Origin of the sequence: Gelidibacter sediminis (assembly GCF_004364975.1) — a bacterium.
GTDB lineage: Bacteria > Bacteroidota > Bacteroidia > Flavobacteriales > Flavobacteriaceae > Gelidibacter > Gelidibacter sediminis.
In genome coordinates this window covers 57,672-115,342 of sequence record NZ_SOBW01000011.1, presented here as the reverse complement: position 1 = coordinate 115,342, position 57,671 = coordinate 57,672, and the positions used below count along the sequence as shown (strand labels likewise).

General features: G+C 36.6%; 50 protein-coding genes and 1 tRNA gene (2 of these 51 cut by a window edge). 33 read left to right on the top strand and 18 right to left on the bottom strand.

Annotation, left to right across the window (positions count from 1 at the left end; translation table 11 throughout):
• Together BXY82_RS15210 and BXY82_RS15205 are read left to right on the top strand one after the other, a co-directional pair.
• Positions 1-100: the end of an SDR family NAD(P)-dependent oxidoreductase gene (locus tag BXY82_RS15210; RefSeq protein ID WP_133759075.1), read on the top strand. 584 nt of this gene lie to the left of the window's left edge; only the last 100 of its 684 coding nucleotides appear in the window; the start codon falls outside the window, past its left edge; the stop codon is at positions 98-100.
• Between the two features lie 2 nt (positions 101-102).
• Positions 103-651 carry an HAD family hydrolase gene (locus BXY82_RS15205; RefSeq protein WP_243835865.1) on the top strand — a complete coding sequence of 183 codons (549 nt, stop codon included), beginning with the start codon at positions 103-105 and terminating at the stop codon, positions 649-651.
• Between the two features lie 120 nt (positions 652-771).
• Here the strand turns inward: BXY82_RS15205 and BXY82_RS15200 are convergent, their stop codons facing one another.
• Positions 772-1,443 carry an RNA polymerase sigma factor gene (locus BXY82_RS15200; RefSeq protein WP_133759074.1) on the bottom strand — a complete coding sequence of 224 codons (672 nt, stop codon included), beginning with the start codon at positions 1,441-1,443 and terminating at the stop codon, positions 772-774.
• A 112-nt stretch (positions 1,444-1,555) separates the two neighbouring features.
• On the opposite strand from BXY82_RS15200, the gene BXY82_RS15195 reads away from it, so the two are divergent.
• Positions 1,556-1,930: a DoxX family membrane protein gene (locus tag BXY82_RS15195; protein WP_133759073.1), complete on the top strand. Its 375-nt coding sequence runs from the start codon at positions 1,556-1,558 to the stop codon at positions 1,928-1,930.
• Positions 1,931-2,000: 70 nt separating this feature from the next.
• On the opposite strand, the gene BXY82_RS15190 is transcribed toward BXY82_RS15195, so the two are convergent.
• The 5 genes from BXY82_RS15190 to BXY82_RS15170 all read right to left on the bottom strand — a co-directional run bounded on the left by BXY82_RS15190 (position 2,001) and on the right by BXY82_RS15170 (position 6,113).
• On the bottom strand, positions 2,001-2,585 hold the full coding sequence (locus BXY82_RS15190; RefSeq protein WP_133759072.1) for a YceI family protein: 585 nt from the start codon (positions 2,583-2,585) through the stop codon (positions 2,001-2,003).
• A gap of 101 nt (positions 2,586-2,686) precedes the next feature.
• Positions 2,687-3,955, bottom strand: a complete 1,269-nt coding sequence (locus BXY82_RS15185) for a TonB-dependent receptor (protein WP_133759071.1) — start codon at positions 3,953-3,955, stop codon at positions 2,687-2,689.
• A 30-nt stretch (positions 3,956-3,985) separates the two neighbouring features.
• Entirely contained in the window at positions 3,986-4,573 is a 588-nt protein-coding gene (locus BXY82_RS15180; RefSeq protein ID WP_133759070.1) for a YceI family protein, read from the bottom strand.
• A 341-nt stretch (positions 4,574-4,914) separates the two neighbouring features.
• Positions 4,915-5,208, bottom strand: coding sequence for a chaperone modulator CbpM (locus tag BXY82_RS15175; RefSeq protein ID WP_133759069.1), 294 nt, complete (start codon positions 5,206-5,208; stop codon positions 4,915-4,917).
• Complete coding sequence (locus tag BXY82_RS15170; protein WP_133759068.1) at positions 5,205-6,113, bottom strand: DnaJ C-terminal domain-containing protein; 909 nt, start codon at positions 6,111-6,113, stop codon at positions 5,205-5,207. Before BXY82_RS15170 ends, BXY82_RS15175 begins: the two co-directional genes overlap by 4 nt.
• A gap of 185 nt (positions 6,114-6,298) precedes the next feature.
• On the opposite strand from BXY82_RS15170, the gene BXY82_RS15165 reads away from it, so the two are divergent.
• The 3 genes from BXY82_RS15165 to BXY82_RS15155 all read left to right on the top strand — a co-directional run bounded on the left by BXY82_RS15165 (position 6,299) and on the right by BXY82_RS15155 (position 9,649).
• Positions 6,299-6,901: a SprT-like domain-containing protein gene (locus BXY82_RS15165; protein WP_133759067.1), complete on the top strand. Its 603-nt coding sequence runs from the start codon at positions 6,299-6,301 to the stop codon at positions 6,899-6,901.
• 104 nt (positions 6,902-7,005) lie between these two features.
• Positions 7,006-8,085 (top strand): mannose-1-phosphate guanylyltransferase, encoded by a 1,080-nt coding sequence (locus BXY82_RS15160; RefSeq protein WP_133759066.1) that lies wholly within the window; start codon positions 7,006-7,008, stop codon positions 8,083-8,085.
• Positions 8,086-8,176: 91 nt separating this feature from the next.
• A complete protein-coding gene (locus tag BXY82_RS15155) occupies positions 8,177-9,649 on the top strand; it encodes a DUF389 domain-containing protein (protein ID WP_133759065.1) in 1,473 nt (490 codons plus the stop codon).
• A 51-nt stretch (positions 9,650-9,700) separates the two neighbouring features.
• On the opposite strand, the gene BXY82_RS15150 is transcribed toward BXY82_RS15155, so the two are convergent.
• Positions 9,701-10,468 carry an ABC transporter ATP-binding protein gene (locus tag BXY82_RS15150; RefSeq protein WP_133759064.1) on the bottom strand — a complete coding sequence of 256 codons (768 nt, stop codon included), beginning with the start codon at positions 10,466-10,468 and terminating at the stop codon, positions 9,701-9,703.
• Positions 10,468-11,205, bottom strand: coding sequence for an MlaE family ABC transporter permease (locus tag BXY82_RS15145; RefSeq protein WP_133759063.1), 738 nt, complete (start codon positions 11,203-11,205; stop codon positions 10,468-10,470). Before BXY82_RS15145 ends, BXY82_RS15150 begins: the two co-directional genes overlap by 1 nt.
• 113 nt (positions 11,206-11,318) lie before the next feature.
• On the opposite strand from BXY82_RS15145, the gene pafA reads away from it, so the two are divergent.
• Both pafA and BXY82_RS15135 read left to right on the top strand, forming a co-directional pair.
• A complete protein-coding gene (pafA, locus tag BXY82_RS15140) occupies positions 11,319-12,986 on the top strand; it encodes an alkaline phosphatase PafA (RefSeq protein WP_133759062.1) in 1,668 nt (555 codons plus the stop codon).
• A gap of 2 nt (positions 12,987-12,988) precedes the next feature.
• Positions 12,989-13,792, top strand: coding sequence for a DNA/RNA non-specific endonuclease (locus tag BXY82_RS15135; protein WP_133759061.1), 804 nt, complete (start codon positions 12,989-12,991; stop codon positions 13,790-13,792).
• A 1-nt stretch (position 13,793) separates the two neighbouring features.
• On the opposite strand, the gene BXY82_RS15130 is transcribed toward BXY82_RS15135, so the two are convergent.
• The 3 genes from BXY82_RS15130 to gcvP all read right to left on the bottom strand — a co-directional run bounded on the left by BXY82_RS15130 (position 13,794) and on the right by gcvP (position 19,068).
• The gene (locus tag BXY82_RS15130; RefSeq protein ID WP_133759060.1) at positions 13,794-14,975 is read right to left on the bottom strand and encodes a glycosyltransferase family 4 protein; all 1,182 of its coding nucleotides are present in this window, start codon (positions 14,973-14,975) and stop codon (positions 13,794-13,796) included.
• Position 14,976: 1 nt separating this feature from the next.
• Positions 14,977-16,035, bottom strand: a complete 1,059-nt coding sequence (locus tag BXY82_RS15125) for a 3-oxoacyl-ACP synthase III family protein (RefSeq protein WP_133759059.1) — start codon at positions 16,033-16,035, stop codon at positions 14,977-14,979.
• 183 nt (positions 16,036-16,218) lie between these two features.
• A complete protein-coding gene (gcvP, locus tag BXY82_RS15120; protein WP_133759058.1) occupies positions 16,219-19,068 on the bottom strand; it encodes an aminomethyl-transferring glycine dehydrogenase in 2,850 nt (949 codons plus the stop codon).
• 119 nt (positions 19,069-19,187) lie between these two features.
• Here gcvP and BXY82_RS15115 point away from each other — a divergent pair, with 119 nt between their 5' ends.
• Positions 19,188-20,018: a UbiA prenyltransferase family protein gene (locus BXY82_RS15115; RefSeq protein WP_133759057.1), complete on the top strand. Its 831-nt coding sequence runs from the start codon at positions 19,188-19,190 to the stop codon at positions 20,016-20,018.
• On the opposite strand, the gene BXY82_RS15110 is transcribed toward BXY82_RS15115, so the two are convergent.
• The 5 genes from BXY82_RS15110 to BXY82_RS15090 form a co-directional block, all read right to left on the bottom strand.
• Positions 20,001-20,255, bottom strand: coding sequence for a hypothetical protein (locus BXY82_RS15110; protein WP_133759056.1), 255 nt, complete (start codon positions 20,253-20,255; stop codon positions 20,001-20,003). The two genes, BXY82_RS15115 and BXY82_RS15110, sit on opposite strands and share 18 nt — an antisense overlap.
• 6 nt (positions 20,256-20,261) lie before the next feature.
• Positions 20,262-20,816 carry a sigma-70 family RNA polymerase sigma factor gene (locus tag BXY82_RS15105; RefSeq protein ID WP_133759055.1) on the bottom strand — a complete coding sequence of 185 codons (555 nt, stop codon included), beginning with the start codon at positions 20,814-20,816 and terminating at the stop codon, positions 20,262-20,264.
• Between the two features lie 134 nt (positions 20,817-20,950).
• The gene (locus BXY82_RS15100) at positions 20,951-22,984 is read right to left on the bottom strand and encodes a M3 family metallopeptidase (protein WP_133759054.1); all 2,034 of its coding nucleotides are present in this window, start codon (positions 22,982-22,984) and stop codon (positions 20,951-20,953) included.
• Between the two features lie 176 nt (positions 22,985-23,160).
• Complete coding sequence (gene purE / locus BXY82_RS15095; RefSeq protein ID WP_133759053.1) at positions 23,161-23,643, bottom strand: 5-(carboxyamino)imidazole ribonucleotide mutase; 483 nt, start codon at positions 23,641-23,643, stop codon at positions 23,161-23,163.
• A gap of 55 nt (positions 23,644-23,698) precedes the next feature.
• Positions 23,699-24,856 carry a 5-(carboxyamino)imidazole ribonucleotide synthase gene (locus tag BXY82_RS15090; protein ID WP_133759052.1) on the bottom strand — a complete coding sequence of 386 codons (1,158 nt, stop codon included), beginning with the start codon at positions 24,854-24,856 and terminating at the stop codon, positions 23,699-23,701.
• A 156-nt stretch (positions 24,857-25,012) separates the two neighbouring features.
• On the opposite strand from BXY82_RS15090, the gene BXY82_RS15085 reads away from it, so the two are divergent.
• The 15 genes from BXY82_RS15085 to BXY82_RS15010 all read left to right on the top strand — a co-directional run bounded on the left by BXY82_RS15085 (position 25,013) and on the right by BXY82_RS15010 (position 42,330).
• Entirely contained in the window at positions 25,013-26,122 is a 1,110-nt protein-coding gene (locus tag BXY82_RS15085; protein WP_133759051.1) for an adenylate kinase, read from the top strand.
• A 131-nt stretch (positions 26,123-26,253) separates the two neighbouring features.
• A complete protein-coding gene (obgE, locus tag BXY82_RS15080; protein WP_133759096.1) occupies positions 26,254-27,252 on the top strand; it encodes a GTPase ObgE in 999 nt (332 codons plus the stop codon).
• A gap of 66 nt (positions 27,253-27,318) precedes the next feature.
• On the top strand, positions 27,319-28,035 hold the full coding sequence (locus BXY82_RS15075) for an ion transporter (protein ID WP_133759050.1): 717 nt from the start codon (positions 27,319-27,321) through the stop codon (positions 28,033-28,035).
• A gap of 92 nt (positions 28,036-28,127) precedes the next feature.
• Entirely contained in the window at positions 28,128-28,853 is a 726-nt protein-coding gene (locus BXY82_RS15070; RefSeq protein WP_133759049.1) for an SDR family oxidoreductase, read from the top strand.
• Positions 28,854-28,938: 85 nt separating this feature from the next.
• The gene (locus BXY82_RS15065) at positions 28,939-29,463 is read left to right on the top strand and encodes a DUF4136 domain-containing protein (protein ID WP_133759048.1); all 525 of its coding nucleotides are present in this window, start codon (positions 28,939-28,941) and stop codon (positions 29,461-29,463) included.
• A gap of 197 nt (positions 29,464-29,660) precedes the next feature.
• On the top strand, positions 29,661-30,566 hold the full coding sequence (locus tag BXY82_RS15060; RefSeq protein ID WP_243835864.1) for a leucine-rich repeat domain-containing protein: 906 nt from the start codon (positions 29,661-29,663) through the stop codon (positions 30,564-30,566).
• A 168-nt stretch (positions 30,567-30,734) separates the two neighbouring features.
• Positions 30,735-30,807: transfer RNA gene (locus BXY82_RS15055), tRNA-Met, on the top strand.
• A gap of 740 nt (positions 30,808-31,547) precedes the next feature.
• Positions 31,548-35,963: a CusA/CzcA family heavy metal efflux RND transporter gene (locus BXY82_RS15045; protein WP_133759047.1), complete on the top strand. Its 4,416-nt coding sequence runs from the start codon at positions 31,548-31,550 to the stop codon at positions 35,961-35,963.
• Between the two features lie 16 nt (positions 35,964-35,979).
• Complete coding sequence (locus BXY82_RS15040; RefSeq protein WP_133759046.1) at positions 35,980-37,188, top strand: efflux RND transporter periplasmic adaptor subunit; 1,209 nt, start codon at positions 35,980-35,982, stop codon at positions 37,186-37,188.
• A 107-nt stretch (positions 37,189-37,295) separates the two neighbouring features.
• Positions 37,296-37,634 (top strand): P-II family nitrogen regulator, encoded by a 339-nt coding sequence (locus BXY82_RS15035; RefSeq protein WP_133759045.1) that lies wholly within the window; start codon positions 37,296-37,298, stop codon positions 37,632-37,634.
• Positions 37,635-37,650: 16 nt separating this feature from the next.
• Positions 37,651-38,076: a Fur family transcriptional regulator gene (locus BXY82_RS15030; RefSeq protein ID WP_133759044.1), complete on the top strand. Its 426-nt coding sequence runs from the start codon at positions 37,651-37,653 to the stop codon at positions 38,074-38,076.
• Between the two features lie 12 nt (positions 38,077-38,088).
• Positions 38,089-39,405 carry an APC family permease gene (locus BXY82_RS15025; protein ID WP_133759043.1) on the top strand — a complete coding sequence of 439 codons (1,317 nt, stop codon included), beginning with the start codon at positions 38,089-38,091 and terminating at the stop codon, positions 39,403-39,405.
• Between the two features lie 9 nt (positions 39,406-39,414).
• The gene (locus tag BXY82_RS15505) at positions 39,415-39,591 is read left to right on the top strand and encodes a DUF2188 domain-containing protein (RefSeq protein WP_166643315.1); all 177 of its coding nucleotides are present in this window, start codon (positions 39,415-39,417) and stop codon (positions 39,589-39,591) included.
• 408 nt (positions 39,592-39,999) lie between these two features.
• On the top strand, positions 40,000-40,356 hold the full coding sequence (locus BXY82_RS15015) for a SpoIIAA family protein (protein ID WP_026451360.1): 357 nt from the start codon (positions 40,000-40,002) through the stop codon (positions 40,354-40,356).
• Positions 40,357-40,365: 9 nt separating this feature from the next.
• Positions 40,366-42,330 (top strand): heavy metal translocating P-type ATPase, encoded by a 1,965-nt coding sequence (locus tag BXY82_RS15010; protein ID WP_133759042.1) that lies wholly within the window; start codon positions 40,366-40,368, stop codon positions 42,328-42,330.
• Positions 42,331-42,930: 600 nt separating this feature from the next.
• Here the strand turns inward: BXY82_RS15010 and BXY82_RS15005 are convergent.
• A complete protein-coding gene (locus BXY82_RS15005; RefSeq protein ID WP_133759041.1) occupies positions 42,931-43,842 on the bottom strand; it encodes a DUF4238 domain-containing protein in 912 nt (303 codons plus the stop codon).
• 412 nt (positions 43,843-44,254) lie between these two features.
• The gene (locus BXY82_RS15000) at positions 44,255-44,974 is read right to left on the bottom strand and encodes a sulfite exporter TauE/SafE family protein (protein WP_133759040.1); all 720 of its coding nucleotides are present in this window, start codon (positions 44,972-44,974) and stop codon (positions 44,255-44,257) included.
• A 955-nt stretch (positions 44,975-45,929) separates the two neighbouring features.
• Here BXY82_RS15000 and BXY82_RS14995 point away from each other — a divergent pair.
• From BXY82_RS14995 to BXY82_RS14955, 9 genes are all read left to right on the top strand, one after another.
• A complete protein-coding gene (locus BXY82_RS14995; protein ID WP_026451357.1) occupies positions 45,930-46,274 on the top strand; it encodes a single-stranded DNA-binding protein in 345 nt (114 codons plus the stop codon).
• Between the two features lie 85 nt (positions 46,275-46,359).
• Positions 46,360-46,740 (top strand): DUF6876 family protein, encoded by a 381-nt coding sequence (locus tag BXY82_RS14990; RefSeq protein ID WP_026451356.1) that lies wholly within the window; start codon positions 46,360-46,362, stop codon positions 46,738-46,740.
• A gap of 11 nt (positions 46,741-46,751) precedes the next feature.
• Positions 46,752-46,949, top strand: coding sequence for a hypothetical protein (locus BXY82_RS14985; protein WP_034260969.1), 198 nt, complete (start codon positions 46,752-46,754; stop codon positions 46,947-46,949).
• Positions 46,950-47,379: 430 nt separating this feature from the next.
• Positions 47,380-47,760 (top strand): BfmA/BtgA family mobilization protein, encoded by a 381-nt coding sequence (locus tag BXY82_RS14980; RefSeq protein ID WP_133759039.1) that lies wholly within the window; start codon positions 47,380-47,382, stop codon positions 47,758-47,760.
• A gap of 11 nt (positions 47,761-47,771) precedes the next feature.
• Entirely contained in the window at positions 47,772-48,803 is a 1,032-nt protein-coding gene (mobB, locus tag BXY82_RS14975) for a MobB family relaxase (RefSeq protein ID WP_133759038.1), read from the top strand.
• Between the two features lie 5 nt (positions 48,804-48,808).
• Positions 48,809-50,389 (top strand): type IV secretory system conjugative DNA transfer family protein, encoded by a 1,581-nt coding sequence (locus BXY82_RS14970; RefSeq protein WP_133759037.1) that lies wholly within the window; start codon positions 48,809-48,811, stop codon positions 50,387-50,389.
• 116 nt (positions 50,390-50,505) lie between these two features.
• Positions 50,506-50,778 (top strand): helix-turn-helix domain-containing protein, encoded by a 273-nt coding sequence (locus tag BXY82_RS14965; protein WP_092132105.1) that lies wholly within the window; start codon positions 50,506-50,508, stop codon positions 50,776-50,778.
• Between the two features lie 17 nt (positions 50,779-50,795).
• A complete protein-coding gene (locus BXY82_RS14960; RefSeq protein ID WP_133759036.1) occupies positions 50,796-53,636 on the top strand; it encodes a DEAD/DEAH box helicase in 2,841 nt (946 codons plus the stop codon).
• A gap of 6 nt (positions 53,637-53,642) precedes the next feature.
• Positions 53,643-57,671, top strand: the 5' portion of a protein-coding gene (locus BXY82_RS14955; protein WP_133759035.1) for an Eco57I restriction-modification methylase domain-containing protein. The gene runs 729 nt beyond the window's last position; only the first 4,029 of its 4,758 coding nucleotides appear in the window; its start codon is at positions 53,643-53,645; the stop codon falls past the right edge of the window.

Below are 57,671 nucleotides of genomic sequence, written 5' to 3'. Positions count from 1 at the left end.
CACACCAGAAGAAATAGCCGATTATATTGTTGATTTTTCATTAAAAGGCCAAAAGTTTTTTAATGGAAAATTGCTTCAAGTTTCAAATTCTACACCTTAGGAATGTCCCAATATAAGTGTGTTATTTTTGACTGCGATGGGGTGTTGGTAGACAGTGAGTCTATTGCCAACAAAGTTCTGGTAGATATGGCCAATGAACTCGGCGCCAATATCAATCTAGAATATGCTTTAAAACATTTTAAAGGCGCCTCCATTCACCGTTGCTTGGAACAAATTGCAAATTTAATTCCTGAAAGGTTGCCTGATGATTTTATTCCAATTTTCAGAACGCGCAGTTTTGAATCGTTTAAAAATAATATTAAACCAGTAGAGGGTGTTACTGAAGTTTTGGAACAATTGACACTTCCTTTTTGTGTAGCGTCTAGCGGACCAGAAAATAAAATCAGATTGAATTTGGAGCTCACTGGGTTACTGCCCTATTTTGAAAACCGTATGTTTAGTTGTTTCGCCATAAAAAGATGGAAGCCTGATCCTAGTGTCTTTTTATGGGCTGCTGAAACGATGGGGTTTCAACCTGATGAGTGTGTGGTAATTGAAGATAGTTTAACAGGCGTAACGGCTGCTAAAAATGGTGGCTTTGACGTGTTTTGATATACAGCACATGATTACCATAATGAACTACAAGGGCAGGCCACACGAACTTTTAATTCTATGTCTGAACTTTTAAAGATGATAGACGAACGCTAAATAACTTGTATATCTCTGTCTAAATTAAATATTCTGCATCACATATTCCGTAATCCGATCACATTTGCTGTTTCCAAATTCGAAAATATCTTTATCACTTGAAATTTCAAAGAGTTTGTTTTTTAGCATCGCTTTTGATCGATGCAAGCGCACTTTTACATTAGCCAAAGATAAATCTAATGTTGTTGCAATATCTTGCAGGCTCATGTCTTCTACCTCTCGCATCATATAGACCACCCTGTATTTGGTGTCTAATTGATCAATGGCGTTTTCCAACAGGAGTTTGGCTTCTTTGTGTATCATCTTTTGCTGTGGATTCATTTGCCTATTATCAGGTATTTCTAAGATGCTATTCTTATTTAGACGTTCAGATTGTTCATTAATATGATAAACTTTTCCTTTCTCCATTAGTCTTGCTAAAGCCTCGTTAATAGCAATGCGTATGAGCCAAGTTGAAAATGAGGATTCTAATTTGAATTGATACAGCTTGGTAAATACCTTTATATAGCTATTTTGCATTATGTCAGCAATGTCAGCTTCATCCTTTAAGTAACTTCTGACCACTCGAAATAATTTTTGGTTGTTTCTCCGGACTAGAATCTCAAACAGTTCTTTTTCTCCGGATAGAATCCGTCTGATAATTTCAGCATCTGTTATTATTTGATGGTTTAAACTATTGATGTGTAGCGCTTCCATAATGCCTTGATTTTAGTTTTAGATAGCTAAAACACAAAAAAGTTACAACATTTTGTATCCTTTTTAGTGAATTCCTATCAAAAGATTGTAGAAATGTTAAAACTTAAGAATCATGGAATCAAATGTACAGTTTGTAAAAACCCTTTTGAAATACACTTTTGGACTTGTTCCGATAGTAGCGGGATTAGATAAATTCACCAACATATTGACTAATTGGTCACAATATCTTTCAGAAAGTATGGTAGCTATGTTGCCATTTGAGCCTTCAGTATTTATGATGATTGTTGGGGTAATTGAAATAGTAGCAGGCGTTTTGGTGTTTACAAAGACCAAGTTTGGAGCATATCTCGTGTCCCTCTGGTTGGTATTAATCGCCTTAACGTTAATATTAAGTGGCTCCTATTTAGATGTCGCAGTCAGAGATATTGTTATGGCAATTGGGGCGTTTTCACTAGCTAAGCTATCAGAAGTGAAAACGAGCAATTAAGAAGCGGATGATAATTTCTGTGTGATTGTGGCATGAGAGTTATGTCTTTAAATATGCGTATTGGTAAAATCTAACATTCTTCAACCACCAATTTAAAATTAATCTCAATTTCTTCTGAAACGACAATTAGCCCTAACATTTTTTTAGGAGCTTCAAGCTGAAAGTCTTTAATATTTAATTTCAACACACCAGAAATATGCCACCCGTTATCCTTATGGAATTTTGTTTCCATATGATACGTGTGCTTTTGTCCGGCAATTTCAATCTGAACCGTAGCATCAGCAATATTCTTTGTATCTGGTTTTAGTTTAATCTGTTTTAAACTGAGTGTAATTTCAGGATAGGTGTTTGATTTTAATAAATCGTGAAAATCTCTGTTTATGCCTTTTCCACCACAATCAAACCCAGAGTTTTCTAAAATTAATTCTGATTTTTTAAATTTGATGACATCTGCAGTACTTACGTAATGGATGCGAATAGGTTTGTTAAGGTTTTTAATATTGTATTGACAGGTAAAATCAGTAACATTACTAGTGCCTTTAATGTGTAACTTACTTTGAGGCGTGATACGGACAGAGGTGCTGTTATTTACAGTCTCTAACCCAGTAAAGGAAACTAAAACCAATAAGGGTAACAAATAGAGTAATCTTTTCATGGTTCTCGAATTTTGGGGTACAATATATTTATAAAAAAACAAACCTCAATTATTTAGTGGATGACTAAAATATTGAGGTTTGCTAAATGCAACTTGTGTTATTAGAAACTAATTACAGCCTCAGCCATTAGTCCGTTAAACTTACCTTCATCAAAGATGCTTCCGTTACCAAATCCATCATATTTCTGGTTAACATATTCAGCCTTAAGAAGAATGTTTTTAGTCATGAACCATCCAGCACCCAATTGGACTCTTGATATTTCAACATCACTACCACTAATATCCTCTGCATCTACTTTATTATAACGTCCTCCAATAAAGAAGTTTTCATCATTTCCAAATCTGTAGATTAATTCACCAGCAAATTGATTTGCTGTTCTATCTTCAGGTTCAGCATTTCCTTTTCCAGTAGAAGATTCAATAGTTCCAAAGAACTCTAAGCCTTTATATTTAACAAAAGGATTGAACATAATTGCCGTAATACTATTTTTAAGGTTAGGGTTGTAGCGTCCAGATCTAAAAGCGCTAGATGTTCTTGATCCGGTTGGTTCGAGAACTAAGTAATATCTTGAACCTGCTCTATCTGCACTGTAAAGATAAGAGGTAGCAACCTTACCAGTATTATATAGAGACCCTGTTAATCTGAATCGTAAATCATCGTTGATTTGTTTGTCATAGCCTAATTTTGCCAAAAATGAAGCGCCTCCGGTATCAGGGTTATCAACCGCTTGATTCAATTTCCCGTTGGTAAATCCAAGCATCCCAATAAATCCATTACGTTGGTAATACACCTCTGCACCTACTTCTGTAGTAAAAGCATCCATAATTAAGTTTCCAACAAATGGGTTGTAGATAGCTTGTGCGTTATCTGTTCTTCTAAAATGGGCATCACCATAATTGTTTTCCATGTGTCCAACTTTAATTGTGGTGTACTTCATGAAATCTTCCATAAACCCTTCTTTGATGAAGTTTAGTTTGTCAATTTGAAAGTATCCGCCTTTTACATACGGTTCTGGATGGTGTCGTGAAGACAGATATGTGCGTAGATGCATTCTAATACCATCATATAACGCCACGTCTAAATCTAAATTTGCTGTAGCAAGGTTGAAATTTGAACCAATTTCAACCAATTCTACTGCTCCAGAGTTTTCATGGTCAATGGCTTGAAATTGTAGTGTAGATGAGCCGCCAATTCTTACTTTTACATTTTCAAAGGTAGAGGTGGTGTCTTTTACGGCTTCAAATACATTGATTCCATTTTTATTTGGCTCTCTATAATTATCAATACTTCTATTGTCTTTTTGAGCATAAGTTGTAACTCCTGCAAGAAGTACAAATGCGATTGCTGAGTTTTTGATTAGTGTTCTCATAGTCTAGGTTTTATTTAATATTCTGGTTGTTTATTTATTTAAAATGGTTTGAAATGTAATGGTTACTTGATCTCCAGTGGTTATCGTTCCCAATAGGGCTTTAGGAGGATCAATGCCAAAATCGCTCATATTGAATGCTTTTTTGCCTTTTAATTTTACTTTGGCTGCGGTTGCATGCATGTCTAAACTGATTTGTTGTTTTTTGGTGACCCCTGCAATGGTAAGGTTTCCAACAACGTCAACTTTATAATTGTCAGCTCCTGTAGCTTTCATGTTTTTGACCTCAGTAAGTTGAAATGAAATTGTTTTATGCTTCTTAGTGTCTAAAGCTTTATGAGTGTTCTTGTCCATTGCGCTTTTGCCACTTTTTAGGCTCTCAGCGGTTACTTGAAGTGTTAGTTTCTCAATGGTCATTTCAGTAGCACTGTTCAATACAATTTGACCTTTCTGTTGCTCGGCATCAATATCCCAATCATGTAAACTAGAAGTTCCAGATACCGTTAATTTAGACGCTGAATTATCAAGGTTATATGTTTGTGCATAAATTTGAGGTGTTGCCAATAGGAGCAAGATTAAAAATGTTCCTAAATTTTTTACGATAGATTTTGTAGTAGTCATAACAGTATGTATTAATATTATACTGCAAAGTTCTGTAATAACTAAAGTTTAAATAATGATAAATATCATATACAAAAACCGAGATCAATTCAATTATATTTAAAATGAACTATCGTATTTTGATAATTTGGCAGGTAATATAAAACTGGAGAAGAGAACTACTGCTTGCTTATACGTATGACTTTAAGGGTTGGGTGCAACCCAGAAATTTAAGTGAAATATTGTTAAAAAGGGGAGTGCTAAAAGTTACATCAACGGCAGCTTACTATTTGTATTATGTGTAGATATCATATGTGTATATGCATATAATAATTATAGAAAGATGATAGAGCGACTAAGAATTACTCTTCAAAAATCCGTAATCTGTTTTTGACAGTTTTGAGTTCTTCCTGCAAATGATGGATTTTATCGAGCAAATTCATTACTGTATCGATGCCCTCAAGGTTGATGTGTAAATCTTGATGCAAACGCACCATAGATTCTAAATTTTTTATATGATCCTGGTGGATGCAAGGTGCTTGCTCAATAGTTGTTATTTCTATAAGGCCATATTCATTTAGATCTTGAAAAAAGGTGGTTTCAACTTTGTAATGTGTACACAAGGTTTTTAAAGGGATATATGTTGCTGTACTCATGATCTCAAATTTTTAAGTTCTGTAAACAGTTCTTTTTCTTTAACAGAAAGGTTTGTAGGCACGGCAATATCATAGGTAATATAGAGGTCGCCAAATTGACCTTCCTTTTTATAAATAGGGAAGCCTTTGCCTTTAAGTTTTACCTTGGTACCATTTTGAGTTTCTGGTTTCACCTTCAACTTAACTTTGCCATCAAATGTATTAACAGTCACATCACCTCCTAAAACAGCAGTATAAAGATCAATAACTTCTGTAGCATAGAGATTAGAGCCATCTCTTTTAAATTTTGTAGCATTGCTAATATTAAATTGAATCAGCAAATCTCCATTTGGTCCGCCATGAACCCCTGGACCGCCTTTTCCATTGATTTTTATTACTTGGCCATTTTCAACGCCCGCTGGAATCGTTAATCTTATATTCTTTCCATTAACTGTCAGCACTCTTTTGTGCGTTTCATACACATCTTTTAAGTCGAGCTGCAACTCCGCATTAAAATCCTGACCTCTAAAACCTGCAGTGCTTCCGCGTCCTCTTGTTGAGCCACCTCCGCCAAACATTGATTCAAAGAAATCTGAAAAGTCGTCGCCAGAGAAGTTGCCGCCTCCGTATCCTCCGGTGCTTTGACGCTGGTATTGGCGTTGCGACTGTTGCTGGCGTTGTGCCTGTTCATAAGCATCACCATGCTGCCAGTCTTTGCCATATTTGTCATATTTCTTGCGTTTTTCTTTATCGCTCAGTACCTCGTTTGCTTCATTGATTTCCTTAAATTTTTTTTCAGCAGCCTTGTCATTTGGGTTGACATCAGGGTGGTACTTGCGTGCCAATTTACGGTAGGCTTTCTTGATTTCAGCCGTAGTGGCTGATTTGTCAATGCCTAGTATTTTGTAGTAATCTATAAATGCCATGTAGCCTTTGTTGTTATTTATAAGATTCGAGTGTAAGGATTTCTAACTTAATTTATGAGCTAATATTCATTTGTTTGTTTTATTAACTTTCTACATGTAGCCTCGCTATTCGTATAAAGTCAATTACATATCTAAAATTACAAAAATCTTTATAGAATATACCTAATTCTTGTATTTTTGCCACTATGCACAATACGCTTCAAGAATACATTCCGTATCAGGCAATTCCTGATGTTATAGGGCTTTTAAAGCATGATAATTTAGTGGTTAAAATTAAGAGTGAGCGCAAGACGAGACATGGTGATTATAGGAAATTGCCAAATAACAAACATCAAATTACTATTAACTCTAACCTCAATCATTATCGTTTTTTAATAACATTGATTCATGAAATCGCACATTTTGAGGCTTTCAATACTTATGGGCGGCATATAAAGCCTCACGGAAAGGAGTGGAAGCATACCTTTCAAAAATTAATGTTACCATTCTTAAATCCTAATGTATTTCCACATGAACTCTTACCGCTATTGGCGCGACACTTTAAAAACCCAAAGGCGAGTAGTGATACGGATATAGCATTGGCATTGGCACTGAAACAATTTGACCCTCCTAACGATAAAACCTATATTTTTGAAGTTCCATTAGGGCATAAATTTAGACTTTATAATGGACGGATATTTAAAAAAGGCCTTAAAAGACGAACGCGTTATGAAGGTGTTGAGGTTGCATCAGGAAAGTTGTATCTTTTCAACCCAAATGCGGAAGTGGAATTGATCAATAATGTATAATCAAAGTTCTTAAATATTGATCCGCCTGACCACTTTGATACTAACAGCTAAGGTTTAAAAAATTAAATACGATAGAGTTCTTTTAGGACTAAAAAAAAGACATAATGAATAGTAATTATTACGCCATATTAATGGCAGGAGGAGTAGGGTCGCGTTTTTGGCCTGTAAGTACTCAGGATTTTCCAAAGCAGTTTCACGATATGTTGGGAACAGGAGATACTCTAATACAAAAGACATTTCAGCGCCTTTCAAAGTTGATACCCAAAGAGAATATTTTTATCCTTACAAATGCTATGTATAAAGATCTGGTGTTTCAGCAATTGCCGGGTGTTACTGAACGTCAGGTGTTATTGGAACCTGCAATGCGTAATACAGCGCCTTGCATTTTATACGCCTCGTTAAAAATCCAAAAAGAAAATCCAGATGCGGTTATGATTGTAGCCCCCAGTGATCATTGGATTGAAGACGAATCAAAATTCACTCAAAATGTGCAACAAGCCTTTGACTTTTGTGAACGTAATGATGCCTTAATGACCTTAGGGATTCAACCTACGTTCCCTAATACAGGATATGGATATATTGAGTATGACAAATCATCCAAGGAAGACATTAAGCAGGTGCGTCAATTTAGAGAGAAACCAGATTATCAAACCGCGAAGAGTTTTATTAGTCAAGGCAATTTTTTGTGGAATGCCGGTATATTTATGTGGAGTGCTACAAGTGTAATCAAGGCGTTTCAATTTCATCAACCTGAATTATTCAACCTCTTTGAAAAGGGAATCAACATTTATAATACTCAAGATGAAGATTTGTTTATTGCTGAAAATTATGACAAATCAGAAAATATTTCAGTCGATTATGCCATCATGGAATCATCTGAAAATGTCTATGTATTGCCAGCTGAGTTTGATTGGAATGACCTAGGCACGTGGGGTAGCCTATATGATAAACTCGACAAGGATCAGAGTGAGAATGCTGTGGTAAACGCTAGAGCATTAACTGAAGACGCCTCAGGAAATATGATCAGAACCAAGGCTGATAAGATTGTGGTAGTAGACGGGTTAAAAGATTATATCATTGTTGATAAAGACGAAGTTTTGCTTATATTCCCAAAGTCAAAAGAACAAGATATTAAGCAAGTTTTACAAAAAGTGAAGGATACCTACGGTGAAAATTACGGATAATACACGCTATGGATTATCTGAAGGAATACTTTTGCAAAACAATTTTTAGATAGTATTTTGGTATAATAGTAAGAGCCCAATAATTGAATTAATGGAAGAAAATAAGTTCAACTTTTCAGAGGAAGAAAAATCTAAAGAACAAGATGAAGCAGTTGATGCTTCTAAAAAGGCTGTAAAAAAAGATGCACAGGGTTTATGGGTAAGCATAAAAAAGTTTTTCAGTGAATTGTTGGATTTTCGAGAAGACACTGATAGAGATGCTACCTTGGCCGCTATTAAAGGTGATATTCCATTTAAAGGTGCTACAGCTTGGATTCTGATTTGCTCTATTTTTGTGGCTTCTATAGGTCTAAACGCCAATTCCGCTGCGGTTGTTATTGGAGCCATGTTAATCTCTCCCTTAATGGGCCCAATATTGGGAGTGGGTCTTTCTATAGCCATTAATGATATTGATACCTTAAAACGCTCGCTGCTCAATTTGGTTATCATGATTGTGCTGAGTTTGACTACGGCTTTTTTATTCTTTAAATTCTTTCCCTTAAGCGAAGATACTTCTGAGTTGCTCGGGCGTGTAAAGCCCGATATCCGCGATGTGATGATTGCGTTTTTTGGAGGATTGGCTTTAATTATTGCTCGAACTAAGAAAGGGACCATTGCGTCCGTGATTTTTGGTGTTGCTATTGCAACAGCATTAATGCCGCCACTGTGTACTGCTGGATACGGTTTGGCAAAGGGTAATTTTCCATACTTTTTTGGGGCTATGTACCTCTTTACCATCAATACTATTTTTATAGCCTTGGCAACTTTTATTGTTGTCAAAATTTTAGGGTTTCCAATGTTGAAATATGCCAATTCAGCAAAGCGAAAACGCACGTCTAGAATTGCTACCGTCGTAGCTGTCATAGTAATGATTCCAGCTATAATTACGTTTATAGATGTGTGGCGCCAAAGTAAATTTGAAAATGAAGCACGCGCATTTATTAAGAATGAATTGGAAGGCTTACCACATGCCGATTATATTAAGTCTAACGCAGTTCATAAATTTTCAGATGTAAAAGGTGAACCATCAGTGTTGGAATTTAATAGTTTTGGATTGGACCAAATTCCTGAAAGTACCATTTCTGTATTAAGAAGTCGTTTAAAAGATTATCCTGCTCTTGCCAATGCCACATTGAAGTTTAATCAAAATCGATCAAAGAATTTAGATAATTTGAGGTATATGTCGCAATTGCGATATCGAGACTCCTTAGATTTATTATCTCAAAATGAGAAGATTGTATTTTTAGAAGATAAGGTTAGGAAATTATCTAAATATGAAGCCCTACAAATTCCGTTTGAAGAATTGACTAAGGAGGTTAAAATCAATTATGAAAATATTGATAGATTATCATATTCCAGCGTTATTTCGTCTAATTTCAAAAAGTTAGATACCATTTCTGAGTTTACGGTAACTTGGAATAAGAATGTTAAAGAGGAGGACATAGCTAAAGAGCAAGTCAAATTGAAGCGTTGGTTAAAACAAAAATATAAAATGGATTCTCTGGTTGTTAAACGTCAAAGATAAATGTTGAACGTGGGCTTGAATTTTAGATATAATATTTTGTTAGAATTCCGACTATAAGTCTTCTTCCAAATACATTTTTTGTACCCGTTTAAACAAGTCTGAAGAGTAAACAAAGCCGGTAACCGCTTCATTATCAGTTTTAAATATATTCTTATTGGAACCTTCCCACTCTTTAAGTCCGTCTTTTAAAAACACAATCTTTTCACCAATTTCCATTACTGAGTTCATGTCATGGGTATTAATGATTGTGGTAATGTCATATTCTTGAGTAATTTCCTGAATCAGGTTATCAATTACCGTAGCGGTTCTAGGGTCTAGTCCCGAGTTGGGTTCATCACAAAATAAATACTTTGGTTTATTTACAATAGCTCTAGCAATGGCAACACGTTTTTGCATCCCACCTGAAGCTTCACTGGGTAATTTTTTATGTGCGTCTCCAAGATTTACCCTTTTAAGTACCAAATCTACCCGATCTTGCATTTCGCTTTTGCTCTGTTTCGTAAACATTCGCAATGGAAACATAACATTTTCCGCAATAGTCATAGAGTCAAACAACGCGCTACCTTGAAAAACCATACCCATTTCAGCTCTTAAGTCGCTTTTCTCATCGGATGACAAATCAGAATAGTTTCTACCATCATACACAATAGATCCTTGTTCAGGAGTATATAATCCTAATAACGTTTTTAAAAACACAGTCTTACCTGAACCACTTTGCCCAATGATGAGGTTAGTTTTTCCTTTATCAAACACAGTGGTAATACCCTTTAATATTTTAGAGTCACCAAAAGATTTATGAATATCATTAACTTCAATCATTAGCTTAACATCATTTGGGTTAAAATATAGTTGAGAAGGATAATTGCCACACTGGTCCATACAAAAGAGGTGGTGCTGGCTTTACCAACTTCTAAGGCTCCACCTGTCATGAAAAACCCGTGATAGGACGGAATAGTTGCCAATAAGAACGCAAATACAAAGGTCTTTACAAACGCATACAGCATATGAAATGGAATAAAATCCAATTGTATACCTGCAATATAATCATCCAAAGATGCAAACCCACCAAAAACACAAGCTGCCATTCCGCCAAGGATACCTAAAAACATGGCAATAGAAATGATAAACGGATATAACATTAGTGCCACAAATTTTGGAAAGACCAAGTAATTAATAGCATTAATCCCCATAACTTCCAAAGCGTCAATTTGCTCTGTTACGCGCATTGTCCCGATACTGGAGGTGATAAATGAACCTACTTTACCCGCCATAATTATCGAGATAAAAGTAGGCGCAAATTCTAATATGACCGATTGTCGTGTCGCGAAACCTACAAGAGTTTTGGGGATGAGAGGATTCGTCATATTTAAAGCCGTTTGAATGGTTACAACACCACCAACAAAAAACGCGATAAAAGAAACAATGCCAATGGAGTTGATGATTAAATCATCAATGTCTTTAAATATAAGGTGTCGCATTACAGACCACTTCGTGGGTTTGTGGAACATCGCCTTTATCATCAAAAAATATTGACCAATACTATGTAGGTAGCTCATATTAAATTTTATTACTGCTAAAGTAAAAAAAACTGTGTTGTATTTAACCTTTATTTAAATTTTTGATATTTCAAAAAGCTGTATTTTTGAATATCTAACCCAACTTGATTAAAATGAAAACCATTCTCTTGAGCATTATTCTAAGTTTATTTTTTGTAGCCAATATTCAAGCACAACAAAATACTTCTAAAAACAAGTCCAACAAAGGTACTACTATTAACACGCAACCAAAATTAATAGTGGGTATTGTTGTAGATCAGATGCGATATGATTACCTGACCCGTTTTTATGATAAGTATGGTGATGGTGGCTTTAAACGAATGATGAATGAGGGCTTCAATTGTAAAAATAATCACTTTAATTATGTGCCAACTTATACAGGTCCTGGACATGCTTCAGTGTATACAGGTACAACGCCAAAATACCATGGCATTATAGGGAATAATTGGTATGATAAAGATATTTTAAAATCAGTGTATTGTGCTGGGGATGATTCGGTAGAACCCATTGGTACTGCTCACGTTGCAGGTAAAATGTCGCCACGACGCATGAAAACCACCACATTTGGAGATGAAAATAGACTTTTTACCCAAATGCGAGGAAAATCAATAGGCATTGCACTTAAAGATAGAGGCGCTATTCTTCCGGCTGGTCATACCGCAAACGCAGCCTATTGGTTTCATGGGGCAGATGAGGGACGTTGGATTACGAGCAACTATTACATGAATGAATTACCACAATGGGTCCAAACATTTAATGCTTCCAACAAGGCAGAATCCTATATGAAAGTATGGAATACTTTATATGATATAACAACCTATACAGAGAGTGGGCCTGATGAAAATACTTTTGAGGGTGGTTTTAACGGAAAGGATGGCGCCACGTTTCCGTACGATTTAAAAGCATTAAAAGAAAAGAATGGGTATCTCGATATAATTAAGGCTACGCCTTATGGTAATAGTATCACTACTGATTTTGCCTTAGCGGCCATAGATGGCGAAGCATTAGGGAAGGATGAATTTACAGACGTATTGGCTGTTAGTTTTTCAAGTCCAGATTATGTAGGTCATAATTTTGGGGTTAATAGCAAAGAAATTCAAGACACCTATCTCCGTCTTGATAAAGATTTGGAACGCTTATTTAAAGGTTTGGATGCTAAGGTAGGGAAAGGTAATTACACTGTTTTTCTTACCGCAGACCATGCCGCAGTGGAGGTGCCCGCATATTTACAAAGCCTTAATATTCCAGCAGGTTATTTTGATGGGAGAGTGTTTAAAGAACGTTTATATGCGTTTTTAAAAACGGCATACAAAGATGAGGATCTAATTGAGAACATTAGCAACAATCAAATCTTCCTAAATAGATTAAAACTATCAGAAATGGGGTTGGAGCTTGAAGATGTTCAGCAAGCTATTGTAAATGAAATTATTGCCTATCCACATATTGATAAGGCATATACAGGCCAGTCTATGTCCCAAACTTCGTTTGTAACAGGCATAGAACAATTGATACAGAACGGCTATAACCAAAAGCGTTCGGGAGATGTCATTTATATCCTAGATCCTGCGGTCATTTCATACAGTATGACAGGGTCTACTCACGGGTCGTCATTTAATTATGATACACATGTACCGTTACTGTTTTTTGGTCATGGTATAGCACAGGGCGAGACTTACAAAAAAACTAATATTACGGATATTGCGCCTACTATGTCGGCTATTTTAGGTATAAGTTTTCCTAATGCCGCAACGGGCCAACCTTTAGATTTTGTATTGGATTAGATTTGAACAAGAAGAAACTTTACGTAATTCTTGCTATACTCTTGGTTTTAGGGGTATACGGCTATGAGCATTATTTAAAAGTGCAGGAGTCTTCTATAATTGTCAAGGAGGGAGAACGCATTAAATCCAAAAGCCGAGTTTATTATCTGCCTACAAGTACAAGCGGTCAAATTGTACATCACCAAGGATATTCTTTGTCTTATAGTGAACCACATGAACAAGCAGAATGGGTCGCTTATGAACTTAAGAAATCCCACCTTTCTAGCTCTAAGTTTGATCGTCCCTATTTTGAAATTGACCGTGCGGTAAAGACGGGTGCAGCAAGTTGGCGCAATTATAAAAATTCTGGTTATGATCGGGGGCATTTGGTTCCTGCGGGAGATAAAAATTACAGTAGGAAGGCACATGATGAAACGTTCTTGACGAGTAACATTTCTCCACAAGTTCACGATTTTAATTCTGGCATTTGGAATGACCTGGAGCAACAGGTACGTGGATGGGCTAAGAGGTATGACGGTGTTTTTGTCGTTACTGGTGGGGTCTTAAAAGGCGACATGGAGACGATAGGAAATGAAAGGGTAGCAGTGCCTAATCAATTTTACAAGGTGCTATATGATGAGAAGCATGAAAAAATGATTGCGTTTCTAATGCCACATCGCGATTCTAATGAGCCGTTATACAAATTTGTGGTTTCTGTAGATTCCGTAGAGGTATTAACTGGTATTGATTTCTTTCCGGCATTGGAGGATTCACTTGAAGATCGATTAGAAGCTTCGGCCGACTATAAAGGTTGGAAATTTAATTAGCCTATTGGTAGATTTTTAAAAATTGCCGATCTGCTTTATCCTGATAAAGTTCGAGTAATTTCTGCTTGCCGTTAACTCCAAGTTGTTTGCGTAAAGACTCACTTTCGATGAGTTGTTTTACGGCGGACTTAAATTCGGTTTTGGTGTCATAAAGTAAACCACATTCCGAATCTTCAATGAGCTGCTGTTGTGCTTTGCACTTTGTAGCCAATATTGGGATTTCCCCATACATGTATTGAAACAATTTGTTAGCAACACCGGAATCGTGCTGTGCATTCACCTGAAAAGGTGCTAAACCAATGGTGATTTTCTTTAAATACGCAGGCAGATAATTCACATCTGACCAAGGTGTATAAGTAATATAATCCTTTAAAATGGGATGATTAATAAAACTCTGAAATTGCGCTTTATCCGCTTTATCAGTTGGGCCAATAATAAGGGTGTGGAATTTGGTACCTTCTTCCATTAATTCAATTATCCAAGGCAAAATATCTAAAACACCTCTTCGCTTAGCCACAACTCCAAAATAGAATAAAGTGGGAAGATCTGATTCAAAATCTACGGAATAATCCGTTTTTTCGAAATCTTGATAACTTTCAAAATCTGGCATATTAGGATGGACGAAGATGTTCTCAGATTTTAAGAATGGAAATCGTTTAATTAAATCATCTTTAAAAGAATCGCTCAAAACGATGAGGTTGTCTGCATACCCTAAATATTCGCCTTCCTTTTGATACCATTTTTTAGGTTGTACCACATATTTTCTCCATCCTTTTATTGCCCATTCATAAGAATTGATTGCGGCAGGATAGTTTTCATGTAAATCTAAAGTTAACGGAATTGCGCGTGTGGATTGTTGTATGCTTTTATTAGCAGCTTTGGATAGATATAAATCGTGCACGTGTAAGGCGTCCAGATTATTTTCTTTGATAAATTGCGCAATATGTTTTTGCCATAACAACTCGTAAAAGTTGAAATTAGTATTCAAAAGCACCAATAAGTCTCGGACTTTTTTAGGAATTCGAATTCTTTTGACGTTTAAATTAGGGTAAGTTTTATAGGTTTTTTTAAAATCGAAACACAGTACTGAAATGCTATGCCCCTCCTGTTGTAGCATACGAATTTCCTTTTGAACACGATGGTCATGGTCAAATTCATTATCTACAACAACACCAATTTTCATTTTAGTACTGATAAACTATGGCGTTGATATGCATACCACCACCAACACTCGCAAACATTATAATGTCACCCTTATTCAAGTTCTGGTTCTCTAATTTGTTATTTCTAACCAAATCAAAAAGGGTAGGAATAGTGGCTACAGAACTGTTACCTAATTCCTGAATACTCATAGGCATGATGCCTTCAGGGATTTCAGCGTTATAAAGTTTATAGAAGCGTTTTAATATGGCTTCGTCCATCTTTTCATTAGCTTGATGGATGAATATTTTTTTAAGATCAGTAACGTCTAAATCAGCTTTATCTAAACAAGATTTCATGGCCAAAGGCACATGTTTAAGTGCAAATTCGTAGATTTTTCGCCCATCCATTTTGATGTATCGTGTATCTTCGCACAAGTCTTTATTATAAGAATTTCCAAAGAATAGGTAATAGGCTTCATCATAGGTATAGCTGCCCGTTTCATGGGTTAGGATGCCACCTTCATCATCTGTAGCTTCAATAACTGTTGCACCGGCACCATCACTATAAATCATGGAATCACGATCATGCTTATCAACTACACGAGATAGGGTTTCAGAACCAATTACCAAACATTTTTTAGCTATACCTGCTTTTATAAAGGCATTGGCTTGTATGACACCTTCAATCCAACCGGGACACCCAAAAAGAATATCATAAGCTACACATTTTGGGTTTTTAATACGCAAGCTGTGTTTAACTCTAGAGGCCAAACAAGGTAATACATCCGTTTGAATTGTATTGTGCTTGACATCTCCAAAATTATGAGCCATGATTATATAATCTAACTCTTCAGGATCAATATTGGCATTAGCAATGGCTTTTTCTGCCGCAAAAAAGGCGAGGTCTGATGACGTTAAATGATCAAAAGCATAACGACGCTCGTTAATTCCTGTAATGGCTTTGAATTTTTCAATTATCACAGGATTAGGTTGTGTTAAACTTGAACCGTCAACATTTAAAAATTGATGGTTCTTAAAGTTTTCATTTTTCTCGATACTTTCAGGAATGTAGCTACCGGTGCCTGTAATCTTTATTGCCATTTGTTTTTAAATTTGTTCAATATACTAATGTACTTAATAATCGTTTTAGAGACCGCTAATTGTGATGTTTTTTGGTGTTTTTTGCCAAATTATAAAAAAATCCGGCTTATCAAATATAAATCAACAACAAAGCGCTCGTTTTAAATATCTAAAAGAGCGCTTGATGTTGGGTTATGTTAAATATTACGCTTCCATATAATCCTCAATAGGTGCACATGTACAAATTAAGTTTCTGTCACCATAAGCATCATCAACACGTCTTACGGTTGGCCAGAACTTGTTTTCTGCAATATAATCTAGTGGATAGGCTGCCGTTTCTCTAGAATACGGAAAATCCCATTGATCTGCGGTAAGCATCGCTAAAGTATGTGGTGCGTTTTTAAGTACGTTCTGAACATCATCTTTTGAGGCCATATCAATTTCTCTTTTAATAGAAATCAATGCGTCACAAAAACGGTCCATTTCCTCTTTGCTTTCACTTTCAGTTGGTTCAATCATCAGCGTACCTGCCACCGGGAAAGAAACAGTTGGTGCATGGAATCCGTAATCCATCAAACGTTTTGCAATATCAGTAACTTCAATACCGTTTTCTTTAAATGGACGACAATCAACAATCATCTCATGAGCTGCGCGACCACGTTCTCCTGAATATAACGTGTCAAAATGACCTTGCAGACGTTGTTTGATGTAGTTCGCATTCAAAATAGCAGTGGTTGTCGCTTTTGTCAAGCCTTCAGCACCTAACATTTTGATGTAGCCATAAGAAATTAAACACACTAATGACGATCCAAAGGGTGCTGCAGAAATAGCAGTAATGGCTTGGGCACCTCCCGTTTTAATTAATGGGTTGCCTGGTAAAAATGGTACTAATTGCTCAGCCACACAGATTGGGCCAACACCTGGTCCGCCACCACCGTGAGGAATGGCAAACGTTTTATGTAAATTAAGATGGCATACATCTGCTCCAATATTACCTGGATTAGTCAAGCCAACTTGTGCATTCATGTTAGCGCCGTCCATATACACTTGGCCACCGTTGTCATGAATAATTTGGGTAATTTCTTTAATTGCAGATTCATAAACCCCGTGGGTTGATGGGTAAGTAACCATCAAACAAGATAGATTGTCTTTATGCTTTATTGCTTTTTCACGCAAATCATCAACGTCAATATTGCCTTCTTCAGTAGATTTGGTAACCACCACTTTCATTCCGGCCATTACTGCACTCGCAGGGTTTGTACCGTGGGCTGAAGATGGAATTAAACAAATATTACGATGACCTTCGTCGCGCGATTCGTGATACGCTTTTATCACCATTAAACCTGCAAACTCACCTTGAGCGCCAGAATTTGGTTGCAGGGATGTGCCTGCAAAACCTGTAATTTCTGTCAGTTGATCTTCAAGCTGTTTCAATACAATTTGATAGCCTTCAGCTTGTTCAATGGGGCAGAATGGGTGAATGCTTCCCCAGTTTGGCCAGCTTAACGGTAACATTTCTGCGGCAGCATTAAGTTTCATCGTGCAAGAACCCAAAGCAATCATGGAGTGATTCAAAGACAGATCTTTACGCTCCAACATTTTGATGTAACGCATCAATTCAGTTTCAGAATGGTGCTTGTTGAACACGTCTAAAGTCAAGAATTCTGTTTGACGTTGTAAATCTTCAATAATGTTATTGGCATCCTCAATAGCTGTAAGAGTGATGGTCTCTTTCTCCCGATTTTCAGCAAAAATGGCAATGATTTCATTAGCATCTTGTAAAGATGTAGTTTGATTGATTGAGATTGTTACCGTATCTGCATTTGGATAGAAGAAGTTCACTTCATTTCGCTCAGCAATTTTTTTAATGTTTTCAGCATTAGCCTCAATTTTGATGGTATCAAAAAAGGAAGAATTCTTTTGTTTATATCCTAATTGTGTTAAGGCTTTTGCCACGCTTGATGCTGTATTGTGTACTTTGTCTGCAATAAATGTCAAGCCTTTTGGTCCATGATAAACCGCATACATACTAGCCATAACCGCTAAAAGCACCTGTGCAGTACAAATGTTAGAAGTTGCCTTGTCACGTTTAATGTGTTGTTCACGTGTTTGCAACGCCATACGTAACGCTCTGTTGCCGTTCATGTCTTTGGTAACACCAATAATACGTCCTGGCAAATCGCGTTTGTACGCTTCTTTTGTTGCAAAGTATGCTGCGTGCGGCCCACCGTAACCCATAGGGACCCCAAAACGTTGTGTCGTTCCAACAACTACATCAGCACCAAATTTTCCTGGAGCTTCTAATTTTATGAGACTCAGAATGTCTGCCGCAACGGCTACTTTTATTTGATTGGCGTTTGCTTTCTCTATAAATGATTTGATGTCACTTACCAACCCATCTTTACCTGGGTACTGTAAAATGGCCCCGAAAAATTCTGATGAAAAACTAAAATCATCTTCACTGCCTACAACTAAATCAATGCCAATAGGTGTTGCTCTGGTCATTAATAATGATAATGTTTGAGGCAGAATAGCGTCAGAAACAAAAAATTTGTTGACGTTGTTTTTCTTTTGGTCACGATCACGCACAGCAAACAATAAGCTCATAGCTTCTGCGGCAGCGGTGCTTTCATCCAATAAAGACGCATTTGCAATTTCCATTCCGGTCAAATCAGTAACCATAGTTTGGAAATTTAATAATGCTTCCAATCTTCCTTGCGCAATTTCAGCTTGATACGGTGTATATGCTGTATACCATCCTGGGTTTTCTAATACATTACGCTGAATTACAGCTGGAACTATAGTAGGGTGGTACCCTAACCCGATATATGATTTGAAAATCTTGTTCTTTTTTGAAAGTTCAAGAACGTGGTTCAAATACTCATATTCGGTCATTGGTTCATCAAGGTTCAATCCATTTTTCAATCGGATATCATCTGGAATTGTTTCAAAAATAAGTTGATCTAAACTGTCAACTCCAATGGTTTTGAGCATCTGATTTTGGTCGTTGTCATTAGGACCAATATGTCGAAGAGCAAAAGCGTTTGTATTCATTACAATATAGTTGTGTTTTGAAGCGCGAATTTACGGAAATAATGACCATTTTTAGTTAACTAATTCTAAAGTTTTTAACCAATTGGAGCTCTTATTAACACAATGCTTATTTTTGTAAAATGAAGCATTTAAGGCTGTTGCTTAATTTTTATGTCCATAGCAGTATACATGTGGCTTTAGCAGTGTTGGCCATGACTTATGTGACACTACTGGAGCTCGATTTGGCAGTGGATTGGTCTTTGCTTTTCTTCGTAATGTTTTCCACGATTACTGGGTATAATTTTGTGAAATATTTTGGATTGGCAAAATTTCACCACCGAAGCTTGGCAAATTGGTTGAAGATTATTCAAGTATTTTCATTGGTTTGTTTTTTATTAATGATTTGGTTTGCATTGCAACTGGTGCCTCAAGTTCTTGTATGGGTTGGGATATTTGGACTAGTGACATTTCTCTATGCCGTGCCATTTTTACCGCGTCACTTATTTATGGATCAGAAAAGTAATTTAAGAAATATTGGTGGTATTAAGGTGTATGTCATTGCGGTGGTATGGGCGGGCGTTACCGTGTTGCTTCCTGTTTTAAACCAGGATGCTAGGTTTGATTTGAGTGTGTGGATAACCGCGCTTCAGCGATTCATACTGGTAATTCTATTAATGCTACCGTTTGAAATTAGAGATCTACAATATGATAGTTTGAGATTGGCAACAATACCACAAAAAATTGGTGTTAAGAACACTAAAATTATCGGAATTGTGTTGGCTATGGTTTTTCTAATGTTCGAATTTGTAAAACCTAATGTAACGTATAAACTCATTCTGCTAACCATGGTGATAACCATTATAACTGTATTGTTTATAGTGTTTTCTAGTCAGGAAAGAGAGGATTACTACAGTTCTTTTTGGGTAGAAGGGGTGCCAATAATCTGGTTGATTTTACACTTCGTCTTTTAGTTTCTTTTTCAATCGCTCATTGAGCAACTGGCGTTCATGATGACTTAAACAGTCAAGTTTGGATGTTTTTATGGCTTCTGTCAACTTCGTGTTCCGATTAACATAGTGTCGGGTAGCATCACAAAATAGGCAACGAATCATAAGTTTAAACTTTTCCCAAATGGTAGATTCCTTGTATTGTGATTTGTCACAAATATGGAATGCATCTTTTTTTGAAATGAAAAAAAATTTTGACATGTTTAATTATAACCAGTTTTTTTCCATGCATTCTGCCATTGCAGTTCTAGCACGATGAATAATAACCCATAAGTTAGACGGAGTGATATTTAATTCATTACAGATGGCTTCCGTTTCATAATTTAAAATTGTTTTCATTTTAAACACGGCAGCCTGTTTAGCAGTAAGTTTGTCCATACAATCGTAAATTGCATCTCCTAGTTCAGTGTTTTCTAGAGCTTCTTGAGCGTTTAAATAGCCCTCGTCTTCTGCGCGTTCTTCAAGCCAATCGCCTTCGTTATCTTCAGCATTATTATAAGTCATTCTAACTTCAGCCTGGCCCTTATTGGAATTTATTTTCCGGTAATAATCGATTATTTTCCGCTTTAAAATGGAAATAAGCCAAGTACGTTCGCTAGCTTCGCCTTTAAAGTTTTTCATGGACTTTAAGCCGGCAAAAAAGGTGTCTTGAATGATGTCTTTCGCAATCTCTCGGTCATTAACCCGGGTAATTGTATAATTAAAGAGATAGTCTGAATACAGTTCAATCCATTTATTAGGGTTAATTTGATGAGTTGGCATCTGTCTTTATAGCAGTTTGTATCAAAAATAGGTAAATATTTTCTAATATTCTGTCAAAAATATTATCGCATTACAAGGTCCAAACATTTTTTTATTACGCAATAAGAGCCCTCGTCAAAGGTTTTTTTTACTAATTATTTTTCTATAAGTCCGGCTCGTTTTAACAATGCTTCGGGTTGCGGTTCTTTGCCTCTAAATCGTTTGTAAAGCACCATAGGATCTTCAATTCCACCTTGTGAGAGCACATGATCTTTAAACTTCGTCGCCACCTCATGGTCAAATATGCCTTTTTCTTTAAAGAATTCAAATGCATCAGCATCTAGTACTTCAGCCCATTTATAACTGTAATACCCTGAAGAATAACCTCCTTGAAATATGTGCGAAAAAGAAGTGCTCATGCAGTTCTCTTTTACATCTGGAAATAATTTTGTACCCTCAAACGCTTCCAGTTCATGGGTCTTTACATCAGTGATTTTTGTTGGGTCAATGCCGTGCCAGCTCATATCTAGCAAGCCAAAACTTATTTGACGTAAGGTTTGCATGCCTTCATGGAAGGCTGAAGAATCTTTTATTTTTTGTACTAAATCCATCGGGATAAGTTCTCCTGTTTGATAGTGGGTGGCGAATAACTCTAGGGCATCTTTCTCATAACACCAGTTTTCAAATACTTGGCTTGGTAATTCAACAAAGTCCCAAAACACACTGGTTCCTGATAAACTTGGGTAGGTGGTATTGGCCAACATACCGTGCAGAGCATGCCCGAACTCATGAAATAACGTAGTTACTTCATTAAATGTCAAGAGTGATGGTTTTGTCTTTGTTGGTTTTGTGAAATTGCAGACGATTGAAATGTGTGGACGTTCATTTGTATGTTCTTTTACAAATTGAGGTTTGTATACCGTCATCCACGCTCCGTTACGTTTGCCTGCGCGCGGGAAAAAGTCGGCATATAAAACAGAGATTAATTGGCCTTTAGTATTGGTTACTTTATAGGTAAGGACTTCATTATGGTATTTATCAATAGTGTCAATTTCCTCAAATTGGAGCCCAAATAATTTTTGCGCGACTTTGAAAGCGCCATTAATAACATTCTCGAGCTTGAAATAGGGTTTTAGTTGTTCATCATCCAAATCAAAACGCTTTTGCTTTAATTTTTCAGCATAGTATGCAGAATCCCATTTTTGTAAATCGACTGTCCCGTCCAATTCAATTGCAAATTCTTGAAGTTCTTTAAATTCACGTAAAGCAGCAGGTTTCGCTTTTACGGCTAATTCTTCTAAAAATTTTTCAACCTTTGCAGGTGTTTTTGCCATACGTTCTTCTAATACAAAATGCGCATGGGTTTGGTAACCTAATAATTGAGCACGCTCAAATCGTAATTTAGCAATTTGTAACACGTTGTTTTGGTTGTCCAGTGCATCACCTTTAAAGGCTTTTTTGCCAGCAGCAATCGCTAATTTTTTCCTGAGTGCTCTATTGTCTGCATAAGTCATAAACGGTATATAGCTTGGATAGTCTAAAGTAAACATCCAACCTTCTTTGTTCTTGTTTTCTGCCAATTGCTTTGCTGCTTCCAAAACGCCTTCAGGCAATCCTGACAGTTCATCTTCATTGGTGATGAGCATTTCAAAATTGTGGGTTTCCGCCAGTACATTCTCGCCAAATTTCAAGGTAAGTTGGCTCAACTCTTTATCTATGGTGCGCAACTTTTGTTTTTTCTCTTCTGGAAGGTTGGCGCCATTGCGGGAAAAACTCTTGTATTTTTTATCTAAAAGTGTTTGTTGCTCCACCGTTAAATTCAAACTGTCTTTGCGGTCGTACACGGCTTTTACTCTTTTGAATAAAGCTTCATTTAAGGTGATGTCGTTACTAAACTCTGATAATAACGGTGAAACTTCTTGAGCAATTTTTTGAATAGTGTCATTCGTTTCAGCTGAATTGAGATTGAAAAAGATGCTGCTAATACGGTCTAATTGTCGGCCAGAAAATTCTAAGGCCTCAACCGTGTTTTGAAATGAAGCTTCGGCTTTATTAGAAATTATGGTGTCAATTTCAGCCCGCGCATCTTCAATGGCAATTTTAAACGCCGGTAAAAAATCGGTGTCTTTAATTTGAGAAAATGGTGCGGTATTATAGGTGGTGTTAAATGGCGTGTTTAAAATAGTCATAGCTAACGGAATATTATATGAATAATGTCAAATATTTGAAAGTGTGATAATTAACGTTTATTTCTGCTAATAATAAAAAATAATTTTACCTTTGCCGGACAGTTTTAAAGAAGTTTTTTTATAAGACCTCTATGAGTTGATTAATAGCAAGAGAACCCTGACATTGTTGGGGTTTTCTATTTTAGGTTTTTGGACGATTCTAGTACCTTGGTTTTTAAATCTTCTTTGTAGGCTATAATTTTTTCCTGAATCTGAGCATCGGCACTTCCTAAAATTTGAGCTGCCAAAATGCCTGCATTTTTAGCGCCATTTAATGCCACTGTAGCCACAGGGACACCTCCAGGCATTTGAAGAATGGAGAGGACAGAATCCCAGCCATCAATAGAGTTGCTACTTTTAACAGGAACCCCAATGACGGGTAACGGCGATAATGACGCTATCATTCCTGGTAAATGAGCTGCGCCGCCCGCGCCAGCAATAATTACTGAAAGTCCGCGTAAATGTGCATTTTTTCCGTAGTCAAATAATTTTTCAGGGGTTCTGTGGGCTGAAACAATGTCTATTTCCACTTCAATAGCAAATTCTTTTAAAATGTCAATGGCGTCCTGCATTACGGGCAAGTCGCTTTTACTTCCCATTATAATTCCTATTTTACTCATATAGCTTATAGTTATAACACCAAAAAAGTTTTGTTTTAGGGTGTGCTTAGTGATATTACTTCTGACTGATTACCTGAATGAGATTTTTAACATCCTCTGCAATCTTGCGTGCCGTGTTTAAATCTTCGTTTACAATGGTAACATGACCCATTTTTCTAAATGGTCGCGTTTGTTTTTTGCCATAAATATGAGGGGTGACTCCTTCCATAGCCAATATATCTTCAATATGCTGATAGTGAACGTCTCCAGTATGGCCTTCAGCACCCACCAAATTTACCATAACGCCCGCTACTTTATGGTCTGTTTTGCCTAATGGTAAATTTAAAATAGCTCTTAAATGCTGTTCAAATTGAGACGTATATCCAGATTCTATGGTGTGATGCCCAGAGTTATGAGGTCTTGGAGCCACTTCATTTACTAGAATCTCATCGGTTTCTGTTTGAAACATTTCTACCGCCAATAGTCCAACATGGTTAAAGGCTTCAGATACTTTTAATGCTGTTTCTTGCGCTTTCTTAGCGACATGAAACTTAATTCTTGCAGGACAAATAACGTATTCTACCTGATTGGCCTCAGGATGAAATTCCATTTCGACCACTGGATAGGTTTTTACTTGGCCGTTTGGATTGCGACTAACAATAACTGCAAGCTCGTTTTTAAAAGGGATCATTGTTTCTGCAATGCATTCGCCATCCTGTAATTCTTTTAAATCAGATTTGCTGCGTACAATCTTAACGCCATTCCCATCATAGCCAAATTGCGCCGCTTTCCATACAAAAGGTAATTGGAGACCGCCATTGTCTATGGCATCCTCAATTTCAGAAACATAAGCAAAACGCACAAAATCTGCTGTGGGAATATTATGGTCTACATAAAATAATTTTTGAGTGGCCTTGTTCTGAATGGTTCTTAAAGTTTCAGAAGAAGGATAAACCTTGACACCTTCTTTTTCTAAGGCTTCTAAGGCATCAACATTTACATTCTCAATTTCTATGGTCAGCACGTTAACATTTTTGCCAAAATTATATACTGTATGATAATCCATCAAATTGCCTTGTGTAAATTCATTACATGCAATTTTTGAGGGAGCGTCGTCACTTGGGTCTAAAACGCAGGTATAAATATCAAATTTTCGAGTTTCAGTAAGTAGCATTTTGCCCAATTGGCCTCCACCAAGAATACCAAGTTTAAATTGAGAAGAAAAATAATTCATGTTTCAGGTTCTTAGAGCGAAAAAACAGTTAATTTTAGGTCAATAATAACGCAAAAGTACGTTTAAACTCTGAAAACAGTAAATCAAATCACATATTTTCGGGTGTAAATTTTAATTCAAAAAGCGTATCTTTGCATCTTTCAAAAACCTAAACCATTGATCAAACTTCACGATTTACATTTTAAGCCATTTATTTCTGAAAAGGAAATTGACGCTACAGTACAAAGAATGGTAGACGAGGTAGCTGCTGAGTTGAACGATGAAGTTCCCGTGTTTGTTGGGGTGTTGAATGGGTCATTCATGTTTGTGAGTGATTTTGTAAAGAAATATCCAAAACCATGCGAAGTCACATTTATTAAATTGGCATCCTATGAAGGTGTCAAATCTACAGAGGATATTGAACGGTTAATTGGATTAACACAAGATTTAACGGGCAGGACGGTTGTTATCCTTGAAGACATCATTGATTCAGGGAATACTTTAGAAGAGATCCATCGCATTTTTGAAAATGAAAACGTCAAGGAATTATTAATAGCAACACTCTTTCATAAGCCTGAGGCGTATAAAAAAGATTTTAAACTACATTATATTGGCATTGATATTCCCGATAAATTTATTGTGGGCTACGGATTGGACTACAATGGATTGGGAAGGGATTTGCCTGAAGTATATCAACTAAAAACAACTCAACACATGACTAACTTTGTCCTCTTTGGACCTCCAGGTGCTGGAAAGGGAACCCAGGCTAATTTTTTGAAGGAGACCTATAACCTCGTACATATTTCCACTGGTGATGTGTTTAGATCTAACATTAAAAACAAGACAGCATTAGGGATGCTTGCAAAATCTTTTATGGATAAAGGCGAGTTGGTTCCAGATCAAGTCACTATTGATATGCTTAATGCTGAAGTAGAAAAGAATGCAGGGGCCAATGGGTTTATTTTTGATGGTTTCCCGAGAACACATGCACAGGCAAAAGCTTTAGATCAATTAATGGATAGTAAAGATTCGCAAATTAATGCAATGATTGCATTAGAGGTTGATGATGAGGTTTTGGTACAACGTTTGTTAGGGCGCGGAAAAACAAGTGGAAGACCTGATGATGCCGATGAGGAAATTATCCGTAACCGCATTACGGAGTATTACAAGAAAACAGCTATTCTAAAGGATTACTATATGGCCCAAGACAAATATTGTGGTGTAAATGGGGTTGGTAGTATCTCAGAAATAACAGAACGTTTAATTAAGGTGATTGACTCATTGTAGGACATTCCTGATGTGGCTACCCTTGATTTTTGGAGTATAAATTTTTGTTGAATAGTGAATGGGTCATTGGAGTTGGGAGTTAATACTGAAACCATTCATTAAATAAAATGCCACAATTGTGGGAAGTGAACATGACTGAAGGAAATTTTGTTGATTATGTAAGGATGAATGTGCAGTCTGGAAACGGAGGCAAAGGTTCTATGCACTTACACCGTGAAAAGTTTATTACCAAAGGTGGCCCTGACGGCGGTGATGGTGGCCGTGGTGGCCATGTCATTATCAGAGGGAATGAAAATTTATGGACCTTATACCATTTAAAATTTAAGAAACATATCAGAGCCGGACATGGCGGTCATGGAAGTGGTTCTAGAAGTTCTGGTGCTGATGGTGAAGATGTTTACGTGGACGTGCCATTAGGAACCGTCGTAAGAGATGTTGAATCCAATGAAGTAATTTTTGAAATCACTGAACATGGTGAGGAAAAAATTATTGTTGAAGGTGGAAAAGGAGGGCTTGGCAACTGGCATTTTAAAACATCTACAAATCAAACACCGCGCTATTCGCAACCTGGTATTCCGTTAAGTGAACGTGATATTCTTCTCGAACTCAAAATATTGGCAGATGTTGGACTTGTTGGATTTCCTAATGCAGGAAAATCGACCTTATTATCTGTAATCACTTCTGCAAAACCTAAAATTGCAGATTATGAATTCACTACCCTAAAACCTAATTTAGGAATTGTGGAGTACCGAGATTTTCAGTCGTTTGTAATGGCAGATATTCCGGGGATAATTGAAGGTGCAGCGGAAGGAAAAGGGCTAGGTCATTACTTTTTAAGACATATAGAACGCAATTCTATATTGTTGTTTTTAGTGCCTGCAGATGCTCCAGATATTCACAAACAGTATGAAATCCTGTTGGATGAATTACGCCGTTACAATCCTGAAATGTTAGACAAAGATCGGTTTGTGGTCATTTCTAAAAGTGATATGTTGGATGCTGAACTTGAAGCAGAACTCAAGGCAGAACTTGATGAAACCTTACCAATAGATTATATGTTTATTTCATCTGTAGCACAAAAAGGAATTACAGAATTGAAAGATAAACTATGGAAAATGTTGAATGACTAAGAAGTCACCATTATAAAGTTTATGTATCTGTCATTGCGCAGTTTTATAGTATAGAAAAACAAGACAATGAAAGAAAAGTTTAGAGGTGTAGTAGATAGTACGGATAACAGAATAGGTCGTGTTTTCTCGCTTGTTATACAAGTGTTAATTATGGTTTCTGTAATTACGTTTTCTATGGAAACGCTTCCCAATCTTGAGCCTCAAACCAGAACCATCCTTCATTATATTGAAATATTTTGTGTTGTTATTTTTACCATAGAATATTTTATTAGAATTTACATTGCAGAAAATAAGCTGCGCTTTATTTTTAGCTTCTTTGGTATTGTAGATTTCCTTGCGATTCTTCCTTTTTATTTAGTAGTTGGTGTAGATTTGCGATCTCTAAGGGCATTGCGCTTTTTGCGTTTGTTCAGGATCTTAAAATTGGTACGCTATAATCGGGCGATGAATCAATTTTCTAGAGCTATAAAGGGGGCTAAAGAGCAAATATTTCTATTTATTTTTATCACCTTAATTCTCATTTACTTTGCGGCCGTAGGTATATATTACTTTGAAAATGAGGCACAGCCAGAACATTTCGCATCTATCTTTGATAGCTTATGGTGGGCAATAATAACCTTAACCACCGTTGGTTATGGAGATGTGTACCCTATTACGGTTGGCGGAAAAGTATTTACATTCTTTATCTTAATGATTGGCTTGGGTATCGTGGCTATTCCTACCGGTATCATTTCTTCAGCTTTGACCAATTCAGTAGACCGATCTAAATCAGAAGAGAACTAAGGTGCTAGGATTTTAATTTTAATACAATTTTAGGAATTCTATTTTAACCTACCCTTCTTTCGTTTTGTAACTTTGGATAAAACCATATGATTATGAAAGATTTAAATAATAAAGTAGCCTTAATCACAGGCGGCAGTAAAGGAATAGGGTACGGCGTTGCGTTGAGCTTACTTAATGAAGGGGTGCATGTGGCCATAACAAGCAGGAGCGAAGAAGGCGCTAAAGAAGTAGCAAAAGCGCTTGAAGCGGCCTCCACAACATCCGCAAAAGCATTGGGGTTCAAGGCAGATGTACGCAAGTACGAAAGTCAGCAACAGGTTGTCAAACAGGTGCTCTCAGAATTTGGACATATAGACATTGTCGTGGCAAATGCAGGTATTGGGCACTTTGGGTCAATAGAAAACTTAACGCAGGAGCAATGGCAAGAAACCATAGATACTAATTTGTCGGGTGTATTCTTCACTATTAAATCGAGTTTAGAAGCGCTAAAGCAATCCGAAGGGTATTTTATCAGTATTTCCAGTTTGGCAGGCACCAATTTTTTTGCAGGTGGTTCAGCTTATAATGCTAGTAAGTTTGGGGTGACCGGTTTTACACAATCGGTGATGTTAGATTTAAGACAGTACAATATTAAAGTGAGTACCATTATGCCGGGATCAGTTTCTACACATTTTAATGGAAATCAACCAAATCAGAGTGATGCATGGAAAATTCAAATAGAGGATATGGGCGAACTGGTGGTTGATCTGGTTAAAATGAACGACCGTACCTTGCCTAGTAAAATAGAAGTGCGGCCAACAATGCCTCCTAGTAAATAAAAGTAACGCACTTATTGTCTTAATCTAAAACGCCGAGGTTCAGCACTATTAACGCATAGAATTTAGTAACTTTAAAACAAAAATCATGAAAAAGAGAATTGTATTGATAGTTTGTTTTGCCGTCATAATGGCATGTGCGCCGGTGCGTGTACATTATGATTATGAAAGGGGCACAGATTTTAACAGTTATAAGACCTATAATTACTATGAGTCTATGGATACGGGCATGAGTGAATTGGATTTTAAAAGGATGGTGGAGGCATTGGATGCAGGCTTGCAAGCCAAGGGGCTGCAATTATCAGAGCAGCCAGACTTTCTTATCAATATCAAAAGTAGTCAGTTTCAAGAAAATCAACGCAATAACGTTGGTGTTGGGGTTGGAGGAAGTGGCAGATCAGTTGGTGGAGGTATTTCTATCGGAATTCCGGTAGGACAGCCCAAGATATCGCGCGAGATAGTAATTGAATTTATAGATGATTCTAAATCTGGTTTGTTTTGGCAAGCGGTTAGTGACAGTAACTATAATCCGAATGCAACCCCAGACGCTAAAGAATCTCAGTTTAACGTCATTGTTGCTAAGGTATTGGCACAATATCCACCTAAAAATTGAAGTATGTGTATGACCGTATCGGTATTTTTAACTGCTTTATGTCTTGCTCTTTCTATTTTAGTGCTTTAGGTTAAATTGTTGTGATATAATGACTTAAAATATCTGTAAGATTTTTGCCATGTATTTCATCGAAATAAATTGGATTTTCATCGATATAATGATACTTTCGTAATATATAGCCACCAAATCAAAATTTCATGAAAACCTTACAGTTAACTTTAACCTTACTGATGACCACCCTAATGTCTTTCGGGCAAATAACTAATCAAGAACGAAACGCACTTATAGCGCTCTATAATTCGACCGGTGGTGAAGCTTGGCAGCACACTTGGGACCTGACGGCCCCAATTGATACTTGGCATGGCGTGACTATAGTAGATAACAAAGTAACAGCGATTAATTTAGAAAATAATAGGCTGGCAGGAACTTTACCTTCTGAAATTGGAGATTTAGTGTATTTGGAAGAATTGAATTTATATAAAAATACAATTGGTGGCACAATTCCTTATAGCATAGGCCAATTAGGGTCATTAGAGACGCTTAACTTAAGCTTCAATCAATTAGAAGGGAGTATACCAGAGGAGTTAGTAACTCTTGGATCTTTAGAAGTTTTGAAATTGTTTATGAATGAACTCTCCGGAACTATTCCTGAGACTATAGATAAGTTAGATCAACTCAGAGTGTTGCAATTATATAGCAACAATTTAAGTGGGTTTCTACCAAAATCTATAGACAAGCTTAGTAAGTTGGAAGAATTGTTATTGAGCAGTAATAATTTAACAGGAAAATTACCATCAGACTTTTCTAATCTTAAAAATTTGAGAGTATTAAGTGTGTTTGATAACAAATTGTTAGGTACTATACCACGATCAATTGGTGAATTGGTCAATTTAGAAGAATTGGTATTGTCCAATAATGCCTTTTATGGTGAACTGCCAGATGAGTTAGAAAAAATGACCAAGCTGTGTGTTTTAATAATTGGCAATAACAATTTTAAGGGCGATTTGGCCCAATTAGGAACTAAATTCCCAAATTTAGTAGCTTATGATTTTGAGAATACGAATTCAGGTGAGGTACTTGCAACCTTAGACACAGAAGATTAGCTTTCATACAAGTATTAGTAAAGCTCCTGGCATTATTTGTTAGGAGTTTTTTATTTAATAAAGCTTTTGAAATTGAAAAAAAGCTCATATATTTGCAGTCCTAAAATGATACAGTCGGCATTATGAACCGAAAGTTAAAAGCTAAGCGTATCAGTTTTGAGTACACATCGCGGGATAGAGCAGTAGGTAGCTCGTCGGGCTCATAACCCGAAGGTCACTGGTTCGAGTCCAGTTCCCGCTACTAGAAAAATCAAGGCTTCACAGAAATGTGAGGCCTTTTTTTATTTGGTATAGTACAGAATAAGTACAGAATATTCCTATTTTCAAAATTCAATTCTATTTATGCTCATTTGCCTTCTATTGATAATAAATAGTATTAAATATCAAAATTGTGTTTGGATATAAAGCTGAACATTCTTTCTTTGCACAGCAGTTGCATCCCTATTTTTGTATCTTTGTCAAACTTTATGAAAATATTCGTTTCCATATCAATGTCAATTTTATTCTTTTTTCAGGGAATTAGCATTGATATGGATTTTTGTGGGCCAATAAAGGATATCTCAAATATCATTACCCATTATCAAAACCATAAGGTTTTTGGGGACTCTTTCCTTGATTATGTAGTTGAAGATTACATTGACAATGATGCAAAAAATGAAGGGCATCATAATAACCCAGATAAGGAAAATACACCAGTTCATTCTCATAATCAATGTTGTCATCCTTTAGTATTATTTATTGCGAACAACAATTCGGCCCTAATCAATCGACTAAAGTTTGAAGATAAAGAGCCGTTCAATTTATATACAGTTAACTTCTATTCCAGATATCTGGAATCTCTCTTCCAACCCCCGCGAGTATAATTCAGTTTTTTTTAAGGATAGCTATATCCTAACGTGATGCTTCTCAAAGTAAGCATTGCTTTATAAATGCGTTGCACCCATTCGCACCGTAAATTTTCAACTGAATTAATACATATTTATGATTAATAAAATCATTTCATTTTCCATTAATAATAAATTTATTATTGGGCTATTTATAGTGGTGCTTATTGGCACAGGCATATACTCAATGGCCACTATAAATTTGGGTTCCGTGCCTGATATTACCAACAATCAAGTTCAAGTTATAACAACTGCCCCTAATTTGGGAACGGAGGATATTGAGCAATTTGTAACCTTTCCCGTAGAATTGGCAATGGCAAATCTTCCAGACGTTATCGAACTGCGTTCGATCTCTCGTTTTGGACTGTCCGTGGTAACCATTGTTTTTAAAGACGAAGCAGGAACCTATCTGCCACGACAATTGGTCCAAGAAAAATTAACCGCAGTTGCGGAAGAAATCCCTGAAGGTTTTGGCACGCCTTTTATGGCGCCCATTACCACGGGCTTGGGCGAAATATTGCAATATACCTTAAAGGTTAAAGAAGGGTACGAAGAAAAATATGACGCAATGGAACTGCGCACCATTCAAGACTGGATCGTGAAACGCCAGATGGCGTTAGTCCCGGGAGTTGTTGAAGTAAATGCTTTTGGAGGCTATGTAAAACAATATGAAGTCGCTCTTAATCCTGCTAAACTAAAAAGTTTTGGCATCACAATGCACCAGGTCTTTGAAGCCCTTAAAGTGAACAATGCCAATACGGGTGGAGCTTATATTGAAAAAAACCACCAAGCCAATTTTATCCGTGGGGAAGGGCTGGCACGAAGTATCGCCGATTTGGAAAACACCGTTGTGACCACTCAAAATGGAAGCCCTGTTTTGGTAAGGGACGTTGCCGAAAAAGTGGGTTACGGTAACCAAGTGCGTTATGGTGCATTTACCCAGGATGGTCACGAATCTGTGGGTGGCCAAATATTAATGTTGAAAGGACAGAACCCAAGTAACGTTATAGAAAATGTTGAAAAGCGTATAGCCGAAATCCAAAAATCCTTGCCTGAAGGCGTGTATATCGATACATTTTTAAGCCAAAGCGAACTGATTGAGAGAACCACAAGTACCGTTAAAACAAATCTAATTGAAGGGGCACTCATCGTAATATTCGTTTTGGTACTCCTTTTAGGTAGCTTCCGTGGCGGTTTGATAGCAGCTTCGATAATCCCCTTGTGTTTATTGTTCGCATTTATTTTGATGAAGCAATTTGGTATTTGGGCAAATTTAATGTCCTTGGGTGCAATTGATTTTGGAATTATTGTTGACGGCGCGGTAATTATAGTGGAGGGAACGGTTTTTCACATTCATCAACGGATGAAGAAATCCAATGCAATTATGGGACAATCCGAGATGGATGAAATAGCCTATGATTCTTCAAGTAAAATGATGAATTCTGCCTTTTTCGGTCAACTAATCGTTCTTATTGTTTTTACACCTATCCTGTTTTTAACTGGTGTGGAAGGGAAAATGTTCCGACCAATGGCCTTTACCTTTGGATTTGCAGTTTTAGGCGCTATCATCCTTTGTCTTACCTATGTGCCAATGATGTCGTCATTATTTTTAAAACCTGCCAAAAACCAAAATAGTTGGTTTGCCAGATTTGAAAATCGGATGGATAGGATAAGCGATAAAATTATGGGCCTTTTGAATCGCGTGTATCTGCCCATACTGAATTTTTCACTTCGTTTTAAAGCAGGGGTCGTAATAGGTGCGGTTGCCTTGCTATTGATTGCAGGATTTGTATTCAAAAATATGGGAGCTGAATTTATCCCGAAATTTGATGAGGGCGATATTGCGTTTCAAGCGTTAATAAAACCGGGCAGCAGTCTTACAGAGACCATCGAGGCTTCAAAGAAACTTGAAAATCTAATAAATGAATTTCCCGAAGTTAAAACTGTAGTTTCAAGAATCGGGGTAGCCGAAATCCCAACCGACCCAATGCCTATGGACATTGCCGATAGTTACATTATTCTTGAAAAAGATAAAAGCAAATGGACTTCCGCAGACAGTAAAGAAGAGCTTATAGAAAAAATACAGGAGAAAATTTCGGTGGTTCCCGGTGTCAACTTTGTATTTACCCAGCCGGTGGAACTTCGTTTTAATGAGTTGCTAACTGGAGTCCGTGAGGACGTGGCAATCAAATTGTACGGAGAAGATTTGGATGTGTTGGCAGATAAGGTACAGGAAATCGCAGCGGTAATACGTGAAGTGCCGGGTGCAGCAGACCTTAACGTAGAGGCTACAAGCGGTTTGCCACAAATGACAGTAGTGTATAACCGCGCAAAAATGGCGCAATACGGTGTAACCGTGGATAAATTGAATGATTATGTAAGTGCCGCCTTTGCAGGCGAAAGGGCAGGTGTGATTTTTGAAGGCGAAAAGCGTTTTGATGTGGTCATCAGGTTGGCAGAGGACTTTAGACAAGACATCAATAGTTTAAAAAATCTTTACATAGACCTGCCGAACGGTGCTCAAGTGCCTCTAAAGGAAGTTGCGGATATCAGTTATAAATCCGGGCCAATGCAAATTTCAAGAGACAACACTATGCGTCGTATATCTGTGGGTGTAAATGTTCGTGGACGCGATGTAAAATCGATGGTCGAGGAAATTCAGCAAAAACTGGAAACGGAAGTGGAACTGCCACCAGGTTATTACGTCACTTATGGAGGATCATTTGAAAACCTGCAACGTGCATCAGACCGATTGATGATAGTAGTGCCCATCGTTCTACTAACAATATTTATCCTGCTTTATTTCGCTTTAAATTCATTTTCACAGGCTTTGATGATTTATATGGCAGTGCCTTTGGCGGCAATAGGCGGGGTTTTCATTTTGTTGATCCGTGGAATGCCTTTCAGTATTTCGGCAGGGGTCGGGTTTATCGTACTCTTTGGAGTAGCGGTTTTAAACGGTCTGATACTCATAAACAAATTCAATGAACTAAAAGAAAGTGGAATGACAGATTTAAAAAAACGTATATACGAAGCTACGCACGAACGTTTACGTCCCATTTTATTGACTGCCATTACCACAATTATGGGCTTTATCCCAATGGCGGTTTCCACCTCTGGTGGTGCAGAAGTACAGCGACCATTGGCAACAGTAGTCATTGGAGGAATGCTTACGGCAACATTTTTGACCTTGGTGGTTATTCCTATTCTTTACTATTGGCTGGAATCGAGAAAGGAACGAAACAATACAAAGGGGGATATAAGCTATGTCAACAGGTCAACAAACATTATAACGGTATTATTGATGGTTGGAGGTTTGATGGCTTCTGGTACTTCATTTGCCCAAGACAATAGTCAAGATGGTACAATTCCAAAGACCTTGACCATTGATGAGGCCATTGCTATGGCAAAACAGAATTATCCTACGCTCAAGGAAAGCCAGGCATTTATTGAACGGGAAAAGGCGATGAAAGGCACCAGTTTTGACCTTGGTAGTACGGAAGTATTCACTGGCAAGGAAGAATATGGCAATAACCTACCCGGAATACAAACAACCGTTGGTGTGCAACAGGGAAATATTGATTTGCTTTCCGGGTTTTCAAAATCGAAATTTTACAAAGAACGTATTGCCTTGGGAGAAAAGTTTTTTGTGGCAAGTGAACAACAGTTGGTGCGTAATGTGATGCAGGCGTATGACCAAATTAATTATTACAAGGCACAGTTGCGTTTTGCTGACCAATTGGACAGTACTTATGCCAATTTTAAGAACGCTGCCCAACTTAGGTATGACACAGGAGAAACAGGCAAGTTGGAGTTTATTGCAGCCTCTTCCGAATTTCAGCAGATACAAGTATTAAAACAACAAGCTTTCGATGATATTGAAATCGCCAAACGTGCCTTAAAGCAATATTTGGGAACCGATGAAAACATCGAGACGGTTGATGGCGTTTACGAGCCATTGGATTTTATGGCTACATTAGATTCAACTTCAGTGGCAAATAATCCAATGTTGCAATATGCCTTGCAAAATGCCGAAGTAAGCAAGGCAAACGTGGGTGTCGAAAAATCCCAATTTCTACCTAAATTTAGTTTATCGTATGGCAGACAAGTTGTAGATGAAGTGTCAGGCTTCAATACTTTTCAGGCAGGCATTAGCATTCCACTATGGTTTTTTCCGCAAAAGGCAAGAGTCAAGTCAGCTAAGGCAGACGCAATGATGGCAGAATATCAATATTTGGAACAAAAAGAAGTTACGGAAAGCCGTGTTTCGCAATTGCTCCAATCCCTCGAAAAAACTAAGAAGACCTTGCAATATTATAAAGAAGGCGCACTGCTATTGGCAGAGGAACAGATAGCCACGGCACAGTTGGCATCCAAGGAAGGCGAAATTGATTACGTTAATTACATTACAATTCTAAACAGTGCCATCCGCATCAAACAAAACCATTTACAATACATAAACCAGTTTAACCAGCAGACGATTGAGATACGATACCAACTGGGCAATTTATAATCAAAAAAAAGGAAAAATGAAGAATATATTAGTAATAAGTACCGTATTGTTTACACTTATGTTTATGAGTTGTAACGATGCCCCAAAATCTGAACTCGGGCATAACGAAGCGGAGGTTGGGGAAGATGCGCACGGCGAAGGCCACGACGAGGAAGAAGGAGTTGTAGTGCTTACAAAGCAACAGGCCGAAAACATCGGTTTAAAAACGAAAACTCTGGAGGAACGAACTTTAGGAAACAACATTAAGGTAACAGGAACGCTGCAACTTTTTCCACAGGATAAGGCGAACATCAGTCCGTTTGTTGGTGGAAATGTGAGTTCCATTAAGGTAGTACCTGGAGATAATGTAAGTAAAGGACAGGTATTGGCATATATTGAGCATCCCGATATCATTGCAATGCAACAGGAATTTCAGGAAAAAAATGACGAACTGGTCTTTTTGAAACAGGATTTTGAACGCAAGCAGACCCTTTATGATAAAGGCGTTTCTTCTGGCAAGGAATTTCAGATGGCGCAGTCAAAATTTCGTTCCACCACATCCAGTGTCAATGGGTTGCGTTCCCAATTGAAACTGTTGGGCATTAATCCCGACAAAGTGGCGGAAGGTCAAATATATTCCGCTGTTCCCATTACCACGCCAATAAGTGGATACGTGGCAGAAGTAAATGTAAGTTTGGGCGATTATGTGGGCGCACAATCCAAAATGTTCTCAATAAGCGATAACTCAAAAATTTACGTCAATTTTAAAGTATATGAAAAGGACATATACCAAATAGAGAAAGGGCAACAAATATATTTTTCCACGGCCTCCCACCCGGACAATTTGCTTAAAGCCACCGTTCGGTCTGTTGGTAAAACCTTTAACACCGACCCAAAGGCTTTGGAAGTCTTGGCGGATATTGAAAACAAGGATAAAAACCTATTGCCGGGAATGTATGTGGAAGGGCGCATAGTGCAGGGCGAGAAAAAAGGTTTCGCTATTCCTGAAGCTGCTATCATAAAAGAAGGCGAGCAATCCTTCATTTTCATTTTGGATGAAGACGAAGAAATGGAAGCGGGCAAAATGAAATTCAAAATGATACCCGTAACGGTTGGTATTACTGATTTAGGCTTTGTTGAAGTCAATCTTCCTGCCGAAGTTTCAAAGGATGCCAAAGTTGTCATAAGTGGAGCTTATAACCTGTCTTCGGAAATGGTTAAAGGCGAACTGGAACACGCACATTAATTCAATCACCATCAAAGATTTTGATTCCGGGTTTGTTTATCGTCTTAATAAGTTAGTTAAAAATTAAAAAACAGGCTCGGTTCAAAATCGATTAAAAATTTAAAAAAATGAAGGAAATAAAAGCATTTATAAAACCGAACCGGATCCAAAGGGTAATTGAAGCTCTTGCTGATAGTGGTTTTAAAAGTATGACCCTGTCACAAGCAGAAGGCACGGGAGCGTTCAAGGCAAAAGGCGCAAGACCGTCGCTGGATTTTCACGTGACAGATAGTCCAGTGGTCAAGCTGGAACTGGTTTGTCAAAATGAGGAAGCCCAAGCCGCAATTGAAACAATTCTAAGAAATGGTAAAACGGAAGAACCAGGAGACGGGATTATTTATATCGCAAATATAGAAGATGCCTTTCACATTAAAACGGGGGAATCCTTAAAACGTTTCGACCTGTAAATCAATTTATAAACAAATGGAAAAAATAGTTCAATTTTTAGAAAGCAAAGGAATAAGGCCTACTGCAATGCGCCTTTTGACCTATAAGCGGTTGGCAGAGTTGAATGTGGCCATCAGCCTTGGCGATTTGGAAAAGGATTTTAAGGTCAGTGAAAGAAGTACCCTATTTAGAACTATGAAAACCTTAGAAAAAAAAGGTGTTGTGCATCAAATTGAGGATGGTACAGGAGTCATAAAATACGCTCTTTGCGAAGAAAATTGTGAGTGCGAGGTCGGCAACGACCTTCATTTACACTTTCGTTGCAACAATTGTAATGAAACGGTCTGTTTAACAGAGCATAAAATCCCTCATATCAACTTACCCGATGGTTATATCACGGAGGATATCAACTTAGTAGTAAAAGGTATTTGCGAAAAATGCAGCGGCCATTCCAGAAATTAAAAGAACAGTATTATGGCTGAACTAAAAAAATCATTGGGAACCCTTCGTCTCACTTTTTACGGTGTAGGTACTATTGTGGGCGCAGGAATATACACGGTAATTGGTGCCGCAGCTGGTCAAGCTGGCACAGACCTTTGGTTGAGTTTTATTTTTGCGGCTATTGCGGCAAGTGTGTCGGCAATGTCTTATGCTGAATTATCCTCAACCTATCCGAATGCGGGTGCGGAATTTATTTTTGTACGCAAGGCGTTTCCTAAGATTGATATTCCGTCTTTTCTCACGGGCTGGACGATTGCGTTCCACAGTTCGGCCACCATTGCAGCGGTGCTACTGGCTTTTTCAGGCTATTTCAACACTTTTTTTAGTATTCCTTCCCTACTTGTCAGTTATGGTGTTTTGGTTATGCTCTCGTTGATAAGCATTACGGGCATCAAGAAATCATCTACCGCTAATATCATTATGGTTAGTATTCAGCTCTTGGGATTGTTCCTTCTTATAGCGTTCGGACTTTTGGAAACAGGCCCACCAAAAGCAGCATTTTTTAAAGTTGAATCCTTTTCCGGTACTTTGGCAGCAACGGCTACCTTGTTTTTTGTTTATACTGGCTTTGAACATATGGCGGCTTTGGGTTCAGAGGTAAAAAACCCTGGCAAGACAATTCCTCGTGCCTTTCTATTGACAATGGTAATTACCACCATCTTTTATTTACTCATTTCTTTTACGGTGCTTAACATAGCTGACCCTTTAGCTATTTCGAAGGTAGATTCGCCATTGTCTTTGGCGGCATCCAACCTTAATGCTTGGTTGCCTGTTGTCTTGGCTGTTGCTGCTCTCTTTGCCACGGCCAATGCAGCGTTTAGCGGTATTATTTCCATAAGCAGGTTGTTGTTCGGAATGGCAATCGTGGGCGAGCTTCCAAAATTTATGACCAAAGTAAATGCACAAAAAGTACCTTGGGTAACCACATTTGTGGTTATGGCTGCGGTGGGTTGTTTTTTGCTATTGGGCGATATTAAAATTGTAGCTGGGATGTCTTCTTTGGGTGCGCTACTTGTATTTGTTGCCGTAAATATTGCACTTATAATTTTGCGTTTTAAAGAACCAAAACAGAACAGACCTTTTAGAGTGCCATTGTCCATCGGTAAAGTTCCAGTACTGCCCATTTTGGCCATATTGGTTAGCCTTACTCTAATTATTCAATATGATGGATTGGTTTACGCTGCCTTTGTAGGTGCGATAATAGTGGGAATAATACTCGATTATTTTTTGGATAAAAGACCGAAAAAAGACGTAGATGCTGAAAAAGAAAATGAATTGTTTAAACACTAATACATTTTTATGGACTGGACATTTGAAGAATTTAGAACAGAGCTTGACACCCTTAATCCAGCGGTACGAAAAAAGGCAATCGAAATTGCGAATGACTTAATAGAAAAGGAAGGTCTTTCACAAGATTTAGCCATCAAAAAAGCAATTGTTATGGCTGAAGAATGGTTTTATGATTTGGAAGGTTAATCTTTAAAATTTTGGACTCCTTTAATTTTAAAATAGATGATAAAAATTAAGAAATTATCAATTCCCATACTAGTAGGGTTCGCCATAGGTGTATTTATTATTCAACCCTTGGGAATCACTATTTTTAACTATGGAAATCAAGCTAATGAAATTAATTGGCTGCAATATTTGAAAAGTAATTTAGTCGAAATTTTGAATATAAACGGGAATCAAATTGTCGAGAATATTCTGTTTGGACTGTTAGGTGCAAGTGTTGCATTGATTTTTTATTTAGGTAAAATGGAAAAGAATATCGATAATAAGTGACAATTATATTTTAAAATTAAATAATCTGCGATATATGAAGTGGCCAATAAATGCACTTCCATAGCACTATATATTTCATTAAATTGATAAAAAAATAAAATTATGATACAGTTTGTAAATTCTAAAAACGAAAATTTAATTGCCGCAAAATTGGAAGGCAAAATATCTACAAGCGATGTAGAACTGATACATTCCCGAATTGATGAAATCCTGAACAGCAACCAGAAGGTTGATTTCTATTTTGAAATGCACGATTTCCACGGTTACGACCTGCAAGGTCTTTGGGCAGATATTAAAGTAGACAACTCCCATCTTTCCGATTATGGCAAAATGGCATTTGTGGGCGAAAGGAAATGGCAAGAATGGGCTGCCAAGGCAACCGATTTCTTTACCGGTTCAGAGGTAAGATATTTTGATTTAAAAGATAAGGAACAAGCCAAGCAATGGATAAATTTATAATAAAATAAAATGAGCAAGAAAAAACAAAATCTTCGTGATATCAATACCGAAGAACATAAAGGAGAACACGCACACAACGATGGCCACAACCATAGCGACCCGGAAAGTGTAGGAAAATTTAAAACCTATCTACCAGCAATTTTCAGTTTTGTGATGCTGATTATCGGTATCGCTATGGACTATTTTGATGTTGCATTTTTTAAGGATTGGGTACGTATCTTTTGGTATGTAATAGCATACCTTCCAGTAGGTTTTCCCGTGATAAAAGAAGGCTGGAACAGCATCATAAAAGGCGATTTCTTTACGGAATTTCTTTTGATGTCCATTGCTACCATTGGAGCATTCGCCATTGGCGAATATCCCGAAGGTGTGGCAGTAATGCTTTTTTACGCAGTGGGCGAATTGTTCCAAAACGCAGCGGTCAATCGAGCCAAAAGCAATATTAAAGCCTTGCTCGATGTAAGACCTAATGAAGCTTTGGTTTATCGAAACAACGATTACATTTCTGTCAATCCTGAAACCGTTGAAATTGGCGAAAAAGTACAGGTTCGTGTGGGCGAAAAAATTCCTTTGGATGGAATTTTACTTTCCGACAAAGGCTCATTCAATACAGCAGCATTAACAGGCGAGAGCAAACCGGATACCATTGCAAAAGGAGAAAAAGTTTTTGCTGGAAGCATCAATTTGGATGGCGTTATTGAGATTGAAACGACCAAAGAATTTAAGGATAGTTCTATTGCGCGTATCCTTGATATGGTGCAGAATGCAACAGCTCGTAAATCAAAAACTGAATTGTTTATCAGAAAGTTTGCAAGAATCTACACGCCAATTGTAGTATTCTTAGCAATTGGATTGACGTTTCTACCTTACTTTTTTGTAGATGATTATGTCTTTAGCGAATGGTTGTACAGAGCCTTGATTTTCTTAGTCATTTCCTGTCCGTGTGCCTTGGTTATTTCAATTCCGTTGGGTTATTTCGGTGGTTTGGGAGCGGCTTCAAAAAATGGGATTCTATTTAAAGGTGCTTCGTTTTTGGATGAAATGACAAAGGTTAATACCGTTGTTATGGACAAAACAGGAACTGTGACCAAAGGTGTTTTCAAAATCAAGGAAATAAAAGCCATTGATTGGGAAGAACCCGAATTTATGAAATACCTAATGGCGATGGAAGAACAATCTACCCATCCCATTGCCAAGGCCATTATGGAATACAAAGCCGATGGCGAAGATTTTCAAGCTTCCGAAGTAAGCGAAATAGCAGGAAAAGGATTGAAGGGAACAGTAAATGGCAAAACGGTTTTGGTAGGTAACAAACCATTGATGACGTCAAACAACATCGAAGTTCCCTCTGAAACCGACAAAATTGTAGAATCTATCGTAATGGTTTCCATTGAGGGCAAATTTGCAGGCTATGTAATCATTGCAGATGAGTTGAAGGATGATGCACACGAAGCCATCAAGCAAATTCGGGAATCGGGTATTTCCAAAATTATAATGCTTTCAGGCGATAAGGATTCCATTACCCAACAAGTCGCAAAAGAAATGGGCGTAGATTGGGCAAAAGGGGGTTTGCTTCCAGAAGATAAATTGAAAGAAGTCGAAAAGCTGATGTCCGAAAACAACAACAAAGTAGCTTTTATTGGAGATGGCATCAATGATGCACCCGTATTGGCGGTTAGCGATGTAGGTATTGCAATGGGTGGATTGGGTAGTGATGTGGCAATAGAAACTGCAGACGTTATCATCCAAACAGACCAACCGAGCAAAATTGCAAAGGCTATAAAAATTGGTAAATCCACACGTCGCATCGTTTGGCAGAACATTATTTTAGCATTCGGAGTAAAAGCAGTTGTTTTAGTATTGGGTGCAGGAGGTCTGGCAACGATGTGGGAGGCGGTTTTCGCAGATGTGGGCGTGGCTTTATTGGCAATATTGAATGCCGTAAGGTTACAGAAGATGGAATGGAAGAAATAGATATATAAATAAAACAATAGTATATATCAGAAAATCGAAGGAAAAGACGTCTGAAAGAGAAAAGTAAAGTACAAACTGAAAAAACTGTCATTTCTAAAAGGGATAAAATAATATGGATTGGTGTTATAATCATATTTGTATTGTTTGTTTTGTTTATTCTATTCCTGCTTTTCTTGAAATACTTTATAACTATTTAGATACAAAGCTATTATAGAGGGTTATTTAGAAATAACTAAAAAGGATGTATCAAAAACAAAGAAAAAAAAGAAATAAGAAAGTTGGTAAATCCAATAATCAAATCACAAGGAAAGATAAGTTCAATGGTATTCTTGCAATATTATTTGTGATAATATCCGCGTTGTTATTGTACTATTTTGTGGTAAAAGGGAATATTCATAAACATTAACTGTTGTATAGACTATAATGTTCATAATGTTCGTTCGTAATGAAACAAGATAATCTATTGCTCTCTATTTCGAATACGCTCATCCCTAAATTCAGCATAATAGCCCGACATTTTATACGATTTGGCGTGCTGTGTTTGCTTAACAAAGGATAGGGTCAGTTTAATCATATAAGGCGTTTGATGATGTTGTACAATCACCGATTCAGCATCATCGTCACTTTGTATGGGTCAAAATGTTTTACTTCCAGTTTCTTTTGTTCTTTATAAATATTCGATTCTTTGACCCATTGTTCAAGCTGAAAATCAGTTACATTATCCGTAGAATAGATAGATTTATTAGCATACAAACAAGTTAAAATATTTAAATACTCAATATCTTTTTCATTCATAGGAATGTTACTGAATTGTTTTTTATTTCCAATTTTATAGACTTTTGGGTCATACATTATAAGTAGCAAATCTGGTGCTAATGGGTAAAAAATCTGTAATCCCTTACTTGCCATTCCATTGTGTCCGAAGGGAAATTTTCTTGATTCCAAAAACTGATTATATTTCGAAATAGGATTGTCGCTTGTTATCAATTCATTTGAAGTAGTATTTCGAATTAGCTTGATTTGCATATCCATCATCATAGGTAGACTATTAAGAAGTAAGTCAAGTTTTTTTTCTATTGCATCTTCGTATGCAAAAAAATGAGTATCATAATCAAAATTCTTAAATTGAGGTTCGAACTTCATTGCCGTTTTCATAATTGTATCTATCATATGATTAAAATCTTCAACATTCGCCTTGGTGCGATACGCTTGAAGAAGGATAAATAGCCAAATAAGATAATAATCATCAGATTTATCGTTTGGCAACTCTTTTGTTTGAACCACCCTATTTAGAATTAAAGAGCTCTGATTTTCAATAGTCCCAAACCATTCTTCCCTTTCCAAATCCTTGCCATAGAAATAATCTTCTTGGGCTTGTCCTTCCAAATTTGCTTTTTGGATGATTCTACCTGTATCCTTTAGACAGAGCTTAATTATTTTCTTGGAATCATTTAAACTAAAGTATCGTAAATAAAATTTCGGGACATAGTGTTGTTTTTTCTTATTGGCCATTATGAAAAAATTATTTAGGTTGTAAAAATAAGAATGACAAACTTTAAGAAAGACAAAAAGCTAATTCATTTTATAGATTTTGTTTACATAAGCCATTGCAGTCCATTCCCCTGCATTCCGTAAAAAACTCCATTACGGTAAATGCGCTTCATTAAAAAAAATCTTGGACACAACTTCAAAGCTTCCGATTTCCATTCCACTTGCCCGCCTATTCCGGAAAAAAAAGGGAAGCGGTCAAACTCCATTCCCAATCTCCGACTTTGAAGTTAAGTCCGCTTTACATCCTACACAATATGTATAATTCGATTTGAAAAATATTTGCACATTAGCGTTCATAGCACAAACACCATTTTATCATTTAAATAAAAATAAATACTGTTCTTGGAACGCCTGGGTAATTATTCACCATTTTTTACGATGTCCAAATCATTTGTATTCCTGTAATAATCAATAGTATTTCAACGAGGAATATAAATTTATCCCTACTTATCTTTTCGATGATTTTTCTTCCCGACCAACTTCCCAAAATCATTGCTGCGCCAATAAATAATCCATAATAAAGTTCTTCTTTTCCGATTAGTGCATATTTGCTGTAAACGACTGTTTTGGTCAAGTGCATTGTTAACGCTGTAAATGCTTCACTTGCAACATAGGCAGTCGCTGTCAGGTCAAGACCAAGGAAAAATGCTGCTCCAATCGGTCCGGCACTCCCAATTAGTCCAGACAAAAATCCTGTCAGCCCTCCACCTATTAACATTCCTTTTTCGCCCAGAACTATTTTTTTAATTTTAAGCCTTCGATACCCCACTAATAAAATCAAAACAACGCCGATGCCAATTTTTATGATTTTACTGTTGATGTCCGTAAATAAATAACTTCCAAGAATGGTCAAAGGAAGAGCGGCTAAAAGAAAGTATATAATCGGTCTCCATTTTAATTCATATCTGCCAAACCAAACTCGGGAAGCATTACCAAAAATTGAAGCTATTGTCAAAATTGGGACTGCTGTTTGCAGTCCAACAATATTTATAACAAAAGGCAATATAATTAATGCTCCACCAAAACCCGCAGCTCCTGATACAGTTGCAGCAATATAACTGATGACGAATAATATTATAAGTTCTGTTATCACTAATTTTATTTATAGACCTGATTTTTCAGAGTTTAACACATTAATTTTATCAACTCAAAAATACATTTTTAACTGCAAGCATCTAATAAACAGGTGTCTATTTCAAGTACAATCCCACTCAGCCGATTCCCTTGCTTACGATAGCTATCGGAACCGCTGAAAAAGCTTCATTTCGGGAAAAGAGCTTCCCTATAAAGGTCTTGGACAAAACTCCAAAGATTCCAATTCCATTCCACTTGACCACTTCCTGAAAAAAAAGGGAAGCGGACAAACTCTATTCCATCTCCATTTTCGAAGTTAAGTCCGCTTTAAATCCTGCAAAGAATCATATACAGCTTTTAAATCCCGTTCAGCACATTCCCCTGCATTCCGCGAAAAGCTACATTGCGGGAAAAGAGCTTCACTGCAAATATCTTGGACACAATACCCAATTTCTACTTTCCATTCCGCTAACCCGGTCCGTCCCGATAGCTATCGGGACTGGAACGGGACACTTCATTCCCAATCCGAAATTGTGAACGGAGTCCGCCAAATCGGAATTCCATTTAATCATTTGGTGCCACTTCCTATGTTTTCGTACTTCACAAAAGTCTTTAAACCTCCATCCGCACCCTCGCCGTTATACCCTTTTATTGCCAGCAAAATACCAACATTTGGAAGTTGAACGGACTGCATAAACCGCTACGCTGCGCTTCACTTTTTATAAGTCCTTATCAATTCCAAATATTGAAAATGTATCAGCAACAAAAAAAGGTAACAGCGAGGGCGCTATGGGAAGTAAATCTAAAATGAATCTTATGAAATCTTACAAAAACATCAAAAAGGAAGCGGCACCGAAAAAAACAAAAAAGGAAAACGCTCAAGATATAATAAGTAAATCACTTCAAAAAAATATAACAATAAACTGTCTGAATAGTTCAGATAGCAATTTTAATTAATTCTTAAATATTTTATTATGAGCACTTTAAAAAATCACGTACAGTTAATCGGAAACGTTGGACAAGAGCCAACCATTACAAACCTTGAAAGCGGTAAAAAAGTAGCCCGTTTTTCACTCGCAACAAACGAATATTACAAGGATGCCAAAGGCAAAAAGCAAACAGAAACCAATTGGCATACGGTTGTAGCTTGGGGCAAGACTGCAGAAATCGTTGAGAAATTTGTCGAAAAAGGCAAAGAAGTTGGAATATCGGGAAAACTAAAAACTCGAAGCTATACAACTGATGATAACGAACAACGCTATGTAACGGAAGTTGTAGCCGATGAAATCCTATTACTCGGAAGCAAAAACGACAAGTAATCATAAAAATCCAAGAGGGCACAGATACCAGTTTTCAATTAGTTCGTGCCCTCTTTTAATTATTCACTTATAAAATAAATGAACAATGAAAGCACAAGTTAACGAAATCAAAGAAGGATTGCAACATTTTCACGGAACGGAAATGTTTTATCAAATCCCATTATTAAGAACACGTTTTACGGACGGACTAAAATATCTTGCTAATGTGGCAGATTGTTTTTGGCTCATTACGGACACTTCCGTAATTGCAAAAAGTCTAATGAACCGAAGTGAGTTTATCACAATAGACTTTAAAAGATTATCCGAAGATGAACAGGATTATACAGGATACGAAGCTGAAATTATATACACCGATGGCAATGATATTGTTTTAGAAAAGCACGGGTATAGAGTGACTGATTTTCCACTCGATGAATTGCGGTTATTTTTTGTAAATAATACGCTGATGTTGCCAAGTGAATATTAAATTTTGAAGTTATGATGTATATTAAATTTCAAGATTTGAGTATGGAAAAACAAGAGGAACTTTTTCAGGTTTCTAGAGAACACGTCATATATCTTTTTGGAGAATCTATTCAGAAATATGTTGACGAAACTGGAGCAGATTATGATAAATTGATAGACGAAGAAATGATTAAAAATCTATACACTTACAACTTCGTTTTTAATATCTAATTTCCTAAAGTTAGTTTTTAAGCACCTCTAAAGTTTAGGGGTGTTTTTGTATGCAATTTATATCAAGTCAATAAAAAAACGTATCTTTATATCGCTGGAAATACAGCACACAAATTAAAGTAAGGTTATCCACTTTTCGACTTTCGCCGATAACCGTACACATCGAAATATAACATATCGGAAAATTATTTTCCTAAAATGGCAATCGGTTTTTTAACCGGATTGGATGGATTTTTGTCACGCTTGCACGTGACGAAAAGGAATAGCAAGAGGGTAACACGCTGCGCGATGTTTCGGATTCCTTTTCGTTTTCAAATAGCTGATTACCAGCGACTTGAATATGTTTTAATTTCCTGACAATCACCGATTTGCGACAAACGGGCTGGAAACGCCCATTTTTAGGGAAGATTTTGCGACAAATCGGCGAAATATGGACTCATTTATTGGAATTAGATTTAAAAAGGAAACTGCAAAGCGTTTCCAAACTTTCTCACGCACTTACTTCAAATCGCACACCGAGACAATGGCAACGATGCTCGATTTTTTCTTTTATAATGAAATCTCGCCAAAGGAAAAATTAGGTCCGACAGGGCGAACTATTGAAGCCAAACTTTTAAAAAGAATCAACGCGGTAATTGCCATAATGCGAGACGTAGAAAAGACACAAACCAAACCTACGGTAGCGATGATTCAATCACTTTTTGAAACCGAAGAGCCAACTAAAAAACCGCTGATAGTTGAAAAGAAATATGCTGAAGAAAGAAAAGAAGTCCGCTTTCGCGAAAAGCAAAATCCGAGTAATCAACTATAAATATTTGAAGGATGTATATCACAATCACAGCTCAAAAATTAGGCGGTAATTATAGCCAAAGTTCAGCGGATTTTGTAGACTATTTAGAGAAAGAAAATGAAGGTTTAGAACAGCGAGATATGGAACTCTTTTTTAATCAATATGGCAATGAAATTTCCGCTGAAGAAGTGGTCAAAGAAATTGATGGCAACACCACAAAATTGAAAAAGAAAGAACCTAAATTTTATTCCATTACGGTCAGTCCATCCAAGTATGAACTAAAACGATTACAGAACAATCGAGAAGATTTAAAAACTTACACCAGAGAGATAATGAAAGATTATGTCGCATCCTTCAATCGAGAAATTAACGGACGACCTATTACAATCGATGACATTAAATATTATGCAAAAATTGAACATCAACGAACCTTTAAGGGAACGGATATTCAGATAAAAGAAAACCAACCTTTCGCTACGAAAATACTTCAGCTCAAAAATGATATCCGTAAAATTGAAAGCGGAACAATAGAAGGAAATATTAAACACAAGGAAAAGGAAATAGCAAAATTAGAAAAGCAAGCACCACACCAACAAAGCGGAAAAAGGATAGTACAGGGAATGGCAAAAGACGGAAACCAAAGTCACATTCATATCATCGTGAGCAGAAAAGACGCTTCAAATTCGGTCAGTCTTTCACCCGGAAGTAAACACAAAGCTTCAGAAGTTGAAATGCACGGTAAAAATGTAAAACGAGGTTTTGATAGAGACAAATTTTTCGAGAAAGCAGAAAAGACTTTTGACAAGACATTTGGCTACAAACGTAACTTTGCAGAAACCTATAAAGCACGAAAAGATTTTGTCAAGAATCCCAACTTATATTTTGCTGCCTTGATGAAATTACCAGCTAATGAAAAAGCGTTGGCATTTAAAATGATTACAAAAATAGGATTGCCAATCATTCCAAGTATTCCAGTAAGTCAGGCACAAATTGCACTTCGAGTTTTCAAAAGATTAAGACGTGGCGCAGAAGTGGCCATAAAATCAAGTTCCATCGGAATATGATGAATATGCAAATAGATAATCTCATAACGATACTTTCAATTATTGGTTTAGCCAGTACTGTTTTCTATGCGTTTTTTCGGGTAAGTAGATATGCGTTTCTTTTGAATTTTATATTGCTTTTAATTTTTGTGTTCTATATTTCTGAGGGAAACGAATTAGTATCACTATTACTCTATTTGGTTTGTCCTCTACTATTAATTAATACAGGACTATATGTATTTCTGCATAAAACTGAAAATGTACAAAACGGAAATACCAAGTACCAAGTCAATTTTGCTACAAACAAAGGGAACTTCAAATTAGATAATATTAAACGTGGAGCTTCCGTCATAGGTTCTGCGGGAAGTGGTAAGACAGAAAGTGTGGTTTATGGATTTCTAAAACATTTTCAGAAAGAGAGCTTTTGCGGAATTATTCACGATTACAAAGATTTTGAACTAACCGAAATGGCATATCCACTTTTCAAGGATAGTAATATTCCGTTTAAGGTTATTTCCTTCGATAAAATTATACATCGCGTAAATCCTATTGCGCCACGCTATTTAGAGAACGAGGAAAGCGTAAACGAGGTGTCTCGAGTTTTAATTGAAAACCTTTTGGAACAAAGGGAATCGGGAACTACAGGAACGACAAAATTCTTTAACGATGCAGCTGAAGGTTTGATTGGTGGATTGATTTGGAAATTAAAAACCGACTACCCTAAATATTGTACACTACCGCATTTGATAGCGATTTACCAACACCTCGATACAGATAGCCTAATTCAATTTTTGGAAACCAACACCACATCAAGAGCGATGGCAGATGCATTTATCAGCGGTAAGGATTCTGAAAGGCAGACCGCAGGTGTTAAAAGTACGTTGGCAAATGCGTTGAAACGAATTAGCACACAACGGATTTTTATGGCTTTATCAGCAGATGAAGTGCCGCTTAATATAAATGATTCTAAAAACCCTTGTGTTATTTCGATTGTTAATAATCCAAAATTTGAGACTTCGTATTCGCCTGTAATCGCAACAATTATTCATACAATTACAAAACAAATGAGTGTTCGGAATAGTGAGCCTTCGTTTTTATTAATGGAAGAAGCGCCAACCATTAGATTATTGAATATGCATCGTATTCCGGCAACTTTACGGAGTTATAATATCTCTACTATTTATGTGATGCAGGATAAAATTCAGAATGATATGATGTATGGAGATAAGGCAAGCAAAGCGATATTGAGTAATCTATCTTATCAATTCTTCGGAAAAGTAAACGACCCAGATACCGCCAAATATTACGAACGTTTTTTTGAAATTATTAAAGATCCAACCAAAAGTATTAGTCGTGGACATAACTTAGATTTTGATACACGAATTACAACTGGAGAAAAGGAAATTCCTAAAATTAGGGCAGATGTGTTTTTTAGATTAAAACAAGGAGAGTTTATCACGTATGCTGATGGGAAGGATAAGAAAGTTCAATTTAAATTGACAGATATTCAAAGAGCGTTACCAAAGGAATCAAAGCAGTTTTCTCAGGCTGATTTAGCGGCTAATTTTGAACGGGTTTATGAGGAGGCAAAGTCCTTATTTAGTTAAGAAGTCTAGTTAAATCCCTAGCGATAAAATTTATTGCTCAAAACAAAAACTATTCCCAAATATATTCCTTAAATTGTTCAAAATTTGTCAAGTCTTTTAATGAAAACTACCTGATTATGATAGGCGAACACATACGAGCACTTAGAGAGTCTAACGATGTTTTGTTGCGGCAATTAGCAGCTCAATTGGAAATAGACCAAGCAATGTTAAGTAAAATGGAACGCAGTGAGCGTTCATTTAAAAGAGAACATATAGATGTTTTAGCAAAAATTTTTAAGCAACCAAAAAAAGATTTACTTACGATGTGGTTAGCAGATAAAATTTTGAAAACAGCTAAAAGTGAGAAGTTTACAAAAGAAGCTTTAAGGCTTGCAATCGATAATGTATAAAGATTAGATATAATAATTTGAGCAACGATACTTTAACCAACCAAAGCCTTAATGTTACCCCTGGAATAAGGATTAACTTAAGAGGAGAAGATTTTATAGTTACCAACAGAGAACGCGATATTATTGATGTCGAAGGTATTTCTGAATTGGTGTATGGTCAAAGCTTTCAATTTGATTTACGATTAGAAAACTATCGAGTAATACAACCAGAAGAAACCGAACTTCAGGCAGACGATTCTACTCATTATAGACAAACCAAACTATTTCTTGAAACAATTTTTCGGAATTCTTCACATTATTCTGAACATATCGAGATAGCTCATAAAGCGGCTATTAGAGGGGCTAATTATCAATTTGAATCTACTATAAAGGCTCTTTCATTACCACAACCAAAAATCCTCATTGCCGATGCCGTTGGTCTTGGTAAAACTGTTCAGGTTGGCATTTTTTTAGCGGAATTAATCAGACGTGGAAAAGGAAAAAAAGTTCTAGTTGTTACACCAAAATCTATCCTTGCTCAATTTCAGCAGGAAATATGGGCTCGTTTTTCAATTCCACTAGTAAGATTAGATAGTCAGGGAATAGCAAGAATTAAAACAGAAATACCATCAAATAAAAATCCATTCGATTATTATGATAAGGTTATAGTATCTATTGATACGTTGAAAAACAACGCAAAATTTAGACACTATTTAGAAAAAGTAAAATGGGATATTGTAGCAATAGATGAATGCCATACGGTTGCCAATGTTGCATCTCAGAGAGGTGGATTAGCAAAATTTTTATCAGAGAGGACGCAAGCAATGGTTTTAACATCTGCGACACCTCACAACGGTAAGCGCGAGAATTTTGCCAATTTAATAAGTATGTTAGACCCTACGGCAATACCTTATGATGGCGAGTTTACAAAAGAAGATATTCAGCCCTTATATGTCCGTAGGTTTAAAAAAGATATTGAAGATGAAGTTGGTGATGCTTTTAGAGATAGGATAACAAGTAAAATAGATTGTCCTTTAAATCCTGATGAAGAAGAAGCTTTACGAATTATTCAAGAATTTAAAGCTGTTGCACAGGAAGAAAGTGCTGGGAATTCTACGTTCGGAGCATTACTTTTTTCCATTGGTTTATTCAAAGCATATATGTCTTCGCCGAAAGCGTGTTTAGAAACAGTAATTAAAAGAATAGATAAAGCGATTGATGAAGATGGTGTAATTGAACATCTTGAAGAGCTGAAAGACGTTCTGGAAAAAATTGTGGCTCAAAAAAGTGATTCTAAATACAACCAGTTGCTCTTTAAACTAGACCAAATGGGCTGGAAAGGTAAAAAGAATGACGAACGTATTATCATTTTTGCTGAACGTAGAGCCACATTAAATGAATTAGAAAAAAATCTTAAAAACGATTTCAAACTAACTGACAATGCAGTAGTTCAATTTAATGGGAGCCTTACCGATACTCAGCAGCAAGATATTTTAGAAGATTTTTCTAAAGAAGATAGTACTATTAGACTTTTCCTAGCTTCGGATGCTGGTAGTCAAGGGGTGAATCTTCATTACTTCTGTAATCAAATGTTTAATTACGATATTCCTTGGTCAATTATAACCTTGGACCAAAGAAATGGGAGAATAGATCGTTTTGGTCAGACCAAGACACCTTTTATATATTACCTAATTGCCGAATCTCAAAGTGAAGATGTTCAAGGAGATATTAGAATTGTAGAGCGTTTAAAAGAAAAGGAAGAAGAAGTACATAAAAGTTTAGGAGATGCTGGGAGTGTTATGGGCTTTTATGACCAACAGCAAGAATCTAAATTAGTAGAAAAAGCTATTGCCAATAGTGACCCGTCAATTCTTGATTCCAATGAAGAAAATACGGTGGACGATGATTGGTTAAGTGCATTGACTGAAGATTCATCGGCTACTAAAGCTCAAATGAAAATTGACGAAGGTTTTGCTTCGTTTTATGAAGATGATTTTAGCTATTATGCTTCGCTTATTGATGAATTAAAATCGAAAGACGATAGGCTCATCCCTTTAATTAATATAGATAGTAACGACAAAGTTTTAGAAATTGAACAATTTGAAGAGCTTTCATCTAAAGGTGTGTTGTACGATATGCCTAAAGAAGCTTTTCCAAAACCAAATCAAACATTCAACCTTACTACAAATGTTAATATCGTTGAAAATGCAATTATTCAAGCGCGAAAGAAACAAAACGAATGGCCAAACTTTCAATTATTATACGACCTTAATCCTATTGCAAAATGGATGCAATACAAGTTGCTTGGACAAATAGATCGTGGGAAAGCTTTAGTCGCTAGACTAAGAGATCCACTACCTAAAAATACAGCTTGGTTTATCTTTCAGGGTATTACATCTAATCAGCAAGGAAAACCTATTTTTTCAAAAACTTATGTGGTTGGAAAATCATTTGACGGATCAAGTGTAGGTAATTTAGAAGATTTTGAAGAATTTCTAAATCAATACCGTCTTAAGGACACATTGCCTGAACTTGAAACTTCAGAAAAACAACTTCAAAAAATTAAGGAGTTACTTCCAGAAGCGGTAAAAAGTGCAAAGCAGATTTATGATTTAAAGATTCAAGGCGACCTTGAAGATGAAATGGAAGATAAATTAGAACGCTATCAAAAGAAACTGAATGATTGGCTAAGCGCATCCGAGCGACAAATGGAAATTAAGTTTGGAGATGAAAAAAATGGAGGAGGCTCTTTTTACAAAAAGAAGAGACAGAGTGAAGTAAATTATGTGAAAAATCAAATGGATGCATTCTACAATGAATACTTCCAATTAGAAAATGAACCCTTCCTAAGAGTATTAGCGGTTTTTTATAATGGGTAATTAAGAATGATAGAATTTTTAGAAAATATAGGCGATTACTTTTCTCAACATTTCTTTGACGAAGATTTTCCAAAGAAAGTGTTTGATAAGTCTGGCTATGGGACTGAGCATATAAAAGAGTTTACAAGCAAGATCGCCCCAATTAGTGAAAAGTATTATAAGTTTAAGAATGATTATCTAAATCTAAGAAGAACAAAAGATAAAGTGCTTCGCACGCACCAGTTCCATACAGAACTATTAGAAGCATTAGGTTACATTAATGGCGTTAGAGCCTATGATGAACCTGTAGTAATGGACGATAATAAAATTATTCCTGTTCGCTACCGTTTCAATAAAAATGACAAGCCTTATCTCTATATAATGGAAATGCAGCCTATGATACAAGTGGGTGATGTAGATGCAGATGGATTATATGAGCAGAGTTATATTAAAGACGATTGGGAAAAAGTACTTCCAAATTCTTGGGATGGTTTTGATATAAGACCAGAGGTAATTAAAGAGGCCTTATCAGAACTGTTTTTACTTCCCGAAGAAGAACGTCCGGTCTATCTTATTATGCTTGCTGGTCCAAAAATATTTTTAATACAGTACGAGAAATGGAAGTTTGATAGTTATTTACTCTTCGATTTAGAAGAGTTATTTACAGTCACAAAAACAGCATCCAATAGAAATTTACTCGCGTTATTTTATGCCTTGCTAGCTAAAAAGCAATTCATTTCTGAAACCGAAAGTATTTTAACTGGTTTAGAAGAAGATGCCCATAAAGCAAGTTATGGCGTAACAGTTACTTTAAAAAGTGCGGTTATCTATGCTGTAGAAGCATTGGCAAATGAAGCTATTGAATACAGATTAAAAAATGCAGCTACGCAAGATGATAAACGTAAGATTGTAGAACTGCGTAACAGCGATAATTTCGCTAGAGAGCTAAAGGATGAATGTCTAAATTTTGTATACCGTCTGCTCTTCCTTTTCTATGCAGAATCTAGAGAGGATTTAGAGATTTTACCTATGAAAGACAGTACCTATCAAAAAGGGTATAGTCTTGAAATGCTGCGTGATTTGGAAATGGTAGCATTAACGACAGAATCTTCTAGGAACGGGTATTTCTTTTCCGAAAGCTTATGGAAACTTTTTGATTTCCTGCATACAGGTTCCAATTTGAAAAATGGATTCCAAATGCGACCTTTAGATTCCCCTTTGTTTGATAATGATGCGCTTATACATCTTCAAGAAATTCAATTTAGCAACAAAGTACTGCAAGAAATTGTGGTTCGCTTATCGCTTTCCGAAAGAACAAAAAATAAAGGTCGTGGTAGAATATCGTATTCTAATCTTGGGATTAATCAATTGGGTAGTGTGTATGAAAGTTTGCTATCCTATTCTGGTTTCTTTGCAAGAGAAGACTTAATTGAAGTTAAAAGTGCTAAAGATAAAAATGGAAGTGACGGTACATTTTTAGTGCCAAAATCAAGACGAGATGATTTTAAAGAAGCTGAAATTTTAAAAGATAGTGAGCACCTAGAACAAGATGTAGTTATACCAAAAGGACAATTTGTATATCGATTAAATGGTAGAGACCGTAAAAACTCAGCATCGTATTATACGCCCGAAGTTTTAACGCAGTGTACCGTAAAATATACACTTAAAGGTATTATTGAAAAACTTAAAGAACAACAAGCCATAGTTGACGGAAAGCTGACAGGAACAAACTGTGCAGATGAAATCTTAAAACTTAAAATACTAGAGCCTGCTATGGGTGCAGCGGCATTTCATAACGAGGTAATTAACCAACTTGCTGTTGCATATTTAGAGTTAAAGGAAAATGAAGAACAAGCAGCTGGCCGTAAACGTATTACGCCAGGTGTTTATAAAGATGAATTGCAGAAAGTAAAAGCATACATCGCAGCAAATAATGTGTATGGTGTAGATTTAAACCCAACAGCGGTAGAGCTTGGTAAACTATCACTATGGCTTAACTGTATGCACAAAAATATGGAAACCCCATTTTTTGCACACCGTCTTGGTGCTGGTAATGCAGTTGTTGGGGCTTGGCTAAAAGTTTATAATGAGAAAGACTGCTCACTAGAATATCCTAAAACAGCATCTGGCGCCATTGCAAAAAAACCATTGCCAAAACCTTGGTGGGACAAAGCGCCTAAACGTATACTTTGGAAGAAAGATGGTACACTTTCGCGAAAGCAAAACCAGATATATCATTTCTTATTAGCAGATGATAATATGGTACCGAGCTATGGTATTAAGTTACTAAAGGAAGAATTATCGGATGTTGAAATAAGTGCCTTTAAAGACTGGCGAAACGAATTTAAACAACCGCTTACCAGTGTTGAAATTTCACGCTTACAAAAGATTAGTAGCGTTATTGATTACCTACTAGAAGAACATTACAAGCAGCAAAAAGGTGTTATTGCAGATACCTCTTCTGTGTATCAAGTGTATGGACAACCTAATCCTCAAATTACAGCAAAAGGCTATGACGAAAAAGAGCGACTTGCTGAGTCTCGTAAAGACCGTTCTGCACCATATTATAAGTTAAAACTGGTGTTGGACTATTGGTGTAGCCTTTGGTTTTGGGATGTACGTGATGTTCGTTTATTACCCAACAGAACCGAATGGTACAATGAGATTGAATCCATATTACAGATAGACAGTAATGAACTTACGCTTGATGGCACTGAGCAAAACATAAAAGAACAAATACGTAAAAAAGCCAAAGCAGGTACTTTATTTGATGATGATGAGCGCATAAAATATGTGGGAGAACTAGCACAACAACACCGCTTTTTCCATAACGAAATTGAATTTGTAGAAGTATTTAAAGAACGTGGTGGTTTTGATGTGATTGTAGGGAATCCGCCTTGGTTAAAGCTTCAGTTTGAGGAAAAAGGGATTATGGGTGAATCCTTTCCTGAATTAGAGATTCGTAAAGTTGCTGCACCTAAAATAAGAAAGCTTCAAGAAGAGTTTCTGAGAGTTGACGTACAAAAAGAAGCCTACTTTAATGAATATATAGCCATAGAATCTGCTGCCACCTTTATGAATGGACATCAAAATTATCCATATCTAAAGGGTCAGCAAACTAATTTATACAAGTGTATCATTGAAAATGGTTTTACTCTTACCGCGAAAGAAGGGTTTATGGGACTTTTGCATCCTGAAAGTATATATGATGATCCAAAAGGAATTCCTTTTAGAAAAGAAATATTTTCAAGATTGGAATATCATTTTCAATTCCATAATGCATTGTATTTATTTTCAGAAATAAAGGATGGAAATAAATTTTCTATCAATGTATATCGAGGAAGAAAAGAAGATGTCAGTTTTATTAATATTGCCAACTTATATCATCCTTCAACAGTAAGTTTGATTTTTAATGCGGGTAAAACAGATCAAATTGTCGGAGGCTTAAAAATTAAAACCGAAGAAGGGTATACTTGGAATTTGTTAGGGCATCCTTCTAGAAAAGTTCTTTTAACTAAAAAAGAATTACAAATTGTTGCGCAAGCTATTGATAACAATGACGCTTGGCAATCAACTAAATTGCCGAACATACATTCAGTAGAGACAATTGAGTTGTTAAACAGATTTGCTTCGTTTGAAACTAAACTTTCAGACTTTAAAAATATAATTACTGAATGCTGGCATCAAACTAATGATGTAAATTCTGGAATTATTAAGGCAGAAACTAAATTTCCAGTTACCTCAAAATATGAGTTTATAGTTAGTGGTCCACACTTGGACATAGCAACACCTTTTGCAAAAACACCAATAGAAAAGTGTTTGCTTAAATCAGATTATGACAACATTGATTTAGTGAGCATTGATGAAAATTTTTATCCTAGAACTAATTATGTTCCAAATATTAGTTTAGAAAAATTCAAAATTTCAGGATTCAATAATGAAAATTATATTGATGACTTTAAGTTGTGTTTTAGAAAAATGTTAAGTCAACCAAGAATACGAACTTTAATAGGCGCATTATTTCCCCCAAAAACAAGTCATATTAATGGTGTAATA

Coding starts and splice junctions, on each gene's coding strand:
- BXY82_RS15205 (WP_243835865.1), top strand. CDS start 103: ATGTCCCAATATAAGTGTGTTATTTTTGACTGCGATGGGGTGTTGGTA.
- BXY82_RS15200 (WP_133759074.1), bottom strand. CDS start 1,443: ATGGAAGCGCTACACATCAATAGTTTAAACCATCAAATAATAACAGAT.
- BXY82_RS15195 (WP_133759073.1), top strand. CDS start 1,556: ATGGAATCAAATGTACAGTTTGTAAAAACCCTTTTGAAATACACTTTT.
- BXY82_RS15190 (WP_133759072.1), bottom strand. CDS start 2,585: ATGAAAAGATTACTCTATTTGTTACCCTTATTGGTTTTAGTTTCCTTT.
- BXY82_RS15185 (WP_133759071.1), bottom strand. CDS start 3,955: ATGAGAACACTAATCAAAAACTCAGCAATCGCATTTGTACTTCTTGCA.
- BXY82_RS15180 (WP_133759070.1), bottom strand. CDS start 4,573: ATGACTACTACAAAATCTATCGTAAAAAATTTAGGAACATTTTTAATC.
- BXY82_RS15175 (WP_133759069.1), bottom strand. CDS start 5,208: ATGAGTACAGCAACATATATCCCTTTAAAAACCTTGTGTACACATTAC.
- BXY82_RS15170 (WP_133759068.1), bottom strand. CDS start 6,113: ATGGCATTTATAGATTACTACAAAATACTAGGCATTGACAAATCAGCC.
- BXY82_RS15165 (WP_133759067.1), top strand. CDS start 6,299: ATGCACAATACGCTTCAAGAATACATTCCGTATCAGGCAATTCCTGAT.
- BXY82_RS15160 (WP_133759066.1), top strand. CDS start 7,006: ATGAATAGTAATTATTACGCCATATTAATGGCAGGAGGAGTAGGGTCG.
- BXY82_RS15155 (WP_133759065.1), top strand. CDS start 8,177: ATGGAAGAAAATAAGTTCAACTTTTCAGAGGAAGAAAAATCTAAAGAA.
- BXY82_RS15150 (WP_133759064.1), bottom strand. CDS start 10,468: ATGATTGAAGTTAATGATATTCATAAATCTTTTGGTGACTCTAAAATA.
- BXY82_RS15145 (WP_133759063.1), bottom strand. CDS start 11,205: ATGAGCTACCTACATAGTATTGGTCAATATTTTTTGATGATAAAGGCG.
- pafA (WP_133759062.1), top strand. CDS start 11,319: ATGAAAACCATTCTCTTGAGCATTATTCTAAGTTTATTTTTTGTAGCC.
- BXY82_RS15130 (WP_133759060.1), bottom strand. CDS start 14,975: ATGAAAATTGGTGTTGTTGTAGATAATGAATTTGACCATGACCATCGT.
- BXY82_RS15125 (WP_133759059.1), bottom strand. CDS start 16,035: ATGGCAATAAAGATTACAGGCACCGGTAGCTACATTCCTGAAAGTATC.
- gcvP (WP_133759058.1), bottom strand. CDS start 19,068: ATGAATACAAACGCTTTTGCTCTTCGACATATTGGTCCTAATGACAAC.
- BXY82_RS15115 (WP_133759057.1), top strand. CDS start 19,188: ATGAAGCATTTAAGGCTGTTGCTTAATTTTTATGTCCATAGCAGTATA.
- BXY82_RS15110 (WP_133759056.1), bottom strand. CDS start 20,255: ATGTCAAAATTTTTTTTCATTTCAAAAAAAGATGCATTCCATATTTGT.
- BXY82_RS15105 (WP_133759055.1), bottom strand. CDS start 20,816: ATGCCAACTCATCAAATTAACCCTAATAAATGGATTGAACTGTATTCA.
- BXY82_RS15100 (WP_133759054.1), bottom strand. CDS start 22,984: ATGACTATTTTAAACACGCCATTTAACACCACCTATAATACCGCACCA.
- purE (WP_133759053.1), bottom strand. CDS start 23,643: ATGAGTAAAATAGGAATTATAATGGGAAGTAAAAGCGACTTGCCCGTA.
- BXY82_RS15090 (WP_133759052.1), bottom strand. CDS start 24,856: ATGAATTATTTTTCTTCTCAATTTAAACTTGGTATTCTTGGTGGAGGC.
- obgE (WP_133759096.1), top strand. CDS start 26,254: ATGACTGAAGGAAATTTTGTTGATTATGTAAGGATGAATGTGCAGTCT.
- BXY82_RS15075 (WP_133759050.1), top strand. CDS start 27,319: ATGAAAGAAAAGTTTAGAGGTGTAGTAGATAGTACGGATAACAGAATA.
- BXY82_RS15070 (WP_133759049.1), top strand. CDS start 28,128: ATGAAAGATTTAAATAATAAAGTAGCCTTAATCACAGGCGGCAGTAAA.
- BXY82_RS15065 (WP_133759048.1), top strand. CDS start 28,939: ATGAAAAAGAGAATTGTATTGATAGTTTGTTTTGCCGTCATAATGGCA.
- BXY82_RS15060 (WP_243835864.1), top strand. CDS start 29,661: ATGAAAACCTTACAGTTAACTTTAACCTTACTGATGACCACCCTAATG.
- BXY82_RS15045 (WP_133759047.1), top strand. CDS start 31,548: ATGATTAATAAAATCATTTCATTTTCCATTAATAATAAATTTATTATT.
- BXY82_RS15040 (WP_133759046.1), top strand. CDS start 35,980: ATGAAGAATATATTAGTAATAAGTACCGTATTGTTTACACTTATGTTT.
- BXY82_RS15035 (WP_133759045.1), top strand. CDS start 37,296: ATGAAGGAAATAAAAGCATTTATAAAACCGAACCGGATCCAAAGGGTA.
- BXY82_RS15030 (WP_133759044.1), top strand. CDS start 37,651: ATGGAAAAAATAGTTCAATTTTTAGAAAGCAAAGGAATAAGGCCTACT.
- BXY82_RS15025 (WP_133759043.1), top strand. CDS start 38,089: ATGGCTGAACTAAAAAAATCATTGGGAACCCTTCGTCTCACTTTTTAC.
- BXY82_RS15505 (WP_166643315.1), top strand. CDS start 39,415: ATGGACTGGACATTTGAAGAATTTAGAACAGAGCTTGACACCCTTAAT.
- BXY82_RS15015 (WP_026451360.1), top strand. CDS start 40,000: ATGATACAGTTTGTAAATTCTAAAAACGAAAATTTAATTGCCGCAAAA.
- BXY82_RS15010 (WP_133759042.1), top strand. CDS start 40,366: ATGAGCAAGAAAAAACAAAATCTTCGTGATATCAATACCGAAGAACAT.
- BXY82_RS15005 (WP_133759041.1), bottom strand. CDS start 43,842: ATGGCCAATAAGAAAAAACAACACTATGTCCCGAAATTTTATTTACGA.
- BXY82_RS14995 (WP_026451357.1), top strand. CDS start 45,930: ATGAGCACTTTAAAAAATCACGTACAGTTAATCGGAAACGTTGGACAA.
- BXY82_RS14990 (WP_026451356.1), top strand. CDS start 46,360: ATGAAAGCACAAGTTAACGAAATCAAAGAAGGATTGCAACATTTTCAC.
- BXY82_RS14985 (WP_034260969.1), top strand. CDS start 46,752: ATGATGTATATTAAATTTCAAGATTTGAGTATGGAAAAACAAGAGGAA.
- BXY82_RS14980 (WP_133759039.1), top strand. CDS start 47,380: ATGGACTCATTTATTGGAATTAGATTTAAAAAGGAAACTGCAAAGCGT.
- mobB (WP_133759038.1), top strand. CDS start 47,772: ATGTATATCACAATCACAGCTCAAAAATTAGGCGGTAATTATAGCCAA.
- BXY82_RS14970 (WP_133759037.1), top strand. CDS start 48,809: ATGCAAATAGATAATCTCATAACGATACTTTCAATTATTGGTTTAGCC.
- BXY82_RS14965 (WP_092132105.1), top strand. CDS start 50,506: ATGATAGGCGAACACATACGAGCACTTAGAGAGTCTAACGATGTTTTG.